Origin of the sequence: Pseudokineococcus sp. 1T1Z-3 (assembly GCF_037482365.1) — a bacterium.
Classification (GTDB): domain Bacteria; phylum Actinomycetota; class Actinomycetes; order Actinomycetales; family Quadrisphaeraceae; genus Pseudokineococcus.
In genome coordinates, this window is record NZ_JBBHZF010000001.1 from 242,131 (window position 1) to 298,262 (window position 56,132).

A 56,132-nucleotide genomic window follows, 5' to 3' on the forward strand; every position below is an offset into this window, starting at 1 on the left:
TGCGGCATCTTCGAGAGGTTCCAGTCGAACTGCGGGGTGTTGAGCCCGGGCAGCATCACCTGGCTGACGCGCACCTTGCTGCCCTCCTCCTTCAGCTCGGTGAGCACCGACTCCGAGAAGCCCTTCACCGCGTGCTTGGCCCCGCAGTAGGCCGACTGCAGCGGGATGGACCGGTGGCTCATGGCCGAGCCGACGTTGACGACGACGCCGGCGTCGCGAGGGCGCATGTGCCGCAGCGCGGCCCGCGTGCCGTTGACCTGGCCGAAGTAGGTGGTCTCGGTCATCTGCCGGTACTCCTCCGGCGTCGTGTCCCAGAACCGCGCCAGCGAGCCGACGAAGGCGTTGTTGACCCACAGCGCGATCGGCCCCAGCTCGGACTCCACCCGCTCGGCCGCCGCCTCGACGGCCTCGTGGTCGGCGACGTCGCAGACGAGGGCGAGCCCGCGCTGCCCGGCGGCCTCCACGTCGGCGACGGCGCCGTCCAGCCCCGCCCGCCCGCGGGCCAGGACGGCGACGTCCCACCCCTTCGCCGCGAGCTCGCGCACGGTCGCCCGGCCGACCCCGGCGGTCCCCCCGGTGACGACGGCTGTCCTGCTGGCCATGGCTCGCTCCTCGCTCGCGCGTGCTGCTCGGTCCGGCGCGCTCACCGCGGCGCCGCAGGCCTAGGAGACCCCGACCGGGCGAGGACGGCGACACGAGAGGCCGGCCGTGACCAGGACCAGGACCGACGCGGTCCTGCGCACCCCGTCGACGTGCTTCGATCACCTGTGTGGCCGTTGCCTTCACGCCGTCCGCGCGCCCCACGGTCGGCGTCGAGTGGGAGCTCGCGCTCGTCGACCGCACGACGCGCGACCTCGTCAACGCCGCGGGCGACGTCCTGGCGCGGGTCGCGGACGGCGGCGGACGCACCTCGGGCCGGGTGACCGGAGAGCTGCTGCGCAACACCGTCGAGCTGGTCAGCGGCATCTGCGAGAACGCCGACGAGGCGGCCGAGGACCTCGGGCTGACGCTGGCGGCCGTCCGCGCGGCCGCCGACCCCCTCGGCGTCGAGCTGGCGTGCTCCGGCACGCACCCCTTCGGCCAGTGGTCGCCCGAGCAGCTGGCCGACGGGGAGCGCTACGCCGAGCTCATCGAGCGCACCCAGTGGTGGGGCCGGCAGATGCTCATCTGGGGCCTGCACGTGCACGTCGGCCTCGACTCGGCGGACAAGGTCTTCCCCGTCCTCGGCGCGCTGCTGCACAAGGCACCGCACCTGCAGGCGCTGACGGCGTCCTCGCCGCTGTGGACGGGTGTCGACACCGGCTACGCGAGCAACCGGGCGATGATGTTCCAGCAGCTGCCGACGGCGGGACTGCCCTTCGCCTTCGAGCGGTGGTCGGAGTACGAGGGCTTCGTCGACGACCAGCTGAGGACGGGCGTCATCGACGGCATCGCCGACGTGCGCTGGGACATCCGCCCCGCACCGCACCTGGGGACGATCGAGGTCCGGGTGTGCGACGGCGTGCCCACGCTCGCCGAGCTGCGGGCGGTGACGGCGCTCGTGCACTGCCTCGTCGTCGACCTCGACCGCCGGCTGGTGGCCGGCGAGCGCCTGCCCTCGATGCCGCCGTGGCACGTGCAGGAGAACAAGTGGCGAGCCGCGCGGTACGGGCTCGAGGCCGAGGTCGTGCTCGACGCCGCCGGCCGCGAGCGGCTGGTCACCGACGACCTCGCCGACCTGCTGGAGGACCTGCAGCCGGTGGCGCGCGACCTCGGCTGCACCGACGCGCTCGCCGCCGTCGAGGACATCCCCCGGACCGGCGCCAGCTACCAGCGCCAGCGGGCGGTCGCCGAGGCTGCCGGCGGGGACCTCGTGGCCGTCGTCGACGCGCTCGTCGACGAGCTGCGGGCCGGCGCGCCGCTGCCCGCCGCCGGCAGCCGGTCGCCGGGCCGCCGCTGACCGGAGGAGCCAGGACGGCGTGCCGCGACGGCCGTGGGGGCTGCGCGCCCGAGGCCGACGACCCCTTCGCCTACCGGAAGTAGAGGTAGGCGAACAGCGCCCCCACGACGACGACGAAGCCACCGCCGAAGAAGAACGCCGCCGGCAGGACAAGGGGGTGAGGACGCCCGCCACCGGGCAGGTAGATCCAGGCCGGCTCCTCCGGGTCGTAGCGCACCGGCAGCCGCATCCCCGGCTGGTAGATCGTGCGGTCGAGGCCGGACTCGCCGGCCCACACCGACTCCCGAGAGGACCCGGACCGCTCGGTGAAGGCCACGGTCAGCTCCCACGCCCGGCCCGCCTTCCCGAGGTGCGTCCGCGCGACGTGGACCACCACGCCGTCGGCCGGCACGGAGCGACGCCACCTCGGCACCCCGTGCACCAGCCCTGTCAGCCCTATCAGCGGGAACACCGCCAGACCGAGCAGGAGCACGACGTTGAAGAGCAGCGGCGCCCCCCCCCGGACGTGGCGGACACCTCAGGCACCGGCGCCGGAGCGCCTCAGCTCGAGGGTGCCGACGAAGGCCTGCAGGTCGTCCAGGTCCCAGACCTGCGTCGCCCCGCTCGCCGAGATCGAGTACTGCGGGTTCTCCTCGGTCTGCAGCAAGACGTCGCCGCTGACGGACTCGTACGTGCGGCCCGTCGGCTGCACCTCTTGCTCGTACTCGTAGGTCAGCAGCGTCGCACCCAGCGCTCCCGGCACGTCCCTCTCCTCCACGGGGACGGCCGGTCCCGTGCCGACCTGGTCGGTGCGGACCTCCTCCGCGAGCCGGGTGCGCAGTGCCAGGGGCCCCAGCGCGCTGTTCTCGACGAAGACCGCCACCGCCCCGAGCGTCTCGTCGTCGGACGACTGCGGCGGCAGGAACGTCACCGAGGACCCGGGGAGCCCTCGGTCGTAGGACGGCTCCCACTCCGCCGGCACGGCCATCACCAGGTCGGCGACCTCCCAGGTCCGCCACCCGCTCGGGGCGCCGACGTCGAGGTCGGACTCCCGCGCCTGGACCTCCAGGGTGCCCGTCGGCTCCCCGGAGGCCGTCGCCCCGGCCGAGGGCTGCGACGCCGACGGCGGCGGGCTGCTCCCGTCGTCCGTCCCGGCGCCCTGGCCGTCGACGCCGGTCCTGCCCCCACCCGCGCACGCCCCCAGGAGCAGCGCACCGAGCAGGAGCGTCGTGGGCAGGCTGCGACGGGTGCTCGGCCTCGTCATGGTGCTCCTCCGGCTCTGGGGCGGTCGGCGGTGCCCAGCCTCGGCCTGCCGACCTCCGCGTGGGCGTGGAGGTCGTCCGCACGGCCCGACGGGGTGACGTCCGTCACCGTCAAGGTGACGTGGACGGGCGCGCGTCATAGGGCCCACTACGGTTCGCCGGTGTCCAGGCACGCGCAGCCCTCGGCGACGAGGTCGACGGCGCACCGTCGTCTGCCCGCTGCACCGGTCGCCGCGGCGGTCCTGCCGCTGCTGCTTCTGCCGCTGGCGGTCGTGCCGGCGGCGGCGGCACCGTCGTCCCACGCCGCCAGCGGCTCCTCGCCGGCCACGGTCGCTTCGGCCTCCGACACCGTCGTGAGCGCGGACGGGGTGGAGGTGACGACCTACGGGACCACCACGGTCACCCCGGACATGAACTCCGACAACGGCACCGTGGTGCAGGCCGTGCACGCGGTGCAGCGGGTGCAGGACCGCACGGTCGTGTACTGGTCGGTCGGCAGCGACGACGGCTTCGACGCCACCACCTTCAGCATGCTCGGGCAGAGGCCTCTTTCCCTGTCCTTGATCGAGCACATCTACAGCGCGCCGTTCGTCAACCTGGTGCTGCCTGACGAGGGCGTGCTGCTGTACGCGGTGCCTGTCCGGCGGATCTCCTCGGCGTTCAGCGCGGCCACCACTGGGGCGGAGGCCCTGCCGGAGGAGGAGGGGGAGCTGGCCGTGCAGTACGCGGTGCTGCCGGGCCTGCCCGAGGGCGTGGAGGAGGTCGACGTGCTGCTCGGCTTCGCCGGGGTGGTCCCCGACGTGCCGGTCGGTGAGGGGCTGCTGACCCCGGCCCTGCCCGTCGAGGACGGGCCGGTGCTGCTGGGCACCGGGTGGCCCCGGGTGACCCCCGAGGACCTCGCCGCGCCGGTGCCCGAGCTGTTCTCGGTGCGGCCGCTGTCGGCGACCACCGAGCAGGTCGACGGGTTCAGCCGGGAGACCGAGTCCGCCGAGGAGGTGACCATCGACATCGCCGCCGACGTGCTCTTCGCCTTCGACTCGGCCGACCTCTCCGGCGAGGCGGTGGCCCGGTTGGAGGAGGTCGCCGCCGAGATCGCCGAGCGGGCCGCCAGCGGCACCGTCAGCGTCGTCGGCCACACCGACAGCCAGGGCGGCGAGGCCTCCAACGAGACCCTCTCGGTGCGGCGGGCGCAGTCGGTCGCCGGTGTCCTCGGCCCGCTGCTGGAAGGCCGCGGGCTGGACCTGGCCGTCGACGGCCGCGGCCAGCGCGAGCCGATCGCCGACAACGCCACCGAGCAGGGCCGCCAGCTCAACCGGCGGGTCACCGTCACCTTCCAGGAGCAGGACCGGTGAGGCTCCCCACCCCACCGGTGGTCCGCCGGGCCCTCCCCGCCGCCCTGCTCGCCGGCGCGCTGGTGCTCGGCGGGTGCACCGGCGAGCAGGACCCCGGCGCGGGCCAGAGCCCCAGGGGCGACGGCGCCGCGACGCAGGACGAGACCACCCCCTCGCCCTCGCCCTCCGTGAGCGGGCCCGGCACCGCCGAGCTGGCCGACGCCGTCTTCGCCCAGGCCGCCGCCGAGGCCGACACCTCCACCCCGCTGGGCGCGGGCACCATCGAGGTCGTCGGCCTGACCGGCGGCGACCCGAACCCGGTCACCGTGGAGATCCTCAGCATCGAGCGCCGCCCGAGCACCACGCTGGTCACCCTGGCCATGTCCAGCACCGAGGCCGGCACCTCGATGGAGAACGGCACCTTCGACCTGCGCAGCAACGCCGCCTTCATCTCCACCTTCGGCCTGGAGGACCGCAGCAGCGGCCTGCGGTACCTGCCGTTGACCTGGCACCGGCTGCGGACCGAGGCGATCGAGACCGGCGAGGAAGGCCCCCGGCTCCGGGCCGAGGACAACTCCTGCGTGTGCGCCTACCGCGGCAGCAACTTCCGCCTCGGGCCCGATCCCATCGTCATGTCCAGCCTCTACCCACCCCTGCCCGAGGACCTCCGGTCCGTCACCTTCACCGCCCCCGGCGGCCTGGAGATCTCCGACCTGCCTGTGGGCTGACCCCCACGAGCGTCAGCCGTCCACGACGCCGCCCCGCCCCGCGAGCGAGCCGTCCGAGAGGGCCGCCGGGCCATCGGTGCTGCGGCAGCCGCGTTCCGGCCCGCCGGGGTGCGAGACGGCCCCGGCGTGCACCGGTCGGACGACGACCCGCCCCGCCGACGCGGTCAGCAGGCGCACGCGGCGCACCCGCGACACGATGGTCAGATGACCGACGTCGACCTCGATGCCCTCAGGGCGGGGCTCGAGCGCCTGCAGGGGCTGGACGGGACGTCCGCCCCCAGCACCTCCGGGGCCTCCGCCGCCGACGCCCTGGCGGAGATGCTCGCCACGCTCAGCTCCGCCCTCCCGCTGGCTTCCGCCGGGCTCATGCTCCGCGACGACGCCGGGCGCCTAGCGTGCGTGGCCTGGACCGGCACCGCGTCACGGACGCTCGAGGAGGCCGAGGACGAGGTGGTCTCGGGCCCGGCCACGGACGCCCAGGTGCTCGGCATGCCGCGGGCCAGCGAGGACGTGCTCGCCGACCCGCGGTGGCCCGCCCTTGGCCCCTCCCTCGCCGGTGGCGACCCGGCCCCGGCGACCTCCTCGCTCCCCCGGGCCGTCGCGACGATGCCCGTGGTCGTCGCCGGAGGGCCCGTCGGCTGCCTCGTCGCCGTCCGCGAGGAGGCGGGCCCCTGGACGCCGTCGCAGCTGGAGGTGCTGGAGTCCTCCGCCCGGCTCGCCGGCAACCTGCTCCAGACGGCGGCCGTCGCCGAGAGCACCTCCCGGCTGGCCGAGCAGCTGCAGCACGCCCTCGACCACCGCGTCGTCGTCGAGCGGGCCGTGGGCTACCTCATGGCCCAGCGCGGCTCCGACGCCACCGACGCCTTCGGAGAGCTCCGGCGCACCTCGCGCTCGGCGCGCCGCAAGGTCGCCGAGGTCGCCGAGCTGGTCCTCGCCCTCGGCGACCTGGACGCCGCGTCGGACGCCGTCCGCGCGTCCGCGAGCTGACGCCACCGCCTCCGACGGCAGGCCGGACCGCCGTCGTGGTCAGATCGTGACCTGAGGTCGTTGCCGTACCGAGCACTGGGCAAAGGGGCCCCGACCACGCTCGGTGACCGTGCTGGCCGCCTCCAGCCAAGGCCGGCAGGCCCGTGGTGCACCTAGCGTCGTCGCCCATGGACCTCCTGGACTTCGTGGTCGAGCGCCGCGAGCAGATCGCCTTCCAGGCCTTCCAGCACGTCAGCCTGGTGGTGCAGTGCGTCCTCCTGGCGACCGTGCTGGGCGTGGCCCTCGGCGTCCTCTGCCACCGTCGCCCCTGGGCGCGCGGCCTCGCCTCGGGCGTGTCCTCCGTCGGCCTGACGCTCCCGGCGCTGGCCCTCATCGCCCTCGTCTACGGCGCGACACGCGACGGCATCACCTCGGCCGTCGTGGCCGTCACCTTCTACGCCCTGCTCGTCGTCTGGCGGAACGCCGTCGTCGGCCTGGGCGGCGTCGACGGGCAGCTGCTGGAGGCCGCGCAGGGCATCGGCATGGGCCGCGTCCGACGCCTCGTGCGGGTGCAGCTGCCGCTGGCCTGGCCCGTCGTCCTGTCCGGCGTCCGCGTCGCCACCCAGATGACCATGGGCATCGCGGCGATCGCCGCCTTCGTCACCGGCCCCGGCCTCGGCGGCCTGATCTTCACGGGGCTCGCCCGCCTCGGCGGCGCCGGGGCGCTGGAGTCCGCGCTCACGGGGACGCTGCTCGTCGTCGCGCTCGCCCTCGTCCTCGACCTGCTCCTCGTCCTGCTCGGACGGCTGACCACACCCAGGGGGATCCGTGCCTGACCGCTCCTCGACCCGACCCACGACGTCCGTGCTCGACGGCGACCAGGACGGCGTCAGCGGCGCCGCCATCGACCTCGTCGCCGTCACCAAGGCCTACCCGGGCCAGGGCGCCCCGGCCGTGGACAGCATCAGCCTGCAGGTCCCGGCGGGAGAGGTCGTCATGCTCGTCGGCCCCTCGGGCTGCGGGAAGACGACGACGCTCAAGATGATCAACCGCCTCATCGAGCCGACGAGCGGCACCATCACGATCGGCGGCCGCGACGTCCTCTCCCTCGACGGGGACGAGCTGCGCCGCCAGATCGGCTACGTCATCCAGGCCGGCGGGCTGTTCCCGCACATGAGCGTCGCCACCAACGTCGGCCTCGTGCCGGGCATGCTCGGCTGGGACAAGCGGCGCACGTCCGAGCGCGTCGACGAGCTCCTCGAGCTCGTCGGCCTCGACCCCCGCCGCTACCGGGACCGGTACCCGCGCGAGCTCTCCGGCGGCCAGCAGCAGCGCGTCGGCGTGGCCCGCGCCCTCGCCGCCGACCCGCCCGTCCTGCTCATGGACGAGCCCTTCGGCGCCGTCGACCCCATCACGCGCCAGCGGCTGCAGGACGAGCTGCTGCGGATCCAGGACGAGCTCCGCAAGACCATCGTGTGCGTCACGCACGACTTCGACGAGGCCGTGAAGCTGGGCGACCGCATCGTCGTCCTCGGCGAGGGCGCCCGCGTCGTGCAGTACGACACCCCGGCCGAGGTGCTCTCCCATCCCGCCGACAGCTTCGTGTCCGACTTCGTCGGCTCAGGGGCGTCGCTCAAGGCGCTGACCCTCGTGCGCGTCGACGACCTCGACGGGCTCCAGGAGACGACGACGGCCCGCGTCGGCGAGCCCGTGGCCGACATCGCCGCCCGGGCCCGCGCCGCCGGCGACGCCGCCGCCGTCGTCCTCGACGGGCGAGGACGGCCGCTGCGGTGGGTGTGGGTGCGTCAGCTCGAGGAGGAGGGCGCTGCCGTCGGGGACCGCGAGGACGACCTGCCGACGGTCGACCGGCGCTCGACGCTCAACGACGCGCTCGACGCGATGCTCGGCTCCAGCTATGGCGGCGTCGTCGTCACGGGCCGTCGCGACGTCTACGAGGGCGTCCTGTTCATCCAGACGGCCATCGACGCCGTCCAGGCCGCCCGGGTCGCGGACCAGGAGCGGTCCGCGCCCGTCGCGGGCAACGACGAGCGCAGCGCCCAGGTCCTGCAGCAGGCGCTGCCGGAGGAGCCGGGCACCGAGGCGGGTGCGGCGTGAACGCCTCGACGCGCGGGGCGCAGGACGCCCGTGCCGGGCAGGAAGACACCGGGCAGGAAGGCACCGGGCAGGAAGGCACCGGGCAGGACGCGCACGAGCGCGCCGTCAGCGAGGCCCCCGGCGTCGAGGAGGTCGGCCTGCCCGCCGGCGCCGAGGAGCCCGACCGCCGACGGGGGCTGCTGCGCGAGCACCGTCGTCTCGTCCTCCAGCCGCTCGTCGTGCTCGCCGTCGTCGCCGCCTTCGCGACCTGGGTCGCCGTCACCGACGTCGGGGGGACGGCGTCGACGCTGCTGACGACGGGCAGCGTCCTGTCCCTCGCCGGGCGCCACCTCGAGCTGACCGCTGCCGCGGCCCTCGCCGTCGTCCTCGTCGGCGTGCCCCTCGGCATCCTGCTCACCCGCCCCGCGCTGCGGCGCTTGGCCGGGCCTGTCGTCCTCGTCGCGAACTTCGGGCAGGCGGCACCGGCCATCGGCCTCGTCGTGCTGCTCGCCATCTGGCTCGGCGCCGGCTTCTGGACGGCGGTCGTCGCGCTCGTGGCCTACGGCGTGCTGCCCGTGCTCGCGGGCACCATCACCGGGCTGTCCGGGGTCGACCAGCGGCTCGTCGAGGCCGGCCGCGGCATGGGCATGAGCGCCGGCGCCGTCCTGCGCCGGGTCGAGCTGCCGCTCGCCGTCCCCGTCATGCTCGCCGGCATCCGCACCGCGCTCGTCCTCGTCGCCGGCACCGCGACCCTCGCCGTCTTCATCAACGGCGGCGGCCTCGGCGTCCTCATCGACACCGGCATCCGCCTCGACGACACCCTGCTGCAGGCCTCGGGCGCCTTGCTCGTCGCGCTGCTCGCGCTGCTCGTGGACTGGGTGGGCCGTGTCGTCGAGGAGGTCGCCCGCCCCCGCGGGCTCTGAGCCCCGCCCCGTCCGCCGTCCTGCTCCTCCGACCAGTCCACCGGGAGGTCTCCGTGCGAGCCCCGCACCGCACCCTCGCCGCGACGGCCGTCGCCGCCGTCCTCGCCGCCGGCACCGCCTCGTGCGGCCTGCAGGGGGCCAACCAGTTCGTCCCCTCGGCCGAGCCCGGCAGCATCCAGCCGGTGCCCTCGCTGCAGGGCGCCCAGATCGGCGTGGCCGGCAAGAGCTTCACCGAGCAGCTGATCCTGTCCAAGGTCCTCGCCATCTCCCTCGAGGTAGCGGGGGCCGACGTGGTCGACCGCTCGGGCATCCCCGGCAGCGTCGCCGCGCGCAGCTCGCTCCTGGCGGGCGACAGCGACGTGCAGTTCGAGTACACGGGCACGGCCTGGCTCACCTACCTGGACCAGACCGAGACCATCCCCGACCCGCAGGAGCAGTACGCCGCGGTGCGCGACCTCGACGCGGAGAACGGCCTCACCTGGCTGCCGCCGTCACCGCTCAACAACTCCTACGGCTTCGCCATGGGTCCCGACGTCGCGGCAGAGCTCGGCATCACCGACTTCTCCGAGATCGCGGACCTGCCGCCGGAGCAGCGCACCTTCTGCCTCGAGCCGGAGTTCCAGAGCCGCTCCGACGGCTTCACGCCGCTGCTGGAGACCTACGGCATCCCCCTCGGCGAGCCCGACGGCGTCCCGCGCGACAACGTCGGCGTCTACGACACCGGCATCGTCTACTCCGAGACCGCCGCCGGCAGCTGCAACTTCGGCGAGGTCTTCACGACGGACGGGCGCATCTCCTCCCTCGACCTGACGGTGCTGGAGGACGACGAGGGCTTCTTCCCCGCCTACAACGCCTCCCTCGTCGTCCGCAGCGACACCCTGGCCGCCTACCCGGCCCTCGCGGACGTGCTGCAGCCGGTGAGCGACGCGCTCGACAACGAGACGCTCATCGACCTGAACCTCCGGGTCGACGTCGAGGGCGAGGAGCCGGCGTACGTGGCCCGCGACTGGCTCGCGTCCGAGGGCTTCATCACCTGCGCGGAGTGCTCCCCCGTCGACGACCGGGCCTGACCGGCAGCCGCAGCGGCACCCGTACGACGCGGGGCCGCGGCGGGCGGGGCAGGATCGGTGCGGTGAGCGCCTCGACCTTCCCTGCCGACGTCCCCGACCTGCGCGGCCGCAGCTTCCTCAAGGAGCTCGACCACACCCCGGCGGAGTGGGCGGCGCTGCTGGACCTGGCCGCGCGGCTGAAGGCCGAGCACCACTCCGGCCAGCCGCGGCAGCGGCTGCGCGGCAAGGCCGTGGCGCTGCTGTTCGAGAAGACGAGCACCCGCACCCGCGCGGCCTTCGAGCTGGCCGCCGCGGGCCAGGGCGCCGCCAGCACCTACCTCGACCCCACCGGCTCCCACCTCGGGCACAAGGAGTCGGTCGAGGACACCGGCCGGGTGCTGGGCCGGCTCTACGACGGCATCGAGTACCGGGGGGCGGCGCAGGCGACGGTCGAGCTGCTCGCCGACGTCGCCGGGGTGCCCGTGTGGAACGGCCTGACCGACGAGTGGCACCCGACGCAGTCGTTGTGCGACGCGCTCACCATGCGCGAGGTCTGCGGGAAGCCGCTGGCGGAGACCTCCTTCGCCTTCCTGGGGGACGGGCGCAGCAACGTCGCCGCCTCGCTGCTCGCGATGGCGGCGCTCGTGGGGGCCGACGCCCGCGTCGTCGCCCCACCGGCGCTGCAGCCGCCCGCCGCGGTGCTGGACGCCGCCTCCGCCGTCGCTGCCACCACCGGGGCCCGGCTCACCGTGACCGACGACGTCGCCGCCGGCGTGGCGGGCGTCGACGCCGTCCACACCGACGTGTGGGTCTCCCTCGGCGAGCCGGAGAGCGCCTGGGCCGAGCGCGTCCCCCTGCTCGTGCCCTACCGCGTCGACGCGGGTGTGCTGGCGGCCACGGGCAACCCCGACGTCCGCTTCCTGCACTGCCTGCCCGCCTTCCACGACCTGGGGACGTCGCTCGCCCGCGCCGTCCACGAGCGGTACGAGCTCGCCGAGATGGAGGTCAGCGACGAGGTCTTCCGCGGGCCGGCCTCCCGGGTGCTGGACCAGGCGGAGAACCGGCGCTGGACCATCGAGGCCGTGCTCGTCGCGACGCTGGCGGGCCTGGACGCCTGAGGGCAGGCTGGTGCGCGACCGCGGGCGACCACCCTCTCGCCGGCCCGCGGCACGGCGACGCACCGGCGGGAGGTGTCTGAGCCGCATCGACCCCCCGCACCGCGTAGGGTCCCGGCCGAGCACGCTCTGTGCATCGTCGCGTCGGAGCGTCCCTCCTGGGGGCGTCCTGGGCGGCGAGGTCCACCGGATCTCCAGGTGAGACCACGACAGCAAGACCGACCGACGACGGTCCGGAGAGGCCGGACCACGACTGGAGGAAGCGCGTGTCCATCAACCGCAGTCAGCTCGTGCAGAAGATCAGCGAGAAGACCGAGCTCACGCAGGGCGACGTCGACAAGGTGCTCGGCGGCTTCGCCGACGTCCTCACCGACGCCGTCTCCAGCGGTGACAGCGTCACCATCCAGGGGCTCCTGAGCGTCGAGACCGTCGAGCGCGCCGCCCGCCAGGGCCGCAACCCGCGCACCGGCGAGTCCATCGAGATCGCCGCGACCACCGGCGTCAGCATCAAGGCCGGCAGCAAGCTCAAGGCCGCCGCCAAGAGCTGAGGACCCGCGGCGTCCACCACGGCGCCAGGCACGGACGAGGCCCGTCACCGACTGGTGACGGGCCTCGTCCACGTCCTGGGGCCAGGCCTCAGAGGCGCCGCACCAGCCGCACCTCGTCGCGGTCGTCGCCGGGGCCGACGCGCAGCGCTCCCGGCTGACGGCCGCACTCGACGTACCCGAGCCGCTCGTAGAAGGGCTCGAGCCCCTGCCCGCCGCGCACCGTCAGGGCCAGCTGCTCGAGGCCGAGCGCGCGGGCGACCTCGTGGACACCCTCCAGGAGCAGCCGCCCCGCGCCGCGGCCCTGCAGCTCCGGGCGCACCATGAGCCGCAGCACGGTGCGCCAGTGGGCCGTCAGCGCACCGGAGCCCCGCGCGAGCACGGCCATGCCGACGACGCGCCCGCCAGCTCCGGCGTCGACGCGCTCCTGGTTTCTGCGCTGCACGAGGACGACCAGCGCGTCGATGCCCTCCCGCACCCGCCCGAGGAGGTCGTCCAGCGCCGCCTCGACGGCTGTCCGGTCGACGGGAGGCACGAAGCCGACGGCGCCACCGGCGGCCGAGACGTCCACCCAGGTGCCGAGCAGGTCGCGCCGCAGCCCGGCGTCGGACGCCTCGTGCGGGGCGACGAGCCGCGTGGCGAGCCCGTCGTCCTTCGTCGGCCGGGCGGCCACCTCCTCGCGGCACGCCCGTCCCCGGGCTGACGCGCTCAGCTGAGGACGTCCTTGCGCCGGAAGGACCAAAACCCGAGGCGGACGGCGACGACGCCCCACAGCAGGGCCCACAGCGCCCCGCGCAGCAGGTCGTCCCACACCGGGTCGGTCTGCATCAGCTCGACCCACGAGTACTGGTAGTGCGTCGGCAGGCCCTCGCGCAGGTCGCCGAGCGCCTGGATCTGGTCGAGGACCGTGGAGACGACCACGAGCAGGACGGCGCTGCCGACGGCCGCCAGCGGCGCGTCCGTGCGGGTGCCGACGAAGAAGGCGAAGCCGCCGAACGCGAGCGTGCCGAGCAGCACCGCGCCCGTCGCGACGGCGAGGCGCCAGATGCCGCCCCACGTCGTGAACGTCTCCCCCGCCGGGGAGACCAACGGGTCGGTGCCGTAGGCGAGCGTCCCCACGAGGTAGGCCACGACCATCAGCTCGGTGACGGCGATGACCGAGGAGACGAGCGCGACGACGAGCTTGCTGCGCAGCAGCCGCCGCCGCGGCACGGGCGAGACCAGCAGGTAGCGCAGGCTCGACCAGCTGGCCTCGGAGGACAGCGGGTCCCCGCACAGCAACGAGACGACGAGGGGGATGAGGAAGCCCGTCGCGACGAACAGCGTGAACAGCGCGAGGTTCGCCCCACCCTCGGTCGCCAGCGCGACGAAGTCCGGTGCGCCGGAGGCGTCGTCGTCGCCGAGGGCGAAGGCGCCCACCAGCACGAGCGGCAGCGCCGCCAGCAGGATCGCGGTGACGAGCGTGCGGCGCCGCGTGACCTGCCGGGCCGCCTCGGCGCGCACGGTCAACGTCCGGCGGGCGCGGAAGCCCTCCGCGGCGCCCGTGCCGACCGGCCCGTGCTGGCGCGGTGGCTCCGGCGGTGCGGCGTCGAGAGCGGCGGTCAGCTCGTCGGTGCCCTCGAGGCGGCCGCCCGGGCCCACCTGCTCGTCGGTCTCGCCGCGCGCGGTGCGCTCGGTGCTCACGTGCCCGTCACCTCCAGGAAGACCTCCTCCAGCCGGCGTCGCGGCGCGACCCGGTGCACGCCGACGCGCGCCCGCACGAGCGTCGCGACGACGTCCTCCGGCTCGGCGCCGGCCACGAGCAGCTCGCCGTCGTCCGGTCCGGCCGACGACGAGCCCGGCGCGGTGCCGCCTGCGGGGCCTTCCGCCGGCCCGGTGCGGCCCTCGTCGACGCGGACGCCGGGCAGCGCGGCCACGAGCGCGGCCCGGGCCGCGGCGACGTCGTCGACGACGACGGAGGTGCCGCCGTGACCGCCGTCACCGCTGGTCAGCTCCTCGACCGAACCGCCGGCGACGACCTGGCCGCGCCGCATGATGACGGCGTGCGTGCAGGTCATCTCGACCTCGGCGAGCAGGTGGCTGGAGACCAGGACAGCCCGCCCGGAGGCGGCGTAGGAGCGCAGGACGTCGCGCAGCGCTCGGATCTGCGGCGGGTCGAGGCCGTTGGTCGGCTCGTCGAGGACGAGGACGTCGGGCAGGCCGAGCATGGCCTGGGCGATGGCGATGCGGGCGCGCATGCCCTGGCTGTAGCCGCGCACGGGGCGGTGGACGGCGTCGCCGAGCGCGGCGATCTCCAGCACCTCGTCGATGCGGGCGTCCGCCAGCGGGCGGCCCGTGGCCTGCCACGCCAGGCGCAGGTTGGCGATGCCGGACGCGTGCGGCAGCAGCCCGGGGCCCTCGACGAAGGCGCCGACCTGCGAGAGGACCTCGGCGCCGGGCACGACCTCGTGGCCGAGGACGAGCGTGCGGCCCTCGGTGGGGTGGACGAGGCCGAGCACCATCCGCAGCGTCGAGGTCTTGCCGGCGCCGTTGGGGCCGAGCAGCCCCACGACCTGCCCGCGGCCGACGGTGAAGCTCACGCCGTCGACGGCCCGCAGCCCGCTGGCGTAGACCAGCGCGAGCCCGTCGACGACGAGCGGCGGCGGTGGCCCGTCATCCTCCAGGGACGCCGCGCCGGCCAGGACGCCGCCGCCGAGGGCGGGGACGGTGGCCGGCCGGGCCCGACGCCGGTCGACCCGGCTGCTGAGCGGGCCGAGCAGCGCGGCGAGCAGCAGCACGACGGCGAGGGCGACGACCAGCGACCAGGGGACGTCGACGCCCTCGGCGCGCTCCTGCGTGAGCGTGACGACGTCGGCGGCGGGCGCCAGCGGCAAGGTGACGGCCGGGTCGACGTCCTCGGCGGCGAGCGCGACGCCGTACACGCGACCGTCCTGCGGCACGGCGTAGGCCTGGTCGGTGCTGGAGACGGCCAGGCGCACCGAGCTGCCCGCGCCGAAGCGGTGGACGACCGCGGGCAGGGCGACGTCGACGCGCGTGGCCTCCCCCGGCGTGAGCCCGGTGAGCCGGACGGGTGCCACCAGCCCTCGCGGCAGCTCGGCGACGCCGGACTCCGGCACCTCCAGGAGGCTCGCGAAGAAGGTGGCGTCCTCGGCCGTCGAGGTGACGACGAGGCGGACCGACGGCGAGCCCGCCAGCAGCAGGTCCTCCTCCAGCGGGGCCGAGTCGAACGTGGCGCTCTGACCGGGCAGGACGGCGAGCAGCGAGCCGGCCGGGCCGGCGGCCTCGCCGAGGGCGCCGACGCCGGGCAGCGTCGTCAGGGACGACGGCGTGCCCCCGGCCGGGGAGAGCACCTGCTGGGCGTCGCCGAGCAGGGGCACGGAGCGGCTCTGCGGCGGCTCGGCGCCACCCGCCCCGGGGTAGCCGGGCAGCTCGAGCACGTCCCGCTCGGCCGGGGGCTCGGGGCCGGTGACGGGCGGTGCGCCGGGCGGCTGCTGCGCCGCCTCGAGCGCGGCCCGGATGTCGGCGCTCCCGCTCGGCAGGTCCGCGGTGAAGGCCGGGAGGTCCTCCACCGGGGGCACGCCGTCCCCGAGCGCGCCGGCGAGGAAGGGCGCGAGGTCCTCGCGGGCGGAGCCGAAGCCCTGGCCGCCGATGCCGCCGTCGTGACCGCCGCCGACCCAGCGCACGCGCACGTCGACGCCGCGGTCGAGCAGCGCGCGCGCCGTCGCGTCGGCCTCGGGCAGCGGGAAGAGGCTGTCGGCCTGGCCCTGCACGAGCAGGACGGGGACGTCGACGCCGTCCAGCACGGCCGCGGGGCTGGAGGCGCGCAGCAGCTCCTCGAGGTCCTCCCCGACGACGCCGGTGGCCAGGGCGTCCTGGTACCCGGCGCACAGGTCGGGGGCCAGCCGCCCGCAGGAGCCGGGCCCGCCGCCGACGGGCACGGCCCCGGCACGGGCGACGAGCTGGGTGAGCCAGGCCCGCTTGAGCACGCCGGGCTCGCGGTCGACCACGGCCGCGGGCGTCTGCGCGCCCGGCGCGGGCTCGGCGGAGGGGGCCAGCGCGTCGGCCAGGTCGTGCCAGGTGATCGAGGCGGCCACGGCGTCGACGCGGTCGTCGGTGCCGGCCAGCAGCAGCCCCAGCGCCCCGCCGTAGGAGGCGCCCGCGACGCCGACGCGGGGGTCTCCGGTGGCGTCGAGCAGGACGTCGCCGCGGTCGGCGAGGACGTCGAGCAGCGCGCTCGCGTCGGCGACCTCGAAGTCCGGGGCGTCGAGGTGGACCAGGCCCCCGGAGTCGCCGAAGCCGCGGGCGCTGTAGGCGAGGACGACGAAGCCGTCGGCGGCGAGGTCGCGCGCGGGGGCGTCGAGGTCGGCCCGGCTGAGGCCGAACCCGTGCGCGAGGAGCACCGCCGGGCGGCGGGCCGGCCCGCCGGGCGTGCGGTACAGCGCGGCGTCGAGGGTCACCGGCTCCTCGGGGGCCGTCGGCTCGGCGTCGACGTCGACGGTGAGGGTCTCGACGTCGACCTCGGGGGCGTCGTCGGTCTCCTCGCCCCCGCCGTCGGTGGGCGTCGGCGCCGACGTCTCGGCGGGGGTGAGGGCGAGCGGGGCGGAGGCCTGCGCGGGCAGGCCGGCGGCAGCGAGGACCAGGCCGGTCATCGCCGCGAGAGCCGCTGCGGCGGCGCGTCGTCCCACGCCGTCATCGTCACACCCGCCCCGCGCGGGCGGGCAGGCGCCCGCGCACCTAGCGTCGCGGGGTGCCGACCTCAGCGGACGACCGAGTGCCTCACGGCGAGGGCGTCGCCGGCCTGCCCGCAACCTCGGGCGCCCCCGGGACGCCCGGAGCCGCGGACCGCGTGCGGGCGGTCGCCGTGCGTCTGGCGGCGCTGGCGCAGAGCGGGCTGGCGTACACGCCGACCGACTACGACCGCGAGCGCTTCGAGACGGCGCGCGGCCTCGCGGCCGAGCTCATGGCCGTGCTCTCGGGCCTGACCGACGGTGAGGCCGCGGCGCTGGCGCAGGAGCTGGAGCGCCGTGACACGGGCTACGCGACGTCCAAGCTCGACGTCCGCGGCGTCCTCGTCGACGACCGCGAGCGGGTGCTGCTCATGCGCGAGCGGATGGACGGCCGGTGGTCCGCGCCTGGCGGGTGGGCCGACTCCGGCGACACCCCGTCCCAGGCGGTGCTGCGGGAGGTGCGGGAGGAGACGGGCCACGGCGCCGAGGTGGTCAAGCTCGTCGGCTGCTGGGACCGCGACGCACGGGGCCACCGGCCGGCGATGACCGTGGGGGTCGTCAAGCTCTTCTTCCTGTGCCGCGCGACCGGTGACGTCGTCGCCCCCGAGGAGCTGGAGACCCTGGAGGTCGGCTGGTTCGGCCTCGACGAGCTCCCCGAGCTGAGCCAGGGCCGCGTCACCCGCTGGGAGCTGGAGCGCTGCCTGGCCCACTACCGCGACCCGTCGTTGCCGACCGAGCTCGACTGAGCCTTCCCTCCACGGACTTCGTAGCCTATGGACGCCTGCAGAAGCTCCTGAGGCGTAAGAAGGCTACGAAGTCCACGTGCTCTCAGGGATCAGCTGGCGGCGGGCACGGCGGTTGCGAGGGCGCCGAGGTCGTCGAGGTCGACGCCGGCGCGCTGCTCGACGGGCGTGAGCAGCGTCGCCGTCGCCCACCCCTGGCCGAGCAGGACGGTGTCGCTGGCCGGGTCCTCCGGCGACTCGTCGGGCGGGGTCGAGGCGCGCAGGCGCACGTAGCCCTCGCCGGCGTCGAAGGCGTGCCCCTGGGCGACGCCGACCGCGGCGAGCGTCGCCGGGCGCAGCCCCCGCAGCTCCTCGCCGGTGTCCAGGTGCGGGACGTTGACGTTGAGCGCCCCGCCCGGCTCGTGGTCGAGCACCCACGCCAGCGCGGGCCGGACGGCGGCGAGCACGCCGCCCCAGGTCTGGGCGGACACCTCGAGCGTCTGCGGCGAGACCACACCGGCCGAGACGGCCAGCGCCGGGACGCCGAAGACCCCCGCGGTCAGCGCCGCGCCCACGGTGCCCGAGTGCAGCACCGCCTCACCGGTGTTCATGCCGTGGTTCACCCCGGACAGGACGACGTCGGGCACCCGGCCGCCGAAGGCACCGCGGACGCCGAAGCGGGCGCACATCGCCGGGCTGGCGGCGACCGACAGCACCCGCAGCCGGTCCGTGCCCTCCAGCATCCGGGCCTGCGCGCACCAGGCCTGCGGGTCGTCCTCGGGCAGGCCGGGCCCCGTCGCGTCCGGCCAGGGCAGCGGGACCTCGACGACGGGCAGCCGGTCGCCGTCGAGCTCGGCGTCCACGGCGGCGCTGGCCCCGCTGCGGTCGCGCGACGGCGCGGCGACGACGACGTCGAAGCCCGCCTCCACCGCGGCGACGACGAGCAGCGCCAGCCCCCGGCCCTCCACGCCGTCGTCGTTGGTCACCAGGGCACAGGGGCGCTGCCCGCTCTCGGGCTCGTCGGTCTGCGGCGTCTCGGTCTGGGGCGTCTCGGTCGGCACGAGGTCATCGTCGCGGAGGCGACGGACGTGCGCGCGACCGGTTCCCGCCCCGAGGCGCCGGACGTGCACCCTCGACCCCGACGTCGCGCAGGTCCCACCGCCGCCAGACCTGCCGGGCGTCGGACTCGGGCGCAGGTCCGGTCGAGCCCTCGGCGCGCGGCTCAGCCGGCGGCGGCCCGCTCGGGCACCGGGCCGTACGTCGTCGTCCGCTCGCGCACGGGCCGGCCGATGCCGCCGGCGATCTCGGCGATCTCGGCGACCGACTTGGCCGAGCCGTGCTCGGAGCCGGCCATCCGGCTGATGGTCTCCTCCATGAGGGTCCCGCCGAGGTCGTCGGCGCCGCCGGTGAGCATCGCCCGGGTGCCCTCGACGCCGAGCTTCACCCACGACGTCTGCACGTGGTCGACCCGCCCGTGCAGCATGATCCGCGCGAGCGCGTGGACGGCGCGGTTGTCGCGCAGCGTCGGCCCCGGCCGGGCGATCCCGGCGAGGTACACCGGGGAGCTGGTGTGCACGAAAGGCAGGGGCACGAACTCGGTGAAGCCGCCGGTGCGGTCCTGCACGCCGGCCAGCGTGCGCAGGTGCGCGACCCAGTGCCGCGGGTCGTCGACGTGGCCGTACATCATCGTCGAGGAGCTTCGCAGGCCCAGGCGGTGCGCCGTCTCGACGACGTCGACCCAGGCGGCCGCCGGGAGCTTGCCCTTCGTGAGCACCCAGCGGACGTCGTCGTCGAGGATCTCCGCCGCGGTACCCGGGATGGAGCCGAGCCCCGCGGCCTGCACCTCCTCCAGCCACGCCTGCACGCTGACGCCGCGCTTGGCCGACGCCGTCGCGATCTCCATGGGCGAGAACGCGTGCACGTGCATGTCGGGCACGGCGTCCTTGACGGCGCGGACGATGTCGACGTACGCCGTCGGGCCGAGGTCGGGCGAGATGCCGCCCTGCAGGCACACCTCCGTGGCGCCCCAGGTCTCTCGCGCCTCGCGGGTGCGCTGGGAGATCTGCTCCAGCGACAGCGTGTACGCGTCGGCGTCGGTCTTGCGCTGGGCGAAGGCGCAGAAGCGGCAGCCGACGTAGCAGACGTTGGTGAAGTTGATGTTCCGGTTGACCACGTACGTGACGTCGTCGCCGACGACGTCGCGGCGCAGCCCGTCGGCGAGCGCCGCGACGGCGTCGAGCGCGTCGCCGTCGGCCGTCATCAGCGCGAGGTACTGCTCGTCGGACAGCCCCGCCGGGTCGGCGTCGGCGGCGCGCAGCGCGGCGGCGACGTCGCCGTCCACCCGGGTGCCGGGCAGGGTCGACGAGCGGGTGCCGTCGCGGCGGTCCTGCGCCGGCACGCGCTCGGCGACCGCCTCCCAGTCGCCGTAGACCTCGTCGAAGTCGCTGCGCCGGTCCGTCGTGCGGCCGGTGGTGTCCACCTCGACGTGCAGCTCGGTGCGCCCGCTGCCCCCGCCCGAGGCGACGAGCCCGCCGTCGGGCTCCTGCCAGGGCAGCCCCACCGGCGACGTCGTCGGGTCGGCGAGCCCCGTCGCGGGGTCGACCAGCGCGCGCACGTGCGGGTGCAGCCGCGGGTCGACCCACGCCTCGTCCCGCTGCAGCGCGCCGAGCACGTACCGCGGGTGGGCCGTGAGCCGTTGCGCCAGGCCGAGCCCCGCGTCCGCCGTCCACCGCTCGAGGTCGTCCAGGTGCGGCCACGGCCGCTCGGGGTTGACGTGGTCGGGCGTGACGGGCGAGACGCCGCCCCAGTCGTCGACGCCCGAGGCCAGCAGCGCCGCGACGTCGCCCGAGTCGGAGAGGTTGGGCGGCGCCTGCAGGCTGACGGTCGGGCCGAGCAGCACGCGGGCGACGGCGAGGGTCGCGAGGTAGGTCTCGCGGTCCAGGTCGGGTGCCGCCTGCATCGCGGTGGCGTCCTTGGCCCGGAAGTTCTGGACGATGACCTCCTGGATGCCGCCGTACTCGCGCGCGACCCGGCGGATGGCGAGGAGGGAGTCGACGCGCTCGGCCGGCGTCTCGCCGATGCCGACGAGGATGCCCGTCGTGAAGGGGACGCCGACCCGGCCGGCGTCCTCGAGCACGCGCAGCCGCAGCGCCGGGTCCTTGTCGGGGCTGCCGTAGTGCGGGCCGCCGGGCTGCGACCACAGCCGCTCGGCGGTCGTCTCCAGCATCATCCCCATCGACGGGGCGACGGGCTTGAGCCGCTGCAGCTCCGACCAGCTCATGACGCCGGGGTTGAGGTGCGGCAGCAGGCCCGTCTCCTCCAGCACGCGGACCGCCATGGCGCGGACGTAGGAGAGCGTGTCGTCGTAGCCGTGCGCGTCGAGCCACTCCCGGGCCGCGGGCCACCGCTCCTCCGGCCGGTCGCCGAGGGTGAAGAGGGCCTCGCGGCAGCCCTGCGCGGCGCCCTCCCGGGCGATGTCGAGCACCTCGTCAGGGCTCAGGTAGGCCGCCGGCAGCCGGTGCGGGACGGTGACGAAGGTGCAGTAGTGGCAGCGGTCCCGGCACAGCCGCGTCAACGGGATGAACACCTTGCGCGAGTACGTGACGACGCCGGGCCGGCCGGCGCGCTCCATCGCGGCGTCGCGCACGCGGGTCGCGACCGCCTGCAGCGCCGCGAGGTCCTCGCCCCGCGCGTGCAGCAGGACCTCCGCCTCGCCGGCGTCCAGCGCCTTGCCGTCGCGCGCACGGGCCAGGGCCCGTCGCAGCTGGGCAGGCGTCGGGATCTGCACGTGGGGGGTCGGCGGCGTGCTGGGGCGGACGGACGGCGGAGGGAGCAGCGTCACCGCCTCACTCTCGCACGTGGGCGCCGCCCCTCCTCCGTGCCGGAGGGACGCCGCGTCCCGCTCCGTCGACGTGCCGGGGCAGGAGCGCGGGAGGCGGGCCGTCGTCGAGCGCCGAGAAGGACGGGGGTGGTCAGGCGCGGGGCGGGTGGCGCTGCTCGCCCTGACGGGGCAGGACGCCGAGGAGCGGGACGAGGGCGAGGAGCAGCAGCGTCCCGCCGACACCGACGACGGGCGTGAGCAGCCCCTCCGGCGTCGGGCCGCTGCCGTCGAGGACGCCGAAGAGCGGCAGCAGCAGGACCAGCAGCGCCGCCATCACCCCACCGAGCCGGCGCGCCGCCCCGAGCGCGGCCGTCGCCTCCCGCTCGCTGCCCTCGGGCGCCAGCAGGGACACGACGAGACCCGTCCCCTGCACCACGGCCCCGAGCCCCAGGCCGACGAGCACCACGGGCAGGAGGGCCAGCGGTGGGCCGTCGAGGACGAGCCAGGCGACGAGGAGCAGCCCCGCCGCGGCCACGACGGCGCCGACGGTCCCGGTCTGCGCCACCGCCGGTGCACGGCCCACCCGCGCCAGGGCCGCCGTCGCGGCGACGACGCCGACGAGCCCGGCCAGCACCCCCGCGACGAGCACGGCGGCGCGGACGAGCGGGGGGGTGAGCTCCAGGAAGAGCACCGTCTGGACGAGCGCGAGCAGCGCGGTCGTCCCGACGACCGCCCCGACGACCGCCCCGAGCAGGACCCCGCGCTGCCGCAGGACCGCCCAGGAGGACGGGCCCGCGGCCGGCGACCGCGGCGCGCTCGTCCGCGGGCGGGCGCGCACCGACCGCAGGAGCACGAGCGCGACGACGGCGAGGGCCGCGCTGAGCAGGGGCACCGCCCGCCACCCCCCCACCTGGTCGGCGAGCAGCCCTCCCGCCAGGGCCCCGAGCACGGCCCCCACCCCGGTGACGAGGACGAGGGCCGCCTGCACGCGCACCTGCAGCTCGGTCGGCACGGTCGTGACGAGCGCCGCCCCGGCGCCGACGACGAGGGCCCCCGCGCCGACGCCCTGCGCCAGCCGCCCGAGCCCGACGGCCAGCACCGAGGCCGAGGCGTCGCCGTCCAGGCCGGTCGGCCCCGGGGCGAGCGTCACGGCCACGCCCCCGGCGAGCACCAGCAGCGCCGCGGCGACGAGCAGGGCCAGCCGGGGCCCGCGGGCCGAGGCGCGCGCCGCGACCGGCACCGCCAGCGCCACGCCGAGCACCGAGGCCGCCACGGGCAGGGCGACGGCGCGCTCCAGCTCCAGGTCGCGCCGCAGCTCGGGCATCGCCGCAGCCGCCGCGAGGAGGTCGAAGGAGACGAGCAGCGTCGCGACGAGGACCCCGGCCAGGACGGACCGGGCCTGCCGGGGCGGGACGGCGGTCTCGGCTCCCCTGCCTCGTCCGGCGGAGGAGGGTGCGGTCTGCTCGCTCACGGCAGGCGAGCGTAGGTGGCGCCGCCGACAGCGGTCCCCAGCGCCGGGTGCCTCAGCCTCCGCAGGGCCGCGCGGCCGCTGCCCGTGCGCTCGGGTCGCCCCACTCCGGCCACGGCCGGGGGTCGTCGACCGGTGCGTGCCGGCCCTCGACGACCTCGTAGGTCCACGCCGGGCCGTCGGCGACGAGCGACTTCAGCGCGGCGACCAGCCGGTCGACGTCCTCTGCCCGCGTGCCGACGCCGACGCTCGCCCGCACCGCCCCGCCGGGCAGCCCGAGCCGCGCCAGCAGCGGGTGCGCGCAGAAGCGCCCGTCGCGCACCCCGACGCCGTGCTCGGCCGACAGGTACGCCGCCACGAGCCCCGGGTCCACGCCGTCGACGGTGAAGGTCACGACCCCGATGGACGACGGCACGTCCTCCAGCGCCCGGACGACGCGGACGCCCGGCACCTGCGCCAACCCGTCGAGGAGTCGCGCGCGCAGCGCCTGCTCGTGCGCCTCCAAGGCGCCGTCGTCCAGGGCGGAGAGCGCCTCGCACGCGGCGGCGAGCGCGGCGGCGCCCAGGACGTTCGGCGTCCCGCCCTCGTGCCGGGCGGGCGCCGTCGCCCAGCGGACGTCGTCGGCGCCGACCTCCTCGACCGCTCCCCCGCCGGCCAGGTGCGGCGTGCCGGCGTCGAGCCAGTCGCGGCGCCCGACGAGCGCGCCGGCGCCGAAGGGCGCGTAGAGCTTGTGGCCGGACAGGGCAACCCAGTCGACGCCGTCGCGCGCGAGGTCGAGCGCCCGGTGCGGGGCCAGCTGGGCGGCGTCCACGGCCAGGCGCGCGCCGTAGTGGTGCGCCAGCGCGGCGAGACGCGCGAGCGGCAGCTCCTCGCCCGTGACGTTGCTCGCGCCGGTGACGGCCAGCAGCGACGTCGGCGCTGCGGCCAGCGCCCGCTCGAGCGCCTCCACCGTCCCCTCGAGCGTGCTGGCCGCCGCGACGACCCGCTGGGTGACGCCGCGGTGGCCCTGCGTGCGCCACGGCAGCAGGTTGGCGTGGTGCTCCAGGTCGAGCACGAGCACCGACCCGCCGTCCGGCACGCAGCCGGCGAGGACGGCGAGGGCGTCGGTGGTGTTGCGCGTCCAGACGACGACGTCGTCGCGGCGGGCGCCGACGAAGCCGGCGACGACGTCGCGCGAGCCCTCCAGCACGGCGGTGCTCACCTGCGAGGCGTACCCGGCGCCGCGGTGGACGCTCGCGTACAGCGGCAGCACCCGCTCGACGTGCTCGGCGACCCAGACCAGCGCGGGCGCGCTCGCGGCGACGTCGAGGCCCGCGTAGCGCGCCTCGCCGCCGGTGACGAGCGGCACGCGCTCCTCGCCGCCGACGACGGGGAGCAGCGGGTGCTCGCCGGGCGCGGGCGCGGCCCGCAGACGCCGACCCCCCGGCTGGCGCTGCCCGACGGCGAGACGCCCGGCAGCAGGAGGCCGCGCGGCGGGCACGAGGGCGAGACGGGGGGCAGCACTCACGGCAGTCTCCTGGAGAGCCAGGACCCGAAGGTCCGCGCTTGCCGCGCCAGGGCCGGCGCGGCCAGGTCCTCACCCGGGGCACCCCACCGCGGAGGAGGGTTGCCGGCCAGCGAGCCGGGGCTTGTCGCTGGCGCTCTTGACCTGCTCGCACCGTAGGGCACGAGGCGCCCGGTGACCAGCCCTCGGGACGGGTGCCCACCGTCCGGACCGCGGGCGCCGTTCAGCCCGCGAGCAGCCTGCCCAGCACGAGCCCGCCGCCGGCCGCGGCGGTGCTCATGAGGACGGTGACGAGCGCGGCGGCGGCCGCCGCGGCGGCACGACGCTCCTGCCCGAGCCGCAGCACCTCGACGACGGCGGTGCCGAAGGTCGTGAAGCCGCCGCAGAAGCCGGTGGCGACGACCGGCAGGACGGCGCCCGACTCCGCCCCGCCGAGCAGACCGGTCGCCAGCCCGATGAGCAGCGAGCCTGCGACGTTGACGACCGCTGTGCCCCAGGGCCACCGGCCGCCGAGGGCGCTGCGCACCTCGCCGTCGACGACGACGCGCGCGACCGCACCCAGCCCGCCGGCCAGGCACACCGCGAGGAGGACGGCGGCGCTCACCGCGCCACCTGCGGGCCTGGCGCCCCGCGGCCGACCGACGACGCCAGGGCGACGCCGACTGCCGCGGCCGCCACCCCCGCGACGAGCGTCGTCCCGGCGTAGGCGAGCGCCGTCGCAGGGCTGGCGCCGGCCAGCTCGACCGTCTCCAGGGCGAGGGCGCTCGTCGTCGTCAGCCCGCCGAGCAGACCGGAGCCCACGACGACGCGCGTGGCCCGGCGCGCCCCGACGTCCGGCCCGCGCCGGGCGAGGGTCTCCAGCAGCAGGCCGAGCAAGAAGGCGCCGACGACGTTGACGAGCAGCGTCCCCGCCGGCCAGGCGCCCTCCTGCGGCGGCAGCGCGAGCCCTGCGGCCAGGCGCAGGCCCGTGCCGACCGCGCCACCGACGAGCACGCCGAGCAGCAGCACCGGCGAGCGGTGCGCAGGAGGCCGCTGGGGTGCGGAAGCGGCGGAGAAGGTCGAGGGCACGGCGGGACCGTAGGCACTCCAGCACCCCTCCCGCGGCCGTGAGGCGCTGGTGCGGCGACCGGTCGCCGACCGACCTTGTGCACCGCCCGGTCGGGGAGCAGGCTCACCGCCGGTGAGCCCGCAGCCGCTGCACGACCGGGTCGTCCTCCTCACCGGCGCGAGCCGGCGCCTCGGCATCGGGGCCGCGATCGCCCGCCGCCTCGCCGCCGACGGGGCGGGCCTGCTGCTGCACGGGTGGCCGCCGCACGACGCCGAGCAGCCGTGGGGAGCCGACCCCCACGGGGCAGAGGTGCTGCGGGACGAGCTGCGCGTGAACGGCTCCCACGTCGAGCTCGTCGAGGTCGACCTCGCCGAGCCTGGCGCACCACAGTTCCTGGTCGATGCGGCGCGAGCGGCGTTCGGGCACGTCGACGCCGTCGTCGCGAACCACGCGCGCTCGTCCGCCCGGTCGCTGGAGCAGCTGACGGCGGAAGAGCTGGACCTGGCCTACGCCGTCAACACCCGCGCGACGCTGCTCCTGGCGCAGGCCTTCGCCGCCCAGCACGACGACGCCCGTCCCGGCGGGCGTCTGCTCTGGTTCACCTCGGGCCAGCACCACGGCGCCATGCCGGGGGAGCTGCCCTACGCCGCGAGCAAGGCCGCGCTGCACGAGCTCACGCGCAGCCTGGCCGTGCACCTGGCCCCGCGCGGCATCACCGTGAACTGCGTCGACCCTGGCCCGACCGACACGGGCTACGCCGACGACGCGCTCCGGGCGTCCGTCGCCGCGGCGAGCCCGGGCGGACGCTGGGGCACGCCGGCCGACGCCGCCCGCCTCGTCGCCTGGCTGCTCGGCGACGAGGCCGCCTGGGTCACCGGCCAGACCGTCGCCTCGGACGGTGGCTGGTCGTCCCGCTGAGGTCCAGCCGCGCGGCCCGCCGCCGCCCGCCGGCGCGCGACCTCGTCCCGCGACAAGGTCACACGTCGCGGAAGAGCCGCGACGAGGTCACACGTCGCGGTCTTGAGGCGGCCCGCCTTCCGCGACGAGGCCGGGTCGCGGAGGAGGGACGCCGGTCGGGTCAGGAGGTGACGGTGAAGCCGCCGACCATGCTCGGGTGGGGGTCGCACACGTAGTCGTACTCGCCCTCGACCAGCGTGACGTCCCAGGTCGTCGTGACGACCTCGGGCACGGACGTGGCCTCGTCGACGCCGCCCGGCCCCGTCAGCCGGAAGTTGTGCGTGGTGGCGGGGTCCTCGACGGTGATCGTGTAGTCCCCGGCGGGCAGCTCGGTGACCTCGGTGCCGTCGGCGTCGACGAGGGAGATGACGTAGGCCTCGGGGTCCGCCTCGGTCCCGACCGAGGCGGTCAGCTCGGTCGTGGCGGGCTCCGCGTCGTCGCCCCCGCTGCCCGTGCCGGTCGTCGAGCCGTCCGGGGACGGCAGCGTCGGCAGGGGGCTCTCCTGCTCGGTCGGGGTGTTCGCGGACTCCGGGGCCGTGACCTCCTCGCCGCCGCAGCCGGCGCCCACGAGCAGCAGCACCGCCGCGCCGAGGGCTACGCCCGGGCCGGTGGTGCGCCGCGCGCGGGGGCTGGGGGACGCAGCCGTCGTCGTCGAGGTCACGCGTGCGGTGCGGGTCGGCCCCATGAGGTCCTCCGGGTCGGTACGGGCATGTCGGTCCGGACGTGGCGGCACCGGCGTGTCGCTGCGGGCGTCGTCGCGAGAGCGTAGGCACGGCAGGCCACGACCCGCCCGTCGCCCGCCCCGACGGACCCGCCGCGTCGCCGCGCCCCGCAGCCACGACGAGGCCCCCCGGCCTGGCTCCCGGGGCGCACACGGCCGAGGACTCCCGGCCTCGGATGACGTCCCAGATCGGCCAGTAGTCCGGCGCCCGCCCGCCGCTGAAGGCGCGGGAGGCCGCTCGGGTCGTCGAGGACTACGAGGTCGACGCCGACGTCCCGCCGCTCGACGTCCCCGTACGGCCTCGACGAGCTTGTTGAGGGTGAGGCCGCAGCGACGAGGGCGACCCGCACCTCCAGCTGCGTGAGTGCTGTGCCGAAGCAGAGGTGCGGGCCCTCGCCCGAGGGTGAGCACCGGGCTCGTGTCGCGGTCGAGATCGATGACGTCCGGGTCGGCGAACCTTGAGGGTCGCGGTTCGCCGACCCCAGGAGCAGGGCGACGCGGGCCCCTCGGGGACGGTCGTGCCGTGGAGCGCCGTGTCCGCCGTCAGGGTCCGGGCGACCATCTGGGTCGGGGTGTCGAACCGGAGCACCTCGGCGCCCCAGTCGGCCGCGCGACCGCCGAGACCGGCCCGCCGAAGGAGCGGGTCGAGCCCGCCGTAGCACCAGGACGACGCCAGCGCCTTGCCCGTCGACCGGCGTGCGGCGGCGTTCCCGGACGAGGAAGGCGTGGTAGACGGCGAGCCGCAGCCCGGCGGCCATCGAGGTCGGGGAGCGGCGCTCGGTGCCGTCGTCGCAGTGGTCGAGCAGGTCGTCGTCGGCCCGGACGGCGTCGCGGTCCGACTCCGGGATGCCGATGATATCGCCCATCACGTCGCACGGGAGCAGGACGGCGACGTCGGCGGCGACGTCGAAGGAGCCCGCCTCGACCAGCGGCTCCCAGCGCTCGCGCGCCATGGCTCGGATCGTCGGCTCCAGGCCGGCGACCCAACGGGGCGTGGACGAGGCACGGACGAGCCGGCGCATCGACGTGTGGCCCAGGTCGTCCATGGCGAGGGACGAGCTCGTGCCCGCCGCGTCCGGGCCCCACACGTCCGGTTCCAAGGCGATCGCGTTCCGGCTGGAGAGCAGCACCGGGTCACGTAGCGCCGCGGCGTTGTCGGCGTACCGGGAGAGGACCCAGAAGTCGCGGGTGCGGCTGTGGGTCAGCGGTTCGTGTGCCCGCAGCCACGCGTACGTCGGGTACGGGTCCTCGTGGAGGCGGTAGTCGTACGGGTCGTGCTCGGGCACGGCCGCAGGGCGTTCCCGGACCGCGACTCCGGACGGTTCCACCGTCGTCGCCTCTTCTCGGTCGGGGCGGCGGACGCCTCGACGCCAGACCTGTGTCCCGCCCCCGGTCGTGCCCCCGAGACCGAGCGCCTCAGTCCTGCGGAGCCGGATCCGCAGGACCCGCGGCGAGCGCGTCGAGGTCGCGCTCGGCGTACCGCAGGTGTTCCCACTCCTCCTCCAGCACCACCTGCACGCAGGTGAGGACGGTCTCGGGGTACTGCGGGTCCCAGGGGTTGGCGCGCGCTTCCGCGAGCTGCTCGCGGGTCACCGCGTCGAGGAACGCCCGCATCGTCGCGACCCGGTCCTCGCGGGCGGCGAGCACCTCGGCGAACGGCGGCGTCGTCGAGGTGAACAGCGACAGGTCCAGGCCGTCCTCCTCCGCGCCGGTCCGTGGCTGGCCGAGAGGGTGGAACGGCTGCTCCCGCCCGAGCACGGCCTTGCCGAGCCAGGAGTCGGTGGCGAGCACGAGGTGACGGAGGGTCTGGGAGAAGGTCCACTCGCCGTCCACCGACCGGTCCACGGTGCCCTCCGGCATGGCCAGGGCCCGTTCGACGAGTGCGGTCCACGCGGTCCGGAGCGAGGCCCACGCCGCGCGCAGGCCCTCGGGGTCCTCGGCGCGACGTCGGTCCCGTCCGGGGTGACGACGGTCGAGCTCGGCTTCCACGTACGACGCGACGTCGACGCCGTTGACCAGCAGGACCCCGCCGGGCAGCCACGGGGCGTCGATGTCGGCGCCCTGGACGTCGACCCCGCGCATGACGACGCCCGAGAGGTCGGACTCCACGAAGCGGGCGCCGCGCAGGTTACGGCCGACGAACCGGGCGCCCTCGAGCGGGACGGAGTCGGGCACGGTGCTCATCGGGATCTCCTCCGCTGGCACGGCGACAGGGTCCTCGGTCGCGACCGTACACGTGGCTCGCGGGCGTCGGACGCGTCACCGGGTGACGGCGGCCAGGACCACGTCGAGCAGGTCCTCGGGGGCGTCGCCGAACCGGTCGTGGCCCCCGGGGAGGACGTGGACGGTGGAGTCGCCGGCCATCGCCGCGTTCGAGACGACCGTCCTCGCCGAGCACACCGGCCGACCGCCGGCCGCCCTCCTCGTCTCCTCCGACATGCCGCCGTGCACCCCGCGGACCGGGGCCAGCAGTGTCCGAAGAAGCCGAACGGGGCGTCGAGCCACGGCTCCACGCCCTCGAGCACCGCCGCCGCGAGCTCCTGGAAGGTGGGCGGGATGCGCTCGCCGGAGCGGGGCTCACCACCCAGGCGTCGACCACGTACCGTAGGAGAGGCAAGCCTCACCTCCCGGCCACCTCGCTGGGGGGCGCCTCCACCCCGGGAGCCTCGGCATGACGACCACGACAGCGCCGGCAAGCGCCGCCACGACGGCGCGCCCCGTCCCGCGCCGCCAGCGCCTGGCCGCCCACGCCGTCCGCGTGCGCGTGACGGCACGGCGGGAGGTGAGCCCGCACGTCGTCCGCGTCACCGTCGCGGGCGAGGGCCTGCACGACGTGAGCGCGCTCGGGGACGACCAGTACGTCCGCCTGCTGCTGCCCCGCCCCGGCCAGGCCCGCCTCCGGCTGCCCGAGACCGAGCGGTGGTGGCCCGAGATGCAGGCGATGCCCGCCGACGAGCGCCCCGTCCTGCGCAACTACACCGTCCGCGCGCTGCGGCCCGAGGCCGGTGAGCTCGACGTCGACCTCGTCACCCACGGCGAGAGCGGCCCCGCGAGCCGGTGGGCCCTGACCACCCGGCCCGGGGACGAGGTCGGCGTGGTCGTCCAGGACACCTGCTACGCCCCGCCGGCCGGCACGCGCCACGTGCTGCTCGTCGCCGACGCGACGGCCGTGCCCGCCGCCGCCGGCATCCTCGCGGGCCTGCCCGAGGGCGTCGGGGCGAGCGTCCTCGTCGAGGTCCCGACGGCCGACGACGCCCCCGACCTGCCCGAGCGCGACGGCGTCGACGTGCGCTGGCGTGCCGCGACCCCCGGGCGGTCGCTGCTCGACGACGTCGTCCGCGCCGACCTGCCGACGACCGGGCTGTACGCCTGGGTCGCCGGCGAGGCCGCCACCGCGACGGGCGTCCGGCGGCACCTGGTGCGCGAGCGGGGCCTCGGCAAGGACGACGTCTACTTCTGCGGCTACTGGCGCTCCGACGCCCCCGCCTACGAGGACTGAGGGCCGACGAGGGCCGACGCCGCCCAGGAGGGCCCGGCTCAACCGGCGTCGGGCCGCGCGGTCGCCCGCCGAACGAAGTCGGCGATGTCCGCGCTCTGCTGCACCCGGCTCGGCTCGTGGACGTACATCATGTGGCCGGCCTCGTAGTAGCGGAGCTCGACGTCGTCCCGGCGCGAGCGCGGCACGTCGAGGTGGGCGAGGTCGTCCTCGGCCGAGGAGAACGGCGTCGCGCCGTCGTAGCGGCCGAGCCCGACGTAGACCTTGAGGTGCGGGTTCTGCCGCATCGCGCGCGAGAGCCGGTCGAGCACGCTGACGGAGGCGTTCTCGAACTCCTTGTAGCTCCACCGCTCGATGGCCCGTCGGCTGAACACCGAGAAGGGCGTCGCGTCCTGCACCCCGAGCTCGGCCCGCAGGTGGTGGGCGTGCGCCGCGGTGTAGGGCCCGAGGACGGCGTCCATCGACGGGTCGGCCTCCAGCGACGCGGCGGTCCCGTCCCCGGCCGGCCCGGTGAAGCGGGCGTCGAGGCGGCCGACGACGAGCCCCTCCTCGCGCAGCAGCTCGGCGAAGTACCGCAGGTGCTCCACCCGCAGGTCCGCCCGCTCGACGTAGGCCTCCGACAGCCCGGCGAGCCGTGCGACCGTCGCGACGGCGTCGGCCCGCTCCTCAGCGCCCAGGCGCGAGCCCTGGGCCAGGACGTAGGGGTACTCGCGCGCCGCGTACGCCTCGGCCTCGGCGACGACGTCGGCGAGCTCGCGCCCGGGGTGCTTGCCGTGCCGGTGCGCCGCCGCGGCGTAGAACGGCAGGTACCGGGGGTACGGCCGGTCGTCGCCAGGGGTGACGAAGAGGATGCCGAAGTTCATGACGACGGAGACGAGCACGACGCCGGAGAGGTACATCCCCGTGCCCTGCAGGTGCTGCGCCAGCGCCGCGGCGCGCGTCGTGCCGTAGGACTCCCCCGCCAGCAGCTTGGGCGAGAGCCACCGACCCTCGGCGGTGACCCACTGCCGGATCACCTCGCCGACCGACTCGACGTCGGCCGTGAAGCCGTGGAAGTCGGCCTCCTTCTCGCCGTCGACGACGCGCGAGCGGCCGGTGCCGACCGGGTCGACGAAGACGAGGTCGCTCTCGGCCAGCAGCGTCTCGGCGTTGTCGAGGAGCCCGCCCGGCGGCGGCGCCAGCGCGCCGACGTCGCCCATGTCGACCCGGCGCGGCCCGAACAGGCCGAGGTGCAGCCACACGCTGGACGAGCCGGGGCCGCCGTTGAAGGAGAACGTCACGGGACGTGTCGCCGGGTCCGTGTCGTCGAGGGTGTAGGCGACGACCCCGACCTGGGCGTGGGGCACACGCCCCTTCCAGACGCCGTCCTCCTCCTTGTCGCGGTAGAGCACCACCCGCCCGGCCTTCGCCGTGTACCGCAGCTCGCCGGCCGGCGTGCTCACGACGTGGTGGGTGGTCACGAGCTCCTCGCGCACCGGCGGCGTCGACGCCGATGCGGCAGAGGGCTTCTCGAGCTCGGAGGCGGGAGGGCTGCTGGTCTCGGCGTCGCTCACGGCCCGACGCTAGACGGTGCCGCGCCGATCGGGCCGCCCCCGGAGCGCCTCGGGGACCGATGAGGACGCCGCGCGCGCACGGTCGACCCTGGCGGAGCGACCCGACGAGGAGAGCAGGAGACCCGTGCGCACGCTCGCCATCACCCAGAACATCACCCTCGACGGCTGCGTCGAGATGCTCGGCGACTGGTTCGACCCGGGCGCCTCCGGCGACGCCGGCTCCTCGGACGTGCTGGCCCACGTCCACCGGGCGGACCAGCGCGCCGACGCGCTCCTGGTCGGCCGACGCACCTTCGAGGACTTCCGCGGCTACTGGCCGCAGCAGCACGACGACACGACGGGCATCACCGCCTACCTCGACCAGGTCGCGAAGTACGTCGTCTCCTCGACCCTGGCCGACCCGGCGTGGGCCCGCAGCACCGTCCTGACGGGCGACCCGGTCCAGGAGGTCCGCGCGCTCAAGGAGGCGGACGGGCAGGACGTCGTCGTCACCGGCAGCATCACGCTCTGCCACGCGCTCATCACCGCCGGCCTCGTCGACGAGTACCGCCTCTACGGCTTCCCCGTCGTCCAGGGCCGCGGGCGGCGGCTGTTCCCCGACGGGTACGAGCTGCCGGTGCTGCGCCTGCTCGAGGCGACGTCGTTCCGCGGCGGCGTCACCTACGCCGGGTACGCCGTCGTCCGGTGACGCGGTGGCCCGGCACCTGCGCCGGTGCCGTCCGTCGCCGCTGCCGGCCACCCCGGCGCAAGCGTGACGACGTCCCCGACGACGACGACGGCGGGCGGGCGCACCCCTGCCGCCTCGGCGCGCCCGGCCACGTCCGCGAGCGTGCCGAAGGTCGCGCGCTGGCGGGGCCCGTAGCCGTCCTCCACGACCGCGACGGGCGTCGACGGCGGCCGGCCGGAGGCGACGAGCGCGGCCGCCGAGGTCGCCAGCGCGCTGACGCCCATGAGCAGGACGACGGTGTGCGCCTCGACCGGCACCCCGGCGAGCGCCGACGGCGTCGCCACCAGGTCCTCGTGCCCGGTGAGCACGGTGAAGCCGCGCGACACCCCGCGGTGGGTCACGGGGATGCCGACGGCCGCGGGCACCGACACCGCCGACGTCACGCCGGGCACGACCTCGACGTCGAGACCTGCTGCCCGGCAGGCGGCCAGCTCCTCCCCGCCGCGGCCGAAGACGTAGGGGTCGCCGCCCTTGAGCCGCACGACGAGCCGGCCGGCGAGGCCGTGCTCGACGAGCAGGTCGTTGATCTTCTCCTGGGGCACGGGGTGGTTGCCCGGGGTCTTGCCGACGTCGACGACCAGGACCTCCTCGTCCAGCTCGGCCAGCACGCCGCGGGGCCCGAGCCGGTCGGTGACGACGACGTCGGCCTCCGCGAGGAGCCGGCGGCCGCGCGCGGTGAGCAGGCCCGGGTCGGCCGGCCCGCCGCCGACCAGCGCGACCCTGCCGGCCGCCCGCGGCCGCGCCCGTCGCAGCGGCAGGTCGCCGGACTGCAGGGCGGCGGCGACGCCGTCCCGCAGCCGCCCGGCCCGGCGCGGGTCGCGACCGGCGCTCACGGCGACGGTCACGTCGTCGACGCGGGCGACCCCGGGCGTCCACGCGCTGGCCCGCGCGGCGTCCCCGCGGTCGACGCACCAGACGCGCCGCCGCTCGGCCTCGGCCGAGACGGCCGCGTCGACGGCGGCGACGCCCGTCGCGGTGACGGCGAGCCAGACCTCGTCGAGGTCGGCGGCCACGAACGGGCGCCGCTCCAGCCGCACCGACCCGGCGTCGGCGAGCGCGACGAGCGGCGGCGACGGCTCCGGCGCGACGACGAGGACGTCCGCCCCGGCCGCCAGCAGCCCGGGGACGCTCCGGGACGCCACGGCCCCACCCCCGACGACGAGCACCCGCCGGCCCTCGACCCGCAGCGACAGCGGGAGCAGGTCGGTCACGAGCGGCAGGGTCTCAGCACCCTGCGTGCCGTGGGGCGCTCAGGTGTGGATGCCGCACTCGGTCTTGCCCAGGCCCGACCACCGGCCCGCCCGCTGGTCCTCGCCCGGCTCCACCCGGCGGGTGCACGGCGCGCAGCCGATGGAGGGGAAGCCGTCGAGCAGCAGGGGGTTGAGCAGCACGCCGTGCTCGCCCGCGTAGCCGACGAGCTCGTCCCAGCTCCACGCGGCGATCGGGTTGACCTTCACCAGCCCGTGCTTCTCGTCGAAGGAGACCACCGGGGCGGCCGTCCGGGTCGAGGCCTCCCCGCGGCGGACGCCGGTGACCCAGGCGTCGTAGCCGGCGAGCTCGGCGCGCAGCGGCTCGACCTTGCGCATCGCGCAGCACTGGCCGGGGTCGCGGTCGTGCAGGCGGGCGCCGTAGCGCGCGTCCTGCTCGGCGACCGTGAGCTGCGGTCGGACGTCGACGACCCGGACGTCCATCGTCTGCGCCACCGCGTCGCGCGTGCCGAGGGTCTCGGCGAAGTGGTACCCCGTCTCCAGGAACAGCACGTCGACGCCCGCCCGGGCGCGCGAGACCAGGTGCGGGAGGACGGCGTTGGCCATGGAGGAGGCCACCGCGACGCCGTCGCCGAGCTCGCCCGTGACCCACCGGAGGACCTCGAGCGCGCCGTCCTCGCCCTCGACGTGGCCGAAGCGGCGCTCCCCCTCGGCCGCCAGCGCCCGCAGCTCCTGCTCGCCGCGTCCACGGCGGCGGCGCGGCGCGGGGACGTGCGTCGAGGCTCGCGCGCCCGTCTGGGGCGCCGCGACGTCCGGTGCCGGCGCGGTCATCGCAGCGCGTCCTCCTCCACCCGGTGGGCCCAGACGCCGAAGCTCTCGGCCCCGTCGCGGTCGGCGGCGTACCGCCGGACGACCCGCTCGACGTAGTCGACGAGGTCGTCGGCCGTGACCTTGAGCCCTCTCACGGTACGGCCGAGACCGGCCTCCTCACGCTCTGCCGACGCGAGCCCGCCGCCGAGGTGCACCTGGAAGCCGGGCACCTGCTCGCCGTCCTCGCCCGGCACGAGCTGGCCCTTGAGGCCGATGTCGGCGGTCTGGATGCGCGCGCAGGAGTTGGGGCAGCCGTTGACGTGGAGGCGGACCGGCGCGGGCAGCTCGCGCTGCACGTCGGCCAGGCGCTCGTCGAGCTCGGCGACCGCCCGCGTCGCGGTGGCCTTGGTGTCGACGATGGCGAGCTTGCAGAACTCGATGCCCGTGCACGCCATCGTGGTGCGGCGGAACAGGTTCGGCCGCGCCTCCAGACCGAGCGCCCCCAGCTCGGCGACGACGTCCTCGGCCTCGGCCGCCGGCACGTCGAGGACGACGAGCTTCTGGTGCGGGGTCAGGCGGACCCGGCGGCTGCCGTGCGCCTCGGCGACGTCGGCGACGCCAGCCAGCACCTCACCGCTCACGCGGCCGACGACGGGGGCCACGCCGACGTAGCGGCGCCCGTCCTTCTGGGGGTGGACGCCGACGTGGTCGGCGCTGCCGACGGGAGGGCCGGGCGGCGGCCCGTCGGGCAGCGACCGGTGCAGGTACTCCTGCTCCAGCACCTCGCGGAACCTCTCCGCGCCCCAGTCGGCGAGCAGGAACTTCAGCCGCGCCTTGGTGCGCAGCCGGCGGTAGCCGTAGTCGCGGAACAGGCTGACGACGGCGTGCCAGACGTCGGGGACCTCCTCCGGGCGGACGAAGGTGCCGAGCCGCTCGGCCAGGCGCGCGTTCGTCGACAGCCCGCCCCCGACGAAGAGGTCGTAGCCGAGGCCCAGCTCGGGGTGGGTGGTCGCGACGAAGGAGATGTCGTTGATCTCGTGGACGACGTCCTGGCTGGGGTGGCCGGTGATCGCGGACTTGAACTTGCGGGGCAGGTTGGCCAGCTCGGGGTCGCCGACGTACCGCCGCTGGATCTCCTCGACCTGCGGGCTCGGGTCGAGCAGCTCGTCGGCGGCCACCCCCGCGACGGGCGAGCCGAGGATGACGCGGGGGCAGTCCCCGCAGGCCTCGGTGGTCTGCAGGCCGACGGCCTCGAGGCGACGCCAGATCTCGGGCACGTCCTCGATGCGGATCCAGTGCATCTGGACGTTCTGCCGGTCGCTGACGTCGGCGGTGCCGCGGGCGAAGTCGACGGAGATGCCGGCGACGACGCGCAGCTGCTCGGTGGACAGCGCCCCGCCGTCGACGCGGACGCGGAGCATGAAGTACTCGTCCTCGAGCTCGTGCGGCTCCAGCTGCGCCGTGCGGCCGCCGTCGATGCCCGGCCTGCGCTGGGTGTACAGGCCCCACCAGCGCAGCCGCCCGCGCAGGTCGTCGGGCTCGATGCTCCCGAATCCCTCGCGGGCGTAGACCTCCTCCACCCGCCGGCGGACGTTCAGCGCGGGGTCGTCCTGCTTGAACTGCTCGTTGTGGTTGAGCGGGGCCGTGCCGTCGACGGCCCACTGCCCGTTCGGCCGGGCGGCGCGCGCGGGGCGCGGCGGTCGCGGCGGGGCGTCCGTCGGTGCGGGAGGAGCGGTCATCGTGGGTCCCGTCTCGCCTGGGTCTGCGCCGGCCTGCCAGCCGGCTGGCTGCAGGTCTGCCGCCTGCGTGCTGCCGGTGCGCAACGTCGGCCAGCGTAAGCACAATTCCGACCGGACCACTTCAGGTCCAGGATCCGGACCGCGGCCACCCCCTTCCCGCCGCGACGCACGCCCTGGCGGCGCGCCCGGCCGACCCGACTCGCGCGGCCCGGCGCCTCCCCCGACGATCGACCCATGCCCCGGCTGCGCACCTCCTCCCCCAACGACCCGGGGTGGACGCGGCGCGCGCACGGCAAGGGCTTCCGCTACCTCGACGCCCTCGGCGAGCCGCTCAGCAAGGACGACCGCGCCCGCTGCGAGGCGCTCGTCATCCCGCCGGCGTGGAAGGACGTGTGGATCTGCCCGTGGCCCCACGGCCACATCCAGGTCGTCGGCACCGACGCGGCCGGCCGGCGCCAGTACCGCTACCACGACGACTGGCGCAAGCAGCGGGACAGGGACAAGCACGACCGCGTGCTCGAGGTGGCCAAGCGGCTGCCCGGGGCCCGCGCCCGCGTGCAGAAGGACGTCGAGAGGCACAGCGCCCGCAACCCCATGCCGCGCGAGCGGGCCCTCGCCACGGCCTTCCGGCTGCTCGACCTCGGCTTCTTCCGCGTGGGCGGGGAGAGCTACGCCGAGACCAACGGCAGCTTCGGCCTCGCGACGATCGAGAAGCAGCACGTCAGCGTCGCGGGCGACCAGATCGTCTTCGACTACGTCGCCAAGTCGGGCAAGGACCGGCACATCGCCGTGGCCGACGCCGACGTCATCGACGCCGTCCAGACCCTGCGCCGTCGCCGTGGCCCGCGCACGGACGACCTCCTCGCCTGGCGGGACGCCCGCGGCTGGCACGACGTCACGAGCAGCGACGTCAACGCCTACGTCAAGGAGGTCGTCGGGGGCGACGTCTCCGCCAAGGACTTCCGCACCTGGCACGCCACGGTGCTCGCCGCGGTCGCCCTGGCCGTCTCGACGCACGCGGCCGGGACGGCGACGGCGCGCAAGCGGGCGATCTCGCGCGCCATGCAGGAGGTCTCCCACTACCTCGGCAACACCCCGACGGTCGCGCGGGCCAGCTACGTCGACCCGCGCGTCGTCGACCTCTTCGAGGACGGCGTGACCATCGAGAACGCCCTCGGCCTGCTCGGTGACGACGTCGGCGCGGGCGAGCCCGCCACCCACGGCGAGATCGAGGCGGCCGTCCTCGCCCTGCTGCACGACGAGCCGGTCTCAGACCTGCGCGCCGCCCGGCAGGGCCAAGGCCGGGGCGCCCCGCGCGAGACCGCGTCCGAGGCGGCCTGAGCTCCCCCGCCGACGTGCTCCGCGCTCAGCCCCAGCCGAGCTCGTGCAGCCGGTCGTCGTCGATGCCGAAGTGGTGGGCCACCTCGTGGACGACCGTGACGGCCACCTCCTCGGCCACCTCCTTGGCGTCGGCGCACAGGCGCAGCACCGGGCCCTTGTAGATCGTGATGCGGTCCGGCAGAGACCCGGCGTCCCACCACCCGTCGCGCTCGGTGAGCGGCGTGCCCTCGTAGAGCCCCAGCAGCGTCCCCTCGGGGTCGTCGGGGTCGAGGTCCCCGGAGGCGCGCGCGTCGGCGAGGGCGCGGGCGTCGGGCTCGTCGGCGACGAGGACGACGACGTTGCGCATGGCCGCCGCCAGCTCGGGCGGGATCTGGTCGAGGCCGTCGGCGACGGCCTCCTCGAACTCCTCGTCGGTCATCTCCACCACGTGCCGAACCCTGCCAGCGCGGGCCAGCGAGGGCCGCTTTGGAGGCGGACGGGGGAAGCCCCTATGCTCGGCGTCGTCCGCGCGTCGCACGTCGACGGGTGGACGCCCCGGGTCCGCCTGGCGGCGGGGCAGGCCCCCATCGTCTAGCGGCCCAGGACACCGCTCTTTCACAGCGGCAGCACGGGTTCGAATCCCGTTGGGGGCACGCACTGCCGGCACCGCACCACGGCGCCGGAGCACCACCGGTCTCGTGCCGCACGAGGCCCCGTAGCGCAGTTGGTTAGCGCGCCGCCCTGTCACGGCGGAGGTCGCGGGTTCGAGTCCCGTCGGGGTCGCCAGCAGTTCCGGAGCACCACGCCCAGCACGTACCCGTCGCAGGGCAGCGGGGCTGGTGAGAGGGCCAGATAGCTCAGCTGGTAGAGCATTCGACTGAAAATCGAAAGGTCGGCGGTTCGATCCCGCCTCTGGCCACCTCAGTACCACTGCTCGCAGCAGCAGGCACCAGCGACCACGCAGCACGACGTCGGGCGGTCACCCTCCTCGGATGACCGCCCGACGTCGTCTCCAGACCGCGGTGGACCGGGACCCAGCTGCTAGGCCCCGGCCGGACCGTCAGACGCGGCCCCAGGTGACGCCGCTCTTAGCCCAGATCGTGCGCTTGGAGATGGTGCGACCCGGGCGCGGGGAGTCCCAGATCTGCCAGTTCCCTGCGTAGATGCCCACGTGGTAGACGTGCCCGCTGGAGTTGTGGAAGAAGACCAGGTCACCCGGCCGCAGCGAGCGGGTGGGGATCTTCGTCGTGGCCGCGCGTTGCTGCGCGGCCGTGCGAGGGATGGACTCGCCGGCCTGCTTGTAGGACCACTGGGTCAGGCCCGAGCAGTCGAAGCGCGTGGGGCCGGTGCCCCCGTAGGCGTACGGCATGCCGGCCCGGGTCGCCGCGGCAGCGACCGCCTTCGCGCCGACGTCCGAGCGGGCCTCGGCGGCGGGCGCCGCAGGGCCGACGGCCAGGCCGGCGAGCACGGCGAGCGCAGCGAGGAGCACGGGCAGCAGGCGGGCAGGTCGGCGCAGAGCAGTGGTGGTCATGGACGTCCTCCGGGTTCGCCTGCGGGGGGTGACCTGTCGGGTTCGGGCTCGAAGGCTGCCCGGCCACGTCTGTGGCTTCACCCCGAGGGCAGCCAGCGAGTGCTGGTCGCCCGACGAGCTGGTTCCTCCGCCCCTGCCGTTCCGTCTTCCTGTTGCTGTGCAGACCGCGTGCGGCGGCAGGGTTCGGCGTCCGCGCGGCTGCCCCACCAGGCGGTGGGGGCTTCTGGTCGGTCGTTCGACGGAATCGTGACAGACCTTTACCTGATCGAGACCAGCGGGTCCTCAACTTCTTGCCCTGGAGACCGACGAAGCCCTCCAGTCCCTGACGCCCCAGCTGCCCCACGACGCCCGCCCTCTGGCGCGACGCCGTCACCGCCAGGAGCGACGGGCCCGGTCGAACGCCGTCGCGGACGTGCACCGGCTGGCGAGCGACGGCTGGCGAGTGACGGCTGGCGAGTGACGGGGCCGGGCCCACACTGGGTGGATGCCGACCCCCGCCGCCACGGACGACGACGACGCCTGGCGGGCCGCCCGACGTCGCGCCGCGCGCCAGCACCACCCCGACCTCGGCGGGTCGACCGAGGCGTACATGGCGGCCCTGGCGGAGGTGGACGCCGCGTTCGGGCGCGGTGCGCCCACCGGTGGCCCAAGACCGGTGGTCGTGACGACGTCGCTGCGTCGCCGCCTGCTCCGGGTGACCCTGCGCGGTGCCCGTGACGCCTCGCGCTCGGTCCGGCAGCGCCTACCCCCCGGCGTCCCGGGGTCGCGTCGCTGGGGGAACCTGTAGTGGCTGACCTGGGGCGGCCCGTCCGCCCCGGCGGGCCAGGTCAGCGGCCGCGCGCTCCTACCGCGTCGAGCGTCTCGCGCACCCAGGTCGCGGCCTGCGCCGCATGCGCGGCGCGAGGGGCCGGCGGCGCCCCCTCGACGGCCGGGACGACCGGCCGCCGCACGACGACGACCGGCAGGGCGAGCTCGCGGGCGGCGACGAGCACGGCCGCCCCGCCCGGACCGCCGCTGTCGGTCGTGAGCACGACGCCGACGCCTCGCGCCGCCATCACCGCACGCTCGCCGTCCACGTCGGCGGTGCGGCGCCGGAGGGCCACCTCGCAGCCCGCGGGAAGCGGGTGCTCGGGCAGACGAGACAGACGCAGCACGAGCCGGGGCCGCGTCAGGTGCACCAGCGGCCCGAGGTGCAGACCCCCGACGGCGACGAGCGCCCGCTCCCAGGGGCCGGCGCCGAGGGCGTCCCGGGCGGCGTCGAGGTCGGCGGCCGGCCGCCAGTCGTCCCCGGGCTGCGGGACCCACGCCGGCCGCTCGAGCGTCAGCAGCGGGACGTCCGCGAAGGCGCAGGCCTCGACGGCGCGCGCGGTGATCCGGGCGGCGAAGGGGGAGGTGGCGTCGACGACGGCCCGCACCTGCTGGTGCCGCAACCAGGCGGCGAGACCACCGGCTCCCGCGAAGCCGCCGCGGAAGACCTCCCCGGGTGGGTCGAGGGGGACGGGGCGCGTGACCGGCAGCGACGTCGTCACCCGGACGCCCGGCAGGTCGACGAGCTCCTGGGCGAGCGCCCGGGCCTCCGTCGTCCCGCCGAGCACGAGGACGTGCTCGGGAGCGATGTGCTGCACGTCACCATCGTGGGGCACCCGGCGCGGCATGCTGAGGTGTCGGAGGGCAACGATGCGGTGACGACGGGCGGTCGCCACCGCCGTCAGCGGCCGGTGGCCCCGCTGCCGTCGCCGGAGGTGCCCTCGACGTCGCCGCGACGCTCGCCGGCCTGGCCGTCCGAGCGGCGCACCGAGACCCCGAGCGCCTTGGAGGCCGCGTCCTTGGCCTTGGTGATGGCCGAGCCGTGCCGGCCGCCCGTCCTGCGGTCGACGGCGTCGCCCACCCGGTCGAGACCACCGGTGACCTTGTCGGGGTTGCGGCTGGCGTACTCCCGCGCCTGGCCCACGAGACGGCCGATGTTCAGTGCCACACGTCCTCCTGCTGCTGCGCCCTCGTCCTGCTCACCCGCGGCAGGCCGGGCCGACCGTAGCCGCCGCCCCTGTGCGGGACCTGTCGGCCAGGGCCCGTGGCTCACTGACCGCCGAAGGCCGGCACCTCGATGGACTCCGACTCCTCGCCGAAGCTCACCGGCTGCCCCGTCGCCTCCAGCACCGACCACCAGAGGTCCCCGTTGGGGTCGACGCGGTTGCGGGTGCCCACGGCCAGCTCGATGGGGATGTGCACGAAGCGACGCCGCCAGCGCCCCACGACCATGTTGGTGCGCCCGGCCATGGCCGCGTGCACCGCCGCGTGCGCCAGGCGCGTGCAGTACACGCTGTCGTAGGGGTTGGCCGGGACGCTGCGGATGACGTAGCTGGGGTCGATGTAGCGCAGGTTGAGCTCGCGGCCGTGGGCGGCGAAGTCCTCGGTGATCTTCTGGCGCAGGAGGCGCCCGACGTCCTGGAGCCGCTTGTTGCCGGAGGCGTCGACGAGCCCGCCCTCGGCGTCGGCCTCGGTGAAGAGCTCCTGCCCGGCGCCCTCGGCGGCGACGACGAGCGCGTGCCCCTGGGTGTCCACGCGTCGGCGCAGGCACTCCAGGAAGCCGCCCGGCCCGTCCAGGACGAACGGCACCTCGGGGATGAGGACGAAGTCGGCGTCGTTCTGCGCCAGGGCGGCGTAGCAGGCGATGAACCCGGAGTGCCGGCCCATGAGCTTCACGACGCTCACGCCGCCGGGCGCCGAGCGCGCCTCGACCTTGGCGCTGCGGATGGAGCGCGTCGCCTCGGAGAAGGCGGTCTGGAAGCCGAAGCTCTGGTCCAGGAAGGGGATGTCGTTGTCGATCGTCTTCGGCACCCCGACGACGCCGATGGGCCGGTCGCGCCGGCCGACCTCGGCGGCGATCGCCTGGGCGCCGCGCATCGAGCCGTCCCCGCCGATGACGAAGAGGGTGCTGATGCCCATCCGCTCGAGGCAGTCGACGACCTGGCCGATGTCCTGCTGGCCGCGCGAGCTGCCGAGGATGGTGCCGCCCTGGGCCGCGATGCCGTCGACCGACTCGAGCGTCAGGTCGACGACGTCGTGGCCGTACTCGGGGATGAAGCCCTGGTAGCCGCTGCGGAAGCCGTGGATCCGGCGGACGCCGTAGTGGGTCGTCAGCTCCGAGACCAGCGCCCGGATGACGTTGTTGATGCCGGGGCACAGGCCGCCGCACGTCACGATGCCGACGCGCGTCTTCGAGGGGTCGAAGAAGATCTTCTGCCGGGGGCCGGCCGCCTCCAGGCTGGGCAGATGACCCTCCTCGCGCCGCTCGAAGGAGGAGAGCGTGTCGTCGAAGAGGATGCGGTCCCCCTCCTCGACGGTGTGGGCGCTCGTCCGCCGGGCCTCCAGGAGCGGCGCCAGCGGGGAGGTCACCGTCCGCTTCCCGAGCGTCTGGACCGTGAAGTCGATGTCGCCTGCGGGCATGCCCTGGTGCCTCCCTGTCGCGTGCTCCTGCTCCGACGGTGCGCATCCTGGCGTACCCCGTCAGCCCGTGGGACCCCGCCCGCCGCCTCGCCCCGTCCCCCGGACCGGCTCGGACCACCGCAACCCGTGCGTGCGCGAGACCCAGACCCACAGGCCCGCCGTCGTCAGCAGCGTCAGCGCGAGGGAGACGGCGAGCACCCACGGGTCCACCTCGCCCTGCTGCAACGACGAGGGGCTCAGCGGGGCGGCGAGGAGGAGCGCCAGGTTGTTCGCGGTGTGGGCGACGACGGCCAGCTCCAGGCCGCCGGTCTTCCACACGAGGGCGCCCATGGCGAGGGCGAAGAGGGCGATGTCGACCTGCCCGACCCAGTCGTACCCGTGACCGGCCATGAAGAGCGGGACGGGCAGCAGCACCCCGAGCACCGGACGGCGCAGCCACGTGCCGAGCAGCTGCTGCGGGAACCCGCGGAAGGCGTACTCCTCGGCCGCGCACTGCAGCGGGGTCAGCACGAGCACGACGAGGAGGACGACGGCCAGCCGCCCGTCCAGCGGCGGCACGGACAGGTCCGCCGGCGGGAGGACCACCGCCAGCCCCCAGAGGAGCGCCGCGTACGCCGGCAGGAGCACGGTCGCCGCCCTCAGGGCCATCGCCCACCGGAAGCGGCCCTCCACCGAGTGCACGAGCCCCCGCTGCCGCCCGCCCCACCGCAGCGCGAGGACGACGACCGGCAGCAGCAGCGCGACGGTCCCGAGCATCAGCAGGAGGTCGACCGGGTTGCGCGGGTCGTCCAGCCCCTGCGAGGGCAGGGGCACCCACGCCGGCAGGGGCGCGAGCCCGAGGTCCTCGCGGACGACCTCGAGGACGACGACCGGCAGGAGCGCCGCGAGGGCCGCCGTGGCCAGGGCGAGGAGGAGTCCCGCCGCGACGCCGAGGACGGCGACCGGGCGCCACCACCGCGCCGAGCGGGGGTCGAGGTGGGCGACGCGGTGGTAGGTCACCGGCGCAGCGGTGACGGTGGGAACGGGTGGGGTCGCGCCGGCGGGGGCGCTCGTCGTGGTGGTCATGGGAGGACCCCACCGCGGCGCCGACGGCGACGGATCGGTCGTCAGGACCTGCTTGGTCGGCGCCGGACCGGCCGGGCGAGGGAGCTGCTCGTCCGTGCGGAGGAGGGGCCGGCGTCCACCAGGAGGAGGAGGACGGCGGACGGGCGGCCTTCCTAGGCTGGCCGGGTGCTGGCCCACCCACCGCTCGCTGCGGCGCCCGGTGACCCGGACCCGGCGGCGTCCCCCGCGGTGGCGCCCCGAGCGGCGCTCGCCGAGCGTCGGCCCCACCTGTCAGCCCTCCTCGTGTCGCTGGCCTGCTCGCTGCTCGGGCCGGTGGTCTTCGTCGTCGTGCTCGGGGCGCAGCTGCCTGACGAGGGCCCGACGGCACGCCCCGTCCTGGTCGGCGTGCTTCTCGTCGTCGACGTCCTCGTCGGCCTCGTCGCGGCTGGGCTGGCCGGCTTCTTCCGGTCCTCGAGGGCGGCCGCGGCGGGCCTGGCGGCCGCCGGTGTCGTGAGCTCGTGGGCCGGGCCCGCCGGGCTCGTCGGGATGGTCCGCCTCGGCGAGCGGGCCACCCCCGGGGTGCACGTCGGCGTCCTCGTGGCCTGGACCGCGGGGGTTCTCGGGATGCTGCGCCTGTCCGAGACGGCCTTCGGCTCGCCGACGGAGGCGTTGCCGCTGGTCGTGGAGGTCCTGGCCCTCGGAGCGGTCGGGGCGCTCCTGCTCCTGTGGGGCAGGGTGCGCGGCACCCGCGCCGCGCTGCTGGCCTCCCTGCGCCAGCAGGCGGCGACCGCCGAGCGGGAGCGGGTCGCGCTGGCGCACGGACGGGAGGCCGACGTGGCCCGCAGCCGCGCCGAGGAGCGCAGCGCCCTGGCCCGCGAGATGCACGACACCGTCTCCCACCGGCTCGCGGTGGTCGCCCTGCACGCCGGGGCCCTGGCCTCGCGCGACGACCTGCCGCCCGAGCGGGCCCGGGAGGCCGCCCGCACCGTCCGCGACGCCGCCGGCGAGGCGAGCGCCGCGCTGCGCGAGCTGCTGCTGGCGCTGCGCAGCACCGACCCCGGCCAGCGCCGCGGCTCGCACGGCGGCGCGACGCCACTGCCGACGTCGGCGTCTCTCGAGGAGGTGGCGACGGCGGCGCGCGTTCACGGCCAGGAGGTCGTGCTGACGTGGGCCGACCTGCGACCGGCCGACCTCGACGCGCGCTCGCCCGCCACCGGGCTGTCCCTGGCCCAGGTGCTCGCCGAGCTGCTCGTCAACGCCCGCAAGCACGCGCCAGGCGCCGTCGCGGACGTCCGGCTCGCCCGCGAGGACGACGTCCTCGTCCTTCGGGTCACGTCGGCGCACAGCCCGCCGGCGCAGCCACCCACCGGCACGGGTCTCGGGCTCGTCGGCGTCGCCGAGCGCGCTCGCCTCCTGGGCGGCAGCGCCACCTCGGGCCGGGCCGCGGACGGCGCCTTCGTCGTCGAGGTGCGGCTCCCGTGGCGGACGTGAGCGGCGCCACCCCCGAGGGCACCTCGGGTGAGCGACCCGTGCGAGTGCTCCTCGTCGACGACGAGCGCCTGATGCGCGCGGGGCTCCGGCTCATGGTCGACGGGACGGCCGGCATCACGGTGGTCGGCGAGGCAGCCGACGGCGACGCGGCCGTGAAGGCCGTCGCCGCCCTGGACCCCGACGTCGTCCTCATGGACGTCCGGATGCCCGGCGCGAGCGGCATCGAGGCGACCGCCCGGCTCGTGGCCGCCGGTAGCCGGGCCCGGGTCGTCGTCCTCACGGCCTTCGACACCGATGACTTCCTGCTCCAGGCGCTGCGCGCCGGCGCCGTGTCCTTCCTGCTCAAGGACGCCCCGCCCGAGGACGTCGTCGCGGCCGTGCACGACGCCGCCCGGGGGCAGCCGAGCTTCTCCCCCGCCGTCCTCGCGCGGCTCGTGCAGCTCGCCTCGACGCGGCTGCCGTCACCGGCCGAGCCACCGGCCGCCGCAGGGGCACCGCCCGTCGGCACCACGACGCGCGAGTGGGAGGTCGCACGCCTCGTCGCGCAGGGCCTGACCAACGCCGAGATCGGCGCGGAGCTCTACCTCGGCACCACGACGGTGAAGACCCACCTGCTTCACCTGTTCGAGAAGCTGCACGTCACCAACCGGGTGCAGCTCGCGATCCGGGTGCTGGAGCACGACGCCAGCTGAGTGGGCGCCACCGCCGAGGAGGGGTCAGCGCGGCTGCAGCCCCGCGTCGCGCAGCACCTCGGCGCGCAGCTCGGGGTCGAGGGTGTCGACGTAGAGCCGGCCCTCCAGGTGGTCCACCTCGTGCTGCAGGCACACGGCCGCGAGCCCGTCGGCCGAGATGCGCACGGGCTCGCCGTGGACGTCGACGCCCGTGACGACGGCCGTGGTGACGCGCGAGACCGGCGCTGACTCACCGGGGATGGACAGGCAGCCCTCGTCGTCGGTGCGGCGCCGGGCGAAGACGCCGGGGAGCTTCAGCACGGGGTTGACGACGGTCGCGACGACCCGCTCCCCGCTGGCGTTCGGGCAGTCCATGACGAACATGCGCGCGTCCACACCGATCTGGTTGGCCGCCAGCCCCACGCCTTCGGCCGCGTGCATGCTCGCGACCATGTCGGCCTCCAGCCGGACGAGCTCGTCGTCGAAGCTCGTCACCGGCGCGCACGGGCGGTGCAGCACCGGGTCCCCGTCCAGCACGATCGGCCGGACCGTCCCGACCAGGCCGCCCTCCTCCGTCGACGACGGCTGGTCCTGCGCTGGCTGCACGGTCTCTCCCTCGGGCGACGTCCCGGGGACTCCCGGGTGGGTGGCCGGCGGGCCGGCGCGAGGGACGATGCTAACGACCGCCGGAGGTCGACCCTCCGCTCAGTCCTCGGTCGAGCGCGGCTGCGGCACCCCGGCGAGGAGGGCCCGCACCTCGGCCTCGCGGTAGCGCCGGTGCCCGCCGAGGGTGCGGATCGAGGAGAGCTTGCCGGCCTTCGCCCACCGGGTGACGGTCTTCGGGTCGACGCGGAAGAGCGCCGCCACCTCGGCCGGGGTGAGCAGGGTCTCGACCTCGTCGGTGCGCACGGTCATGGCGTCCTCCTGGTTCGGCGAGCCCTCCGCGGCGTGGCCACCGGAAGGGAGGGAAGCCCCTCGAGTGTGCCGCCGCACCCTGGGAGTCGCCATAGTCCGAGATGACTACCCCGGACGGGTTCGTCATCATCGGTGACGTCATCTGACGTTGGGTCACGACTTCGACCCCTTTCGGTGACTCCCCGTCAGGCCGGGCGCACGGAGCGTCGATCCTCGTGATGACATCGTGTCCTTCGTCAGGTCACGTCGCTGGGGCGGACGCCGCGGTCCTCACCCGGACGAGGGCACGGACGCCACCTGTCCGGGTCAGCGATGCGCGGCCCGGGTGAGTAGCCCCTCGGGCCTGGCACCGCGGCGCCGGGTCCGGCCGGGACGTCGCCGGAAGCCTCGGCGGCCATGTAGCGTTGCGGCCACGCAGAGATGACCACGCCCCGGGGCCGCCGTCGCGACGGCCAGCCCCGGCACGACGTTCAGAGGGGGTCGACGCCATGGGGCGCGGCCGTCAGAAGGCGAAGCAGACCAAGGTCGCTCGCCAGCTCAAGTACTACAGCCCGGAGACGGACTACAAGTCCCTCGAGCGTGAGCTCGGGCACCCCGGCTCGTCGTACGACCCGCCGGAGCGTGAGACCTCCGACGAGGACGACGACGGGTACGGCGGCTGGGCTTCCGGCGCCTCCCGCTGACGTCTGGCCGCCGCGCGCGGGCCCCCGGTGGCCGGCGCTCTGCTCAGCTCCTGAGCAGACGCGCCGCGGTGGGCACCGTGACCTGCGCGGGCTCAGCGACGGTGCTCCGACACCAGACGGACGCTGCCGCCGTCGACGCCCTTGGCACCCCAGGTGACGCCCTGGCCTCGGGTGCCGTCGTCGGTGGTCACCTCGCCGACCACCCAGGCCGGCACTCCCGCGCGGTGGAGGTGCTCGACGGCGTCGTCCTCGGCGGTGCGCGCGACGACGGCGACCATCCCCACGCCCATGTTGAGCGTGCGCTCGAGGTCCTCCCGCGGGACGCCCCCCAGGTGGCCGACGAGGTCGACGACGGGAGGCGGCGTCCACGTGGACCGGTCGACGAGACCCTGTGAGCCCGCGGGCAGCACCCGGCCGAGGTTGGCCGCCAGCCCGCCACCCGTGACGTGGGTGAGGGCGTGGAGGTCAGCCCCGAGCGAGTCCGCGAGCCGCAGGCAGGGCCGGGTGTAGAGCCGGGTCGGCTCCAGCAGCTCCTCACCCAGCGTGCGACCCAGCTCGTCGACGTGGCGCTCGAGGCCCCACCCGGCGTCCGCGACGACCCGCCGGACGAGGGAGTAGCCATTGCTGTGCAGCCCGGAGCTCGCCATGGCGACGAGGACGTCGCCCTCGCGCACGCGCGACGGCCCGAGGAGGGCGTCCGCCTCGACGACGCCCGTCGCCGCGCCGGCGACGTCGTACTCGTCGGGGGCCATGAGCCCCGGGTGCTCGGCCGTCTCGCCCCCGACGAGCGCGGTGCCCGTCTCCTCGCAGCCCCGGGCGATGCCCCGGACGACGTCGGCGACCCGCTCGGGGACAACTGCGCCGCAGGCGATGTAGTCGGTCATGAAGAGCGGACGGGCGCCGCAGACGACGAGGTCGTCGACCACCATGGCCACGAGGTCGACGCCGATGGTGTCGTGGACGTCCAGGGCCTGGGCGACCGCGATCTTCGTGCCGACGCCGTCGGTGCTGCTGACGAGCAGCGGGCGGCGCATCCCGACGAGCGCGCTGGCGTCGAAGAGCCCGGCGAAGCCGCCCAGACCACCGAGGACCTCGGGGCCGTGCGTGCGCCCCACCGCCTCGCGCATCAGCGCGACCGCGCGGTCGCCGGCATCGACGTCGACGCCGGCGGCGGCGTAGGTCAGGCCCGTCATCGGGTCGCCCCCGCGACGGCGCCCTCGACGTCCTTGACGGCGCCGCTCGGTGCGGCCGCGGAGGCCCCCAGCGCCGCGTCGTCGGTGATGTCGGTGAGCCCGAGCTCCAGCTGGTGCTTGCCGATGCGGTGGGCGTCGGGCAGGGGCACGGGGTACTCCCCGGTGAAGCAGGCCGAGCACAGCCGGTCGGCGGGCTGCTCGGTGGCCTCCACCATCGCCTCGTGGGAGATGTAGCCGAGGCTGTCGGCGCCGATGCTGCTGCGGATGTCCTCGACGGCGAGGCCCGCCGCGATGAGCTCGGCGCGGCTGGCGAAGTCGATGCCGTAGAAGCAGGGCCACGTCACCGGCGGTGAGGAGATGCGCACGTGCACCTCGGCCGCGCCGGCCTCGCGGAGCATGCTGACGAGCGCCCGCTGGGTGTTGCCGCGGACGACGGAGTCGTCGACGACGACGAGCCGCCTGCCGCGGATGACCTCGCGGAGCGGGTTGAGCTTGAGGCGGATGCCCAGCTGCCGGATGGTCTGGTCGGGCTGGATGAAGGTGCGGCCGACGTAGCTGTTCTTGACGAGCCCCTGCCCGTAGGGGATGCCGGAGGCCTCGGCGTACCCGATGGCCGCGGGCGTGCCCGACTCCGGCGTCGGGATCACGAGGTCGGCGTCGACCGGGTGCTCGGCGGCGAGCCGGCGGCCCATCTCGACCCGGGCGGCGTGCACGACGCGGCCCGCGATCGTCGTGTCGGGGCGGGCCAGGTAGACGTACTCGAAGACGCAGCCCTTGGGCGCGGCGTCGGCGAAGCGGCTGCTGCGCAGCCCGTCCTCGTCGACGGCGATGAGCTCACCGGGCTCGATCTCGCGGACGACGCTGGCGCCGACGATGTCCAGCGCCGCCGTCTCGCTCGCGACGACCCAGCCGCGGGAGAGCCGGCCGAGCACGAGGGGCCGGATGCCGTGGCGGTCGCGCGCGGCGTACAGGGTGCGCTCGTCCATGAAGACGAGGCTGAAGGCGCCCTCCAGCGACGGCAGGACCTCCCGCGCCGTCGCCTCGAGCGTGCGGTCGGGCCCGCCCGCGAGCAGCGCCGTCACGAGCGCGGTGTCGGTCGTGTTGCCGCGGGCGATCTCACCGCCCGGCTTCTGCTCGCCGCGCTCGGCGTCCATCTCGGCGACCATGTCGCGCAGCTCGTGGCTGTTCGTGAGGTTGCCGTTGTGCGCCAGCGCGACGGTGCCGGTCGCCGTCGCACCGAGGGTGGGCTGGGCGTTCTCCCAGCGGCTCGCGCCCGTCGTGGAGTAGCGGGTGTGGCCGATGGCGAGCTGTCCGCGCAAGGACCGCAGCGCCGGCTCGTCGAAGACCTGGGACACCAGGCCCATGTCCTTGTAGACGAGCATCTGGCTGCCGGTGCTGACGGCGATCCCGGCGGACTCCTGCCCGCGGTGCTGCAGCGCGTAGATGCCGAAGTACGTCAGCCGCGCGACGTCCTCGTCGGGCGCCCAGACGCCGAAGACCCCGCAGGCGTCCTGCGGTCCCTTCTCGCCGGGCATGAGGTCGTGGGTCAGCCGTCCGTCGCCACCAGGCACGGCGCCATGGTGGCACAGGGCCGAGGGCGGGCCGGACGACGAGCCGGGGGCCCGGCGCAGTGTCGTCCGGGAAGTGGCGCGTCGTCGCTCAGCGACGGCGCGCGACGCGTTCCAGCAGGACGCCCACGAGCCCGCCGAGCAGCCCCCCGACGAGGGCGAGGCCGGCCGCCAGGTAGCCGAAGACGGCGGCCGCGGAGTAGGTGTCGTTGTCCTGCGCGGTCGCGGTGAGGCCGGCCGCGACCACGACGCCCACGAGAGCCCCGAGCACGATGAGGACCGTGTAGCGCGGACGGCGGCGCAGGTCGACGCGCTCGGCGCCGGCCAGCTCCTCGGCGGTCGGGGCCGGGCGCTCCCCCGGCTGCCTGCCCTCGCTCACGACGTCGACGCTACCCGCCGTCCGGGCTCCTCCGCCGGGGGGGCAAGGCGCTCGAGTCCGACGTAGCGCAGGTCGCCGGGCGAGCAGACCTGTCGTTCGTCGGACTCGAGCCACCCCGCCCCCGACCCGGCGGCGGGGCACGCCCCTCAGTCGCCCTTGACGTTCACCACCTGCCGGAGCGTGTGGCGGACGTCGACGAGCCGCGCCGCGTCGGCCATGACGACGTCGACGGGCTTGTACGCCTCAGGGTGCTCGTCGAGGAAGGCGTCGGAGTCCCCCCACACGACGTCGCCCATGCGGGCGTCGAGGTCGCTGCGGGAGAACTTCTTCCGCGCCGCCGAGCGCGAGTGCGCCCGCCCCGCGCCGTGCGGGGAGGAGTGCAGCGACACCGGGTCGCCCCGGCCGACGACGACGTAGGACGCGTCACCCATCGACCCCGGGATGAGCCCCGGCTCGCCCTCGCGGGCGCTGATGGCTCCCTTGCGGGAGAGCCACACCTCGCGCCCGAAGTGCCGCTCGCGCGCCGTGTAGTTGTGGTGGCAGCCCACGGTCTCCTCGCGCACGACGTCGTCGGGCCCGGCCAGGCCGAGCGCCTGCGCGAGCGCGGCGACGACCTGGTCCATCATCTCGGCCCGGTTGAGCGCGGCGAAGCGCTGGGCCCACAGCAAGGCCTCGACGTAGGCGTCGAACTCCGGCTCGCCCTCCACGAGGTAGGCGAGGTCGGGGTCCGGCAGGGCGTAGAAGCGCCGGCGCGCCTGCTCCTGCGCCACCTTGATGTGCTTCTGCGCCAGCTGGTTGCCGACACCGCGGGACCCTGAGTGCAGGAAGAGCCAGACCCTCTCGGCCTCGTCGAGCGACACCTCGATGAAGTGGTTGCCCGAGCCGAGCGTGCCCAGCTGCTGGTCCCAGCGCCGCGCCACCTCGTCGGCCTGCCCGGCGCCGGCGAGCGCGCGCAGCTCCTCCACCCGCGGCCGCGCCGTCGCAGAGACGCCGGACGTGCGCCCGCCGGCCGACAGCGGCACCCGCGCGGCGATCCCGGCGTGCAGCGCGCGAAGGTCGGTGCCGTCGAGGTCCGCGGCGGTGTGCTGGGTGCGGACGGCGAGCATCCCGCAGCCGATGTCGACACCGATGGCCGCCGGGACCAGCGCGCCGTCGGTCGGGATGACCGAGCCGACGGTCGCGCCCTTGCCCAGATGGGCGTCGGGCATGAGGGCGACGTGCGGGTGGATGAACGGCAGGGTCGCCGTCGTGAGGGCCTGGGTGCGCGTGGCGTCGTCGAGGATCGACGCCCAGCTCATGAGGCGAGGGGCGAGCCGGTCGGGCCGGCCGTCGGTGGGCACAGGTCTGCTCTCTCGTCGTGGCGGGGGGCCGTGCGGGTGCGCGGCCGGACGAGGATCACCGTCCTCGGGCGACGACGTCACCTGACTTTCCGGGCGGCGCCCCGACCTCAGGACGGCGCGCTCGGGAACAGCGGCAGGTGCTCGCCCAGCGCCGCGCGCTGACCGCTGGCGGACACGAGCCCTCGGGCAAGCGCGTCGTCCCAGCCGAGCGAGCCCGTGACGAGCGCGAGCCAGGTGGCGGCGTCGGTCTCGACGACGTTCGGCGGCGTCCCGCGGGTGTGCCGCGGGCCCTCGACGCACTGGGCGACGCCGAAGGGAGGCACCCGCACCTCGACGCTGCTGCCGGGCACGCGCGCGGCGAGCTCCTCCAGCGCGCCGCGGACGGCGAGCGCGGTGGCGCTGCGGTCAGCCGCCGCCGGGTCGGACGCCCACGCGCGCACCGCCTCCCGCGCCCGCGCGGCGGGGATGCGGCGTCGGGCCGGCACGTCTCAGCGACCCGCCGGGGCGCACCGGGGCGCGGACGTCACGGCCGCGCCCCGAAGGCCTCGCGCAGCGTCGCGGTGTGCGCGGCGCGCAGCTCCCCCAGCGGCAGGGTGAAGAGGCCCTGGACGTCGAGAGCCGCTGCCTCGCCGGGCTCGTCGACGACGCCGACCCGCAGCGCGGGCTGCCGCCGGGCGGCGCAGACGTCGGTGAAGCGCACCTCCTCCGAGCGCGGCACCGCCACGACGACGCGCGCCGTCGACTCGCTGAACAGCGCTGCCGCGGCGTCGACCTCGTCGCGCTCGCACAGCTCGTCCAGCCACACCCGCGCGCCGACGCCGTAGCGCAGGCAGCCCTCGACGAGCGCCTGCGCGAGCCCGCCCTCGGAGAGGTCGTGGGCGGCGTCGACGAGCCCGTCCCGGCTGGCGCTGACCATGACGTCGGCGAGCAGCCGCTCGGCCTCCAGGTCGACCGCGGGCGGCAGGCCGCCGAGGTGCCCGTGCTCGACCTGCGCCCACGCCGAGCCGTCGAGCTCGGTGCGCGTCGTCCCCAGCAGGTACAGCGCCTGCCCCGGCTCGCGCCAGCCCGACGGCGTCCGGCGGGCGACGTCGTCCAGCACGCCGAGGACGCCGACGACCGGCGTCGGGTGGATCGGGGTGCCCGCCGTGGAGTTGTACAACGAGACGTTGCCGCCGGTCACCGGCACCCCGAGCGTCTGGCAGGCGTCGGCGAGGCCCGTGACCGCCCGCTCGAGCTGCCACATGACGTCGGGCTCCTCGGGGCTGCCGAAGTTGAGGCAGTCCGTGACGGCGAGCGGGCGCGCGCCGACCGTCGCCACGTTGCGGTAGGCCTCGGCCAGCGCGAGCTGCGCCCCGGCGTAGGGGTCGAGGTAGCCGTAGCGGCCGTTGGCGTCGGTGGAGATCGCGACGCCGAGGCCGCTCTCCTCGTCGACACGGACCACGCCGGCGTCGTCGGGCGTCGCGAGCGCGGTGTTGCCGAGGACGTACCGGTCGTACTGATCGGTCACCCAGCCCTTGTCGGCGAGGTTGGGCGAGGCGACGAGGCGCAGCAGGCTCGCGCGCAACTCCTCCCCCGTGCGCGGCCGCGCCAGCCCGGCGGCGGTGTCGGCCTGCAGCGCGTCCTGCCAGGACGGCCGGGCGTAGGGGCGCTCGTACACCGGCCCCTCGTGGGCGACGGTGCGCGGCGGGACGTCGACGACGACCTCACCGCGCCACGTGACGACGAGCCGGCCGGTGTCCGTGACCTCGCCGAGGACGCTGGTCTCGACGTCCCAGCGCCGGACGACGTCCATGAAGGCGTCGAGGTGCTCGGGGCGGACGACGGCCATCATCCGCTCCTGGCTCTCGCTCATGAGGATCTCCTCGGGCGAGAGGGAGGGGTCGCGCAGCAGCACGGCGTCGAGCTCGACGTGCATGCCTCCGTCGCCGGCGCTGGCCAGCTCGCTCGTCGCGCACGAGAGCCCGGCCCCGCCGAGGTCCTGGATGCCCTCGACGACGCCCGCGCGGAACAGCTCGAGGCAGCACTCGATGAGCACCTTCTCGGCGAAGGGGTCGCCGACCTGGACGCTCGGCCGCTTGGCCGGCCCGGTGGCGTCGAAGGTCTCCGAGGCCAGGACCGAGACGCCGCCGATGCCGTCACCGCCCGTCCGCGCGCCGAAGAGCACGACCTTGTTGCCCGCGCCCGTGGCGTTGGCCAGGTGCAGGTCCTCGTGCCGCAGCACGCCGACGGCGAGCGCGTTGACGAGCGGGTTGCCCTGGTAGACGGCGTCGAAGACGACCTCGCCGCCGACGTTCGGCAGCCCCAGGCAGTTGCCGTAGCCGCCGACGCCCGCGACGACGCCGTGGACGACGCGCTCGGTGTCCGGGTGGTCGATCGCCCCGAAGCGCAGCTGGTCCATGACGGCGACCGGGCGGGCGCCCATCGCGAGGATGTCGCGGACGATGCCGCCCACACCCGTCGCGGCACCCTGGTAGGGCTCGACGAAGCTCGGGTGGTTGTGGCTCTCGACCTTGAAGGTGACCGCCCACCCGTCCCCGACGTCGACGACGCCGGCGTTCTCGCCGATGCCGACCATGAGGTGCTCGCGCATCGCCTCGGTCGTCTTGGTGCCGAACTGCCGCAGGTGCACCTTGGAGGACTTGTAGGAGCAGTGCTCGCTCCACATCACCGAGTACATCGCCAGCTCGGAGGAGGAGGGGCGACGGCCGAGGATGTCGCGGATCCGCGCGTACTCGTCCTCCTTGAGCCCCAGCTCGCGCCACGGCTGGGCGACGTCGGGCGTTCGCGCCGCACGGGCCACGGTGTCGAGGCCGCCGACCGCGGGCTCCTCGGGAGCACCCAGCTCCGTCGTGCCCTCCTCCGTCGTGCCCGGTGCGGGCTGCTCCTGCGCCGTCTCGGCGGCCGGCTGGGCGGTCTGCTGGGCCATGCCCGCAGGCTACCGACGGACGTGGGCGCCGGCCGCCGTCCTCACGCGAGAAGGCCGCGGCTCAGGTCACCCGTCCGGCGTGCCGAGGACCAGGTCGTGGAGGGCATCAGCAGCATCACCTCGCGCGTCGCCGGCCTGCAGGCGCAGGTCGCCTCGCTGTCCCCGGGCGGCTCGGCGGCCGCGCTCGCCCCGAGCGCGACGACGGCCTCCAGCGCGGCCTTCTCCGACGTCCTCGCCCAGCAGCTGGCGGGCGCGAGCGCCTCGGGAGGCAACGCCCTCGGCGCCCTGGCCGGCGCCGCGACGGGGACGGGCGCGGCCGGTGCACCCGCGTACACGACCACGACGACGACGTCGCTGTCCGAGGCCGGGCTGGCCCAGCTCCTCGCCTCGCTGACGGGCACCCCGGCCGGCGCCGCCATGAAGGGGGCCGCCGGCGTCCCGGCCGTCGATAAGGCCTCGGCGGCAGCACCGGTCGTCGGCTCGGCCAAGGTCGACGCCAGCGGTGTGCCGGTGGAGCTCAAGCCCTACGGCAACGGCAAGATCCCGCTCGACCGGCTCGCCCCGATCGGCGGAGCCGGCTCGGGCGACCGTCTCTGGGCGCCCGCCGCCGCCGCCTTCGACCAGATGCAGGCCGCTGCCCGCGCCGACGGCGTCACCTTCTCCGTCAACGACTCCTACCGGTCCTACGACGAGCAGGTCTCCATGGCCGCCCGCAAGGGCCTGCGCAGCCAGGGCGGCCTCGCCGCGACGCCGGGCACGAGCGGGCACGGCTGGGGTCTCGCCGTCGACCTGCAGCTCGACGGCCGCGCCCAGGCGTGGATGCGCGAGAACGCCGGCCAGCACGGCTTCAAGGCCACCGTCTCCGGCGAGCCCTGGCACTGGAGCTTCCGGCCCCAGTCGGTCTGACCGGTCCTCTCCGTACCGACGAACCTGCACGACCGGTGCCGCCGCCAGCACCACGGCGGGTCAGACGCTCGCCGTCTCCTCCGTACGCGTGATGTGCAGGTCCGGCGGCACCGGACCCGATCAGCCGACGAGGCTGCGCAGCGCCGAGGTGAAGAAGCGCAGGCCGTCGGTGCCGCTCGTGCCGCTGCGCGGGTCGGGGCCGAAGCCGGCCTCGACGGCGTGCTCGGGGTGGGGCATGAGACCCACGACGTTGCCGGCGGCGTTGGTGACCCCGGCGATGTCGCGGG

Annotated in this window: 55 protein-coding genes, 3 tRNA genes and 1 riboswitch (2 of these 59 only partly in view); of the genes, 23 read left to right on the top strand and 35 right to left on the bottom strand. The window is 75.7% G+C overall.

Features of this window, described 5'->3' with window-relative positions:
* Positions 1–602, bottom strand: the 5' portion of a protein-coding gene (locus WDV86_RS01050; RefSeq protein WP_339565733.1) for an SDR family oxidoreductase. The gene continues 394 nt to the left of window position 1, outside the view; 602 of the gene's 996 nt are visible here — the first part of the coding sequence; its start codon is at positions 600–602; its stop codon lies off the left edge, out of view.
* Positions 603–769: 167 nt separating this feature from the next.
* Between WDV86_RS01050 and WDV86_RS01055 the strand changes: the two genes are divergently transcribed.
* Positions 770–1,939, top strand: coding sequence for a glutamate--cysteine ligase (locus WDV86_RS01055; protein WP_339565734.1), 1,170 nt, complete (start codon positions 770–772; stop codon positions 1,937–1,939).
* Between the two features lie 70 nt (positions 1,940–2,009).
* Here the strand turns inward: WDV86_RS01055 and WDV86_RS01060 are convergent, their stop codons facing one another.
* Positions 2,010–2,330, bottom strand: a complete 321-nt coding sequence (locus WDV86_RS01060) for a hypothetical protein (protein WP_445262878.1) — start codon at positions 2,328–2,330, stop codon at positions 2,010–2,012.
* 126 nt (positions 2,331–2,456) lie between these two features.
* Positions 2,457–3,182 carry a hypothetical protein gene (locus WDV86_RS01065; RefSeq protein ID WP_339565736.1) on the bottom strand — a complete coding sequence of 242 codons (726 nt, stop codon included), beginning with the start codon at positions 3,180–3,182 and terminating at the stop codon, positions 2,457–2,459.
* Positions 3,183–3,341: 159 nt separating this feature from the next.
* On the opposite strand from WDV86_RS01065, the gene WDV86_RS01070 reads away from it, so the two are divergent.
* Entirely contained in the window at positions 3,342–4,532 is a 1,191-nt protein-coding gene (locus tag WDV86_RS01070; protein ID WP_339565737.1) for an OmpA family protein, read from the top strand.
* On the top strand, positions 4,529–5,239 hold the full coding sequence (locus WDV86_RS01075; RefSeq protein WP_339565738.1) for a hypothetical protein: 711 nt from the start codon (positions 4,529–4,531) through the stop codon (positions 5,237–5,239). The genes WDV86_RS01070 and WDV86_RS01075 overlap by 4 nt, the downstream gene beginning before the upstream one ends.
* Before the next feature lie 12 nt (positions 5,240–5,251).
* Here WDV86_RS01075 and WDV86_RS01080 read toward each other — a convergent pair whose 3' ends face one another.
* Positions 5,252–5,425 (bottom strand): hypothetical protein, encoded by a 174-nt coding sequence (locus WDV86_RS01080; protein ID WP_339565739.1) that lies wholly within the window; start codon positions 5,423–5,425, stop codon positions 5,252–5,254.
* Between the two features lie 18 nt (positions 5,426–5,443).
* On the opposite strand from WDV86_RS01080, the gene WDV86_RS01085 reads away from it, so the two are divergent.
* The 7 genes from WDV86_RS01085 to WDV86_RS01115 all read left to right on the top strand — a co-directional run bounded on the left by WDV86_RS01085 (position 5,444) and on the right by WDV86_RS01115 (position 11,934).
* Complete coding sequence (locus WDV86_RS01085; protein WP_339565740.1) at positions 5,444–6,226, top strand: GAF and ANTAR domain-containing protein; 783 nt, start codon at positions 5,444–5,446, stop codon at positions 6,224–6,226.
* Between the two features lie 167 nt (positions 6,227–6,393).
* Positions 6,394–7,041 carry an ABC transporter permease gene (locus tag WDV86_RS01090; protein ID WP_339565741.1) on the top strand — a complete coding sequence of 216 codons (648 nt, stop codon included), beginning with the start codon at positions 6,394–6,396 and terminating at the stop codon, positions 7,039–7,041.
* Entirely contained in the window at positions 7,034–8,320 is a 1,287-nt protein-coding gene (locus tag WDV86_RS01095) for an ABC transporter ATP-binding protein (RefSeq protein ID WP_339565742.1), read from the top strand. Before WDV86_RS01090 ends, WDV86_RS01095 begins: the two co-directional genes overlap by 8 nt.
* A 137-nt stretch (positions 8,321–8,457) precedes the next feature.
* Entirely contained in the window at positions 8,458–9,222 is a 765-nt protein-coding gene (locus WDV86_RS01100; protein ID WP_445262893.1) for an ABC transporter permease, read from the top strand.
* Positions 9,223–9,275: 53 nt separating this feature from the next.
* The gene (locus WDV86_RS01105) at positions 9,276–10,292 is read left to right on the top strand and encodes a glycine betaine ABC transporter substrate-binding protein (RefSeq protein WP_339565744.1); all 1,017 of its coding nucleotides are present in this window, start codon (positions 9,276–9,278) and stop codon (positions 10,290–10,292) included.
* A gap of 62 nt (positions 10,293–10,354) precedes the next feature.
* The gene (gene argF / locus WDV86_RS01110) at positions 10,355–11,389 is read left to right on the top strand and encodes an ornithine carbamoyltransferase (RefSeq protein ID WP_339565745.1); all 1,035 of its coding nucleotides are present in this window, start codon (positions 10,355–10,357) and stop codon (positions 11,387–11,389) included.
* A gap of 263 nt (positions 11,390–11,652) precedes the next feature.
* A complete protein-coding gene (locus tag WDV86_RS01115) occupies positions 11,653–11,934 on the top strand; it encodes an HU family DNA-binding protein (protein WP_445262879.1) in 282 nt (93 codons plus the stop codon).
* A gap of 88 nt (positions 11,935–12,022) precedes the next feature.
* Here WDV86_RS01115 and WDV86_RS01120 read toward each other — a convergent pair whose 3' ends face one another.
* From WDV86_RS01120 to WDV86_RS01130, 3 genes are read right to left on the bottom strand one after another with little or no spacing between them, the layout of a single operon-like run.
* Positions 12,023–12,604 (bottom strand): GNAT family N-acetyltransferase, encoded by a 582-nt coding sequence (locus WDV86_RS01120; protein WP_339565746.1) that lies wholly within the window; start codon positions 12,602–12,604, stop codon positions 12,023–12,025.
* Positions 12,605–12,639: 35 nt separating this feature from the next.
* The gene (locus WDV86_RS01125) at positions 12,640–13,614 is read right to left on the bottom strand and encodes an ABC transporter permease (RefSeq protein ID WP_339565747.1); all 975 of its coding nucleotides are present in this window, start codon (positions 13,612–13,614) and stop codon (positions 12,640–12,642) included.
* On the bottom strand, positions 13,611–16,580 hold the full coding sequence (locus tag WDV86_RS01130; protein ID WP_445262894.1) for an alpha/beta fold hydrolase: 2,970 nt from the start codon (positions 16,578–16,580) through the stop codon (positions 13,611–13,613). The genes WDV86_RS01125 and WDV86_RS01130 overlap by 4 nt, the downstream gene beginning before the upstream one ends.
* Before the next feature lie 98 nt (positions 16,581–16,678).
* On the opposite strand from WDV86_RS01130, the gene WDV86_RS01135 reads away from it, so the two are divergent.
* Positions 16,679–17,404, top strand: coding sequence for an NUDIX hydrolase N-terminal domain-containing protein (locus WDV86_RS01135; protein ID WP_339565749.1), 726 nt, complete (start codon positions 16,679–16,681; stop codon positions 17,402–17,404).
* Positions 17,405–17,493: 89 nt separating this feature from the next.
* On the opposite strand, the gene surE is transcribed toward WDV86_RS01135, so the two are convergent.
* The 6 genes from surE to WDV86_RS01165 form a co-directional block, all read right to left on the bottom strand.
* Positions 17,494–18,441, bottom strand: coding sequence for a 5'/3'-nucleotidase SurE (surE, locus tag WDV86_RS01140; RefSeq protein WP_339565750.1), 948 nt, complete (start codon positions 18,439–18,441; stop codon positions 17,494–17,496).
* A gap of 161 nt (positions 18,442–18,602) precedes the next feature.
* Positions 18,603–21,215, bottom strand: a complete 2,613-nt coding sequence (locus WDV86_RS01145; RefSeq protein WP_445262895.1) for a bifunctional FO biosynthesis protein CofGH — start codon at positions 21,213–21,215, stop codon at positions 18,603–18,605.
* A gap of 136 nt (positions 21,216–21,351) precedes the next feature.
* On the bottom strand, positions 21,352–22,671 hold the full coding sequence (locus tag WDV86_RS01150) for an MFS transporter (RefSeq protein ID WP_339565752.1): 1,320 nt from the start codon (positions 22,669–22,671) through the stop codon (positions 21,352–21,354).
* A gap of 52 nt (positions 22,672–22,723) precedes the next feature.
* Entirely contained in the window at positions 22,724–24,079 is a 1,356-nt protein-coding gene (locus WDV86_RS01155) for an aminotransferase class V-fold PLP-dependent enzyme (RefSeq protein ID WP_445262896.1), read from the bottom strand.
* A gap of 125 nt (positions 24,080–24,204) precedes the next feature.
* Positions 24,205–24,317, bottom strand: a riboswitch (SAM riboswitch).
* Positions 24,318–24,395: 78 nt separating this feature from the next.
* A complete protein-coding gene (locus WDV86_RS01160) occupies positions 24,396–24,776 on the bottom strand; it encodes a fluoride efflux transporter FluC (protein ID WP_339565754.1) in 381 nt (126 codons plus the stop codon).
* Positions 24,773–25,240, bottom strand: a complete 468-nt coding sequence (locus WDV86_RS01165) for a fluoride efflux transporter FluC (RefSeq protein WP_339565755.1) — start codon at positions 25,238–25,240, stop codon at positions 24,773–24,775. The genes WDV86_RS01160 and WDV86_RS01165 overlap by 4 nt, the downstream gene beginning before the upstream one ends.
* 112 nt (positions 25,241–25,352) lie before the next feature.
* Between WDV86_RS01165 and WDV86_RS01170 the strand changes: the two genes are divergently transcribed.
* The gene (locus tag WDV86_RS01170; RefSeq protein WP_339565756.1) at positions 25,353–26,138 is read left to right on the top strand and encodes an SDR family oxidoreductase; all 786 of its coding nucleotides are present in this window, start codon (positions 25,353–25,355) and stop codon (positions 26,136–26,138) included.
* Between the two features lie 160 nt (positions 26,139–26,298).
* On the opposite strand, the gene WDV86_RS01175 is transcribed toward WDV86_RS01170, so the two are convergent.
* From WDV86_RS01175 to WDV86_RS01185, 3 genes are all read right to left on the bottom strand, one after another.
* A complete protein-coding gene (locus tag WDV86_RS01175) occupies positions 26,299–26,862 on the bottom strand; it encodes a cupredoxin domain-containing protein (RefSeq protein ID WP_339565757.1) in 564 nt (187 codons plus the stop codon).
* Positions 26,863–28,314: 1,452 nt separating this feature from the next.
* Positions 28,315–29,082, bottom strand: coding sequence for a DinB family protein (locus WDV86_RS01180; RefSeq protein WP_339565758.1), 768 nt, complete (start codon positions 29,080–29,082; stop codon positions 28,315–28,317).
* Between the two features lie 75 nt (positions 29,083–29,157).
* Positions 29,158–29,337, bottom strand: coding sequence for a hypothetical protein (locus tag WDV86_RS01185; protein ID WP_339565759.1), 180 nt, complete (start codon positions 29,335–29,337; stop codon positions 29,158–29,160).
* Positions 29,338–29,569: 232 nt separating this feature from the next.
* Between WDV86_RS01185 and WDV86_RS01190 the strand changes: the two genes are divergently transcribed.
* Positions 29,570–30,397 carry a siderophore-interacting protein gene (locus tag WDV86_RS01190; RefSeq protein WP_339565760.1) on the top strand — a complete coding sequence of 276 codons (828 nt, stop codon included), beginning with the start codon at positions 29,570–29,572 and terminating at the stop codon, positions 30,395–30,397.
* 38 nt (positions 30,398–30,435) lie between these two features.
* Here WDV86_RS01190 and WDV86_RS01195 read toward each other — a convergent pair whose 3' ends face one another.
* Positions 30,436–31,947 (bottom strand): S10 family peptidase, encoded by a 1,512-nt coding sequence (locus WDV86_RS01195; protein ID WP_339565761.1) that lies wholly within the window; start codon positions 31,945–31,947, stop codon positions 30,436–30,438.
* Positions 31,948–32,071: 124 nt separating this feature from the next.
* On the opposite strand from WDV86_RS01195, the gene WDV86_RS01200 reads away from it, so the two are divergent.
* Entirely contained in the window at positions 32,072–32,635 is a 564-nt protein-coding gene (locus WDV86_RS01200; RefSeq protein ID WP_339565762.1) for a dihydrofolate reductase family protein, read from the top strand.
* Here WDV86_RS01200 and cobA read toward each other — a convergent pair.
* Genes cobA through WDV86_RS01215 form a run of 3 tightly spaced genes read right to left on the bottom strand, consistent with a single transcriptional unit; the run spans position 32,608 to position 36,431 of the window.
* Positions 32,608–33,885 (bottom strand): uroporphyrinogen-III C-methyltransferase, encoded by a 1,278-nt coding sequence (cobA, locus tag WDV86_RS01205; protein WP_339565763.1) that lies wholly within the window; start codon positions 33,883–33,885, stop codon positions 32,608–32,610. The genes WDV86_RS01200 and cobA overlap by 28 nt on opposite strands.
* Before the next feature lie 39 nt (positions 33,886–33,924).
* Positions 33,925–34,713: a phosphoadenylyl-sulfate reductase gene (locus WDV86_RS01210; protein WP_339565764.1), complete on the bottom strand. Its 789-nt coding sequence runs from the start codon at positions 34,711–34,713 to the stop codon at positions 33,925–33,927.
* Complete coding sequence (locus WDV86_RS01215; protein WP_339565765.1) at positions 34,710–36,431, bottom strand: nitrite/sulfite reductase; 1,722 nt, start codon at positions 36,429–36,431, stop codon at positions 34,710–34,712. Before WDV86_RS01215 ends, WDV86_RS01210 begins: the two co-directional genes overlap by 4 nt.
* 234 nt (positions 36,432–36,665) lie before the next feature.
* On the opposite strand from WDV86_RS01215, the gene WDV86_RS01220 reads away from it, so the two are divergent.
* The gene (locus tag WDV86_RS01220) at positions 36,666–37,772 is read left to right on the top strand and encodes a DNA topoisomerase IB (RefSeq protein ID WP_339565766.1); all 1,107 of its coding nucleotides are present in this window, start codon (positions 36,666–36,668) and stop codon (positions 37,770–37,772) included.
* Positions 37,773–37,797: 25 nt separating this feature from the next.
* Here the strand turns inward: WDV86_RS01220 and WDV86_RS01225 are convergent, their stop codons facing one another.
* Complete coding sequence (locus WDV86_RS01225; protein WP_339565897.1) at positions 37,798–38,190, bottom strand: metallopeptidase family protein; 393 nt, start codon at positions 38,188–38,190, stop codon at positions 37,798–37,800.
* A gap of 141 nt (positions 38,191–38,331) precedes the next feature.
* Between WDV86_RS01225 and WDV86_RS01230 the strand changes: the two genes are divergently transcribed.
* The 3 genes from WDV86_RS01230 to WDV86_RS01240 all read left to right on the top strand — a co-directional run bounded on the left by WDV86_RS01230 (position 38,332) and on the right by WDV86_RS01240 (position 38,670).
* Positions 38,332–38,404 (top strand) — tRNA-Glu (locus WDV86_RS01230).
* 56 nt (positions 38,405–38,460) lie between these two features.
* A tRNA-Asp gene (locus tag WDV86_RS01235) sits at positions 38,461–38,537 on the top strand.
* A gap of 60 nt (positions 38,538–38,597) precedes the next feature.
* Positions 38,598–38,670, top strand: a tRNA-Phe gene (locus WDV86_RS01240).
* A 141-nt stretch (positions 38,671–38,811) separates the two neighbouring features.
* On the opposite strand, the gene WDV86_RS01245 is transcribed toward WDV86_RS01240, so the two are convergent.
* Positions 38,812–39,282 (bottom strand): C40 family peptidase, encoded by a 471-nt coding sequence (locus WDV86_RS01245; RefSeq protein ID WP_339565767.1) that lies wholly within the window; start codon positions 39,280–39,282, stop codon positions 38,812–38,814.
* Between the two features lie 484 nt (positions 39,283–39,766).
* Here WDV86_RS01245 and WDV86_RS01250 point away from each other — a divergent pair, with 484 nt between their 5' ends.
* The gene (locus WDV86_RS01250; protein ID WP_339565768.1) at positions 39,767–40,069 is read left to right on the top strand and encodes a hypothetical protein; all 303 of its coding nucleotides are present in this window, start codon (positions 39,767–39,769) and stop codon (positions 40,067–40,069) included.
* A 40-nt stretch (positions 40,070–40,109) separates the two neighbouring features.
* On the opposite strand, the gene WDV86_RS01255 is transcribed toward WDV86_RS01250, so the two are convergent.
* From WDV86_RS01255 to WDV86_RS01270, 4 genes are all read right to left on the bottom strand, one after another.
* Positions 40,110–40,907: a precorrin-6A/cobalt-precorrin-6A reductase gene (locus tag WDV86_RS01255; protein ID WP_339565769.1), complete on the bottom strand. Its 798-nt coding sequence runs from the start codon at positions 40,905–40,907 to the stop codon at positions 40,110–40,112.
* Between the two features lie 83 nt (positions 40,908–40,990).
* On the bottom strand, positions 40,991–41,257 hold the full coding sequence (locus WDV86_RS01260) for an antitoxin (protein ID WP_339565770.1): 267 nt from the start codon (positions 41,255–41,257) through the stop codon (positions 40,991–40,993).
* 101 nt (positions 41,258–41,358) lie between these two features.
* Positions 41,359–42,729 carry an ATP-dependent 6-phosphofructokinase gene (locus tag WDV86_RS01265; protein WP_339565771.1) on the bottom strand — a complete coding sequence of 457 codons (1,371 nt, stop codon included), beginning with the start codon at positions 42,727–42,729 and terminating at the stop codon, positions 41,359–41,361.
* Between the two features lie 60 nt (positions 42,730–42,789).
* Positions 42,790–43,794, bottom strand: a complete 1,005-nt coding sequence (locus WDV86_RS01270; RefSeq protein WP_339565772.1) for a CPBP family intramembrane glutamic endopeptidase — start codon at positions 43,792–43,794, stop codon at positions 42,790–42,792.
* Between the two features lie 165 nt (positions 43,795–43,959).
* On the opposite strand from WDV86_RS01270, the gene WDV86_RS01275 reads away from it, so the two are divergent.
* Together WDV86_RS01275 and WDV86_RS01280 are read left to right on the top strand one after the other, a co-directional pair.
* The gene (locus tag WDV86_RS01275; protein WP_339565773.1) at positions 43,960–45,264 is read left to right on the top strand and encodes a sensor histidine kinase; all 1,305 of its coding nucleotides are present in this window, start codon (positions 43,960–43,962) and stop codon (positions 45,262–45,264) included.
* The gene (locus WDV86_RS01280) at positions 45,261–45,956 is read left to right on the top strand and encodes a response regulator transcription factor (protein ID WP_339565774.1); all 696 of its coding nucleotides are present in this window, start codon (positions 45,261–45,263) and stop codon (positions 45,954–45,956) included. Before WDV86_RS01275 ends, WDV86_RS01280 begins: the two co-directional genes overlap by 4 nt.
* A 24-nt stretch (positions 45,957–45,980) precedes the next feature.
* Here WDV86_RS01280 and def read toward each other — a convergent pair whose 3' ends face one another.
* Positions 45,981–46,541, bottom strand: a complete 561-nt coding sequence (gene def, locus WDV86_RS01285; RefSeq protein ID WP_339565775.1) for a peptide deformylase — start codon at positions 46,539–46,541, stop codon at positions 45,981–45,983.
* Between the two features lie 99 nt (positions 46,542–46,640).
* Entirely contained in the window at positions 46,641–46,850 is a 210-nt protein-coding gene (locus WDV86_RS01290; RefSeq protein WP_339565776.1) for a BldC family transcriptional regulator, read from the bottom strand.
* Between the two features lie 488 nt (positions 46,851–47,338).
* On the opposite strand from WDV86_RS01290, the gene WDV86_RS01295 reads away from it, so the two are divergent.
* Positions 47,339–47,533, top strand: coding sequence for a DUF3073 domain-containing protein (locus WDV86_RS01295; RefSeq protein ID WP_339565777.1), 195 nt, complete (start codon positions 47,339–47,341; stop codon positions 47,531–47,533).
* A 92-nt stretch (positions 47,534–47,625) separates the two neighbouring features.
* On the opposite strand, the gene purM is transcribed toward WDV86_RS01295, so the two are convergent.
* The 6 genes from purM to purL form a co-directional block, all read right to left on the bottom strand.
* The gene (gene purM, locus WDV86_RS01300) at positions 47,626–48,726 is read right to left on the bottom strand and encodes a phosphoribosylformylglycinamidine cyclo-ligase (RefSeq protein WP_339565778.1); all 1,101 of its coding nucleotides are present in this window, start codon (positions 48,724–48,726) and stop codon (positions 47,626–47,628) included.
* Complete coding sequence (purF, locus tag WDV86_RS01305) at positions 48,723–50,297, bottom strand: amidophosphoribosyltransferase (protein WP_339565779.1); 1,575 nt, start codon at positions 50,295–50,297, stop codon at positions 48,723–48,725. The genes purM and purF overlap by 4 nt, the downstream gene beginning before the upstream one ends.
* Before the next feature lie 88 nt (positions 50,298–50,385).
* Entirely contained in the window at positions 50,386–50,673 is a 288-nt protein-coding gene (locus WDV86_RS01310; protein ID WP_339565780.1) for a hypothetical protein, read from the bottom strand.
* 146 nt (positions 50,674–50,819) lie between these two features.
* Positions 50,820–51,971, bottom strand: a complete 1,152-nt coding sequence (locus WDV86_RS01315; protein ID WP_445262897.1) for an RtcB family protein — start codon at positions 51,969–51,971, stop codon at positions 50,820–50,822.
* A gap of 149 nt (positions 51,972–52,120) precedes the next feature.
* Complete coding sequence (locus tag WDV86_RS01320) at positions 52,121–52,498, bottom strand: sterol carrier family protein (protein WP_339565782.1); 378 nt, start codon at positions 52,496–52,498, stop codon at positions 52,121–52,123.
* A gap of 38 nt (positions 52,499–52,536) precedes the next feature.
* Positions 52,537–54,939, bottom strand: a complete 2,403-nt coding sequence (gene purL / locus WDV86_RS01325; protein WP_339565783.1) for a phosphoribosylformylglycinamidine synthase subunit PurL — start codon at positions 54,937–54,939, stop codon at positions 52,537–52,539.
* A gap of 96 nt (positions 54,940–55,035) precedes the next feature.
* On the opposite strand from purL, the gene WDV86_RS01330 reads away from it, so the two are divergent.
* A complete protein-coding gene (locus WDV86_RS01330; RefSeq protein ID WP_339565784.1) occupies positions 55,036–55,845 on the top strand; it encodes a M15 family metallopeptidase in 810 nt (269 codons plus the stop codon).
* Between the two features lie 120 nt (positions 55,846–55,965).
* Here WDV86_RS01330 and purQ read toward each other — a convergent pair whose 3' ends face one another.
* A protein-coding gene (purQ, locus tag WDV86_RS01335) for a phosphoribosylformylglycinamidine synthase subunit PurQ (RefSeq protein ID WP_339565785.1) crosses the window boundary here: on the bottom strand, positions 55,966–56,132 show its 3' portion. It continues 535 nt past the right edge of the window; 167 of the gene's 702 nt are visible here — the last part of the coding sequence; its start codon lies off the right edge, out of view — the gene reads right to left on this strand; the stop codon is at positions 55,966–55,968.

Bases quoted from the DNA above. Each gene is read 5' to 3' on its own strand.
- WDV86_RS01065 (WP_339565736.1), bottom strand. From the start codon at position 3,182: ATGACGAGGCCGAGCACCCGTCGCAGCCTGCCCACGACGCTCCTGCTC.
- WDV86_RS01085 (WP_339565740.1), top strand. From the start codon at position 5,444: ATGACCGACGTCGACCTCGATGCCCTCAGGGCGGGGCTCGAGCGCCTG.
- WDV86_RS01090 (WP_339565741.1), top strand. From the start codon at position 6,394: ATGGACCTCCTGGACTTCGTGGTCGAGCGCCGCGAGCAGATCGCCTTC.
- WDV86_RS01130 (WP_445262894.1), bottom strand. From the start codon at position 16,580: ATGACCGGCCTGGTCCTCGCTGCCGCCGGCCTGCCCGCGCAGGCCTCC.
- WDV86_RS01175 (WP_339565757.1), bottom strand. From the start codon at position 26,862: ATGGGGCCGACCCGCACCGCACGCGTGACCTCGACGACGACGGCTGCG.
- WDV86_RS01180 (WP_339565758.1), bottom strand. From the start codon at position 29,082: ATGAGCACCGTGCCCGACTCCGTCCCGCTCGAGGGCGCCCGGTTCGTC.
- WDV86_RS01185 (WP_339565759.1), bottom strand. From the start codon at position 29,337: ATGTCGGAGGAGACGAGGAGGGCGGCCGGCGGTCGGCCGGTGTGCTCG.
- WDV86_RS01190 (WP_339565760.1), top strand. From the start codon at position 29,570: ATGACGACCACGACAGCGCCGGCAAGCGCCGCCACGACGGCGCGCCCC.
- WDV86_RS01210 (WP_339565764.1), bottom strand. From the start codon at position 34,713: ATGACCGCGCCGGCACCGGACGTCGCGGCGCCCCAGACGGGCGCGCGA.
- WDV86_RS01215 (WP_339565765.1), bottom strand. From the start codon at position 36,431: ATGACCGCTCCTCCCGCACCGACGGACGCCCCGCCGCGACCGCCGCGC.
- WDV86_RS01220 (WP_339565766.1), top strand. From the start codon at position 36,666: ATGCCCCGGCTGCGCACCTCCTCCCCCAACGACCCGGGGTGGACGCGG.
- WDV86_RS01225 (WP_339565897.1), bottom strand. From the start codon at position 38,190: ATGACCGACGAGGAGTTCGAGGAGGCCGTCGCCGACGGCCTCGACCAG.
- WDV86_RS01245 (WP_339565767.1), bottom strand. From the start codon at position 39,282: ATGACCACCACTGCTCTGCGCCGACCTGCCCGCCTGCTGCCCGTGCTC.
- WDV86_RS01250 (WP_339565768.1), top strand. From the start codon at position 39,767: ATGCCGACCCCCGCCGCCACGGACGACGACGACGCCTGGCGGGCCGCC.
- WDV86_RS01265 (WP_339565771.1), bottom strand. From the start codon at position 42,729: ATGCCCGCAGGCGACATCGACTTCACGGTCCAGACGCTCGGGAAGCGG.
- WDV86_RS01270 (WP_339565772.1), bottom strand. From the start codon at position 43,794: ATGACCACCACGACGAGCGCCCCCGCCGGCGCGACCCCACCCGTTCCC.
- WDV86_RS01290 (WP_339565776.1), bottom strand. From the start codon at position 46,850: ATGACCGTGCGCACCGACGAGGTCGAGACCCTGCTCACCCCGGCCGAG.
- WDV86_RS01295 (WP_339565777.1), top strand. From the start codon at position 47,339: ATGGGGCGCGGCCGTCAGAAGGCGAAGCAGACCAAGGTCGCTCGCCAG.
- purM (WP_339565778.1), bottom strand. From the start codon at position 48,726: ATGACGGGCCTGACCTACGCCGCCGCCGGCGTCGACGTCGATGCCGGC.
- WDV86_RS01315 (WP_445262897.1), bottom strand. From the start codon at position 51,971: ATGAGCTGGGCGTCGATCCTCGACGACGCCACGCGCACCCAGGCCCTC.
- purL (WP_339565783.1), bottom strand. From the start codon at position 54,939: ATGGCCCAGCAGACCGCCCAGCCGGCCGCCGAGACGGCGCAGGAGCAG.